At 38.0% G+C, this 53,346-nt stretch carries 68 protein-coding genes, 3 tRNA genes and 1 pseudogene (1 of these 72 only partly in view); 46 read left to right on the top strand and 26 right to left on the bottom strand.

The window, feature by feature from the left end; translation table 11 throughout:
- The 18 genes from rplE to EHR07_RS17705 all read left to right on the top strand — a co-directional run.
- Positions 1–351 carry the 3' portion of a 50S ribosomal protein L5 gene (gene rplE, locus EHR07_RS17790; protein WP_135746400.1) on the top strand. The gene continues 201 nt to the left of window position 1, outside the view, so only the last 351 of its 552 coding nucleotides appear in the window; its start codon lies off the left edge, out of view; its stop codon occupies positions 349–351.
- 10 nt (positions 352–361) lie between these two features.
- Positions 362–547: a type Z 30S ribosomal protein S14 gene (locus tag EHR07_RS17785; RefSeq protein ID WP_012476296.1), complete on the top strand. Its 186-nt coding sequence runs from the start codon at positions 362–364 to the stop codon at positions 545–547.
- 16 nt (positions 548–563) lie between these two features.
- Positions 564–962 (top strand): 30S ribosomal protein S8, encoded by a 399-nt coding sequence (gene rpsH, locus EHR07_RS17780; protein ID WP_002973604.1) that lies wholly within the window; start codon positions 564–566, stop codon positions 960–962.
- Positions 963–976: 14 nt separating this feature from the next.
- Positions 977–1,516, top strand: a complete 540-nt coding sequence (gene rplF, locus EHR07_RS17775) for a 50S ribosomal protein L6 (protein WP_135746399.1) — start codon at positions 977–979, stop codon at positions 1,514–1,516.
- A gap of 6 nt (positions 1,517–1,522) precedes the next feature.
- A complete protein-coding gene (gene rplR, locus EHR07_RS17770; RefSeq protein ID WP_135655886.1) occupies positions 1,523–1,891 on the top strand; it encodes a 50S ribosomal protein L18 in 369 nt (122 codons plus the stop codon).
- 3 nt (positions 1,892–1,894) lie between these two features.
- Entirely contained in the window at positions 1,895–2,398 is a 504-nt protein-coding gene (gene rpsE / locus EHR07_RS17765; RefSeq protein ID WP_002973816.1) for a 30S ribosomal protein S5, read from the top strand.
- 13 nt (positions 2,399–2,411) lie between these two features.
- Complete coding sequence (gene rpmD, locus EHR07_RS17760) at positions 2,412–2,591, top strand: 50S ribosomal protein L30 (RefSeq protein ID WP_135569118.1); 180 nt, start codon at positions 2,412–2,414, stop codon at positions 2,589–2,591.
- Between the two features lie 4 nt (positions 2,592–2,595).
- On the top strand, positions 2,596–3,129 hold the full coding sequence (rplO, locus tag EHR07_RS17755; RefSeq protein ID WP_135746398.1) for a 50S ribosomal protein L15: 534 nt from the start codon (positions 2,596–2,598) through the stop codon (positions 3,127–3,129).
- 7 nt (positions 3,130–3,136) lie between these two features.
- Positions 3,137–4,516, top strand: coding sequence for a preprotein translocase subunit SecY (gene secY / locus EHR07_RS17750; protein ID WP_135746397.1), 1,380 nt, complete (start codon positions 3,137–3,139; stop codon positions 4,514–4,516).
- A gap of 3 nt (positions 4,517–4,519) precedes the next feature.
- A complete protein-coding gene (locus tag EHR07_RS17745) occupies positions 4,520–5,080 on the top strand; it encodes an adenylate kinase (protein WP_135746396.1) in 561 nt (186 codons plus the stop codon).
- Between the two features lie 13 nt (positions 5,081–5,093).
- Entirely contained in the window at positions 5,094–5,312 is a 219-nt protein-coding gene (infA, locus tag EHR07_RS17740; RefSeq protein WP_012476295.1) for a translation initiation factor IF-1, read from the top strand.
- A gap of 9 nt (positions 5,313–5,321) precedes the next feature.
- The gene (rpmJ, locus tag EHR07_RS17735) at positions 5,322–5,435 is read left to right on the top strand and encodes a 50S ribosomal protein L36 (RefSeq protein WP_002974084.1); all 114 of its coding nucleotides are present in this window, start codon (positions 5,322–5,324) and stop codon (positions 5,433–5,435) included.
- A 6-nt stretch (positions 5,436–5,441) separates the two neighbouring features.
- Positions 5,442–5,819 (top strand): 30S ribosomal protein S13, encoded by a 378-nt coding sequence (gene rpsM, locus EHR07_RS17730; RefSeq protein WP_035983662.1) that lies wholly within the window; start codon positions 5,442–5,444, stop codon positions 5,817–5,819.
- An 11-nt stretch (positions 5,820–5,830) separates the two neighbouring features.
- Entirely contained in the window at positions 5,831–6,244 is a 414-nt protein-coding gene (gene rpsK / locus EHR07_RS17725; protein WP_004783964.1) for a 30S ribosomal protein S11, read from the top strand.
- Positions 6,245–6,253: 9 nt separating this feature from the next.
- Positions 6,254–6,886 carry a 30S ribosomal protein S4 gene (gene rpsD, locus EHR07_RS17720; protein WP_135746395.1) on the top strand — a complete coding sequence of 211 codons (633 nt, stop codon included), beginning with the start codon at positions 6,254–6,256 and terminating at the stop codon, positions 6,884–6,886.
- Positions 6,887–6,911: 25 nt separating this feature from the next.
- Positions 6,912–7,889 (top strand): DNA-directed RNA polymerase subunit alpha, encoded by a 978-nt coding sequence (locus EHR07_RS17715; RefSeq protein ID WP_135746394.1) that lies wholly within the window; start codon positions 6,912–6,914, stop codon positions 7,887–7,889.
- Position 7,890: 1 nt separating this feature from the next.
- The gene (gene rplQ / locus EHR07_RS17710) at positions 7,891–8,406 is read left to right on the top strand and encodes a 50S ribosomal protein L17 (protein ID WP_100739253.1); all 516 of its coding nucleotides are present in this window, start codon (positions 7,891–7,893) and stop codon (positions 8,404–8,406) included.
- 102 nt (positions 8,407–8,508) lie between these two features.
- Entirely contained in the window at positions 8,509–10,329 is a 1,821-nt protein-coding gene (locus tag EHR07_RS17705) for a PAS domain-containing sensor histidine kinase (protein ID WP_135746393.1), read from the top strand.
- Here EHR07_RS17705 and EHR07_RS17700 read toward each other — a convergent pair.
- On the bottom strand, positions 10,319–12,337 hold the full coding sequence (locus tag EHR07_RS17700; protein WP_135746392.1) for a 1-acyl-sn-glycerol-3-phosphate acyltransferase: 2,019 nt from the start codon (positions 12,335–12,337) through the stop codon (positions 10,319–10,321). The two genes, EHR07_RS17705 and EHR07_RS17700, sit on opposite strands and share 11 nt — an antisense overlap.
- A gap of 122 nt (positions 12,338–12,459) precedes the next feature.
- Here EHR07_RS17700 and EHR07_RS17695 point away from each other — a divergent pair, with 122 nt between their 5' ends.
- From EHR07_RS17695 to EHR07_RS17680, 4 genes are all read left to right on the top strand, one after another.
- A complete protein-coding gene (locus tag EHR07_RS17695) occupies positions 12,460–13,485 on the top strand; it encodes an ATP phosphoribosyltransferase regulatory subunit (protein ID WP_135746391.1) in 1,026 nt (341 codons plus the stop codon).
- A 7-nt stretch (positions 13,486–13,492) separates the two neighbouring features.
- Positions 13,493–14,767: an adenylosuccinate synthase gene (locus EHR07_RS17690; RefSeq protein ID WP_135746390.1), complete on the top strand. Its 1,275-nt coding sequence runs from the start codon at positions 13,493–13,495 to the stop codon at positions 14,765–14,767.
- Between the two features lie 79 nt (positions 14,768–14,846).
- Positions 14,847–14,919, top strand: a tRNA-Lys gene (locus tag EHR07_RS17685).
- Between the two features lie 40 nt (positions 14,920–14,959).
- A tRNA-Glu gene (locus EHR07_RS17680) sits at positions 14,960–15,034 on the top strand.
- Here EHR07_RS17680 and EHR07_RS17675 read toward each other — a convergent pair.
- The gene (locus tag EHR07_RS17675) at positions 15,013–15,897 is read right to left on the bottom strand and encodes a TIGR02757 family protein (protein ID WP_238753240.1); all 885 of its coding nucleotides are present in this window, start codon (positions 15,895–15,897) and stop codon (positions 15,013–15,015) included. The genes EHR07_RS17680 and EHR07_RS17675 overlap by 22 nt on opposite strands.
- On the bottom strand, positions 15,887–16,786 hold the full coding sequence (locus tag EHR07_RS17670) for a hydroxymethylglutaryl-CoA lyase (protein ID WP_135746389.1): 900 nt from the start codon (positions 16,784–16,786) through the stop codon (positions 15,887–15,889). Before EHR07_RS17670 ends, EHR07_RS17675 begins: the two co-directional genes overlap by 11 nt.
- Positions 16,787–16,857: 71 nt before the next feature.
- Here EHR07_RS17670 and EHR07_RS17665 point away from each other — a divergent pair, with 71 nt between their 5' ends.
- Positions 16,858–17,646 (top strand): ABC transporter ATP-binding protein, encoded by a 789-nt coding sequence (locus EHR07_RS17665; protein WP_135746388.1) that lies wholly within the window; start codon positions 16,858–16,860, stop codon positions 17,644–17,646.
- On the opposite strand, the gene EHR07_RS17660 is transcribed toward EHR07_RS17665, so the two are convergent.
- Positions 17,601–18,617, bottom strand: coding sequence for a tetratricopeptide repeat protein (locus EHR07_RS17660; protein WP_135746387.1), 1,017 nt, complete (start codon positions 18,615–18,617; stop codon positions 17,601–17,603). The genes EHR07_RS17665 and EHR07_RS17660 overlap by 46 nt on opposite strands.
- 8 nt (positions 18,618–18,625) lie before the next feature.
- On the opposite strand from EHR07_RS17660, the gene EHR07_RS17655 reads away from it, so the two are divergent.
- From EHR07_RS17655 to gshAB, 18 genes are all read left to right on the top strand, one after another.
- Positions 18,626–19,246 (top strand): ABC transporter ATP-binding protein, encoded by a 621-nt coding sequence (locus tag EHR07_RS17655; RefSeq protein WP_135746386.1) that lies wholly within the window; start codon positions 18,626–18,628, stop codon positions 19,244–19,246.
- Positions 19,227–19,883, top strand: a complete 657-nt coding sequence (locus EHR07_RS17650) for a heme exporter protein CcmB (protein ID WP_135746385.1) — start codon at positions 19,227–19,229, stop codon at positions 19,881–19,883. Before EHR07_RS17655 ends, EHR07_RS17650 begins: the two co-directional genes overlap by 20 nt.
- A gap of 51 nt (positions 19,884–19,934) precedes the next feature.
- Positions 19,935–20,633 carry a cytochrome c biogenesis protein CcsA gene (gene ccsA, locus EHR07_RS17645; RefSeq protein WP_135746384.1) on the top strand — a complete coding sequence of 233 codons (699 nt, stop codon included), beginning with the start codon at positions 19,935–19,937 and terminating at the stop codon, positions 20,631–20,633.
- A gap of 3 nt (positions 20,634–20,636) precedes the next feature.
- Positions 20,637–21,764, top strand: a complete 1,128-nt coding sequence (locus EHR07_RS17640) for a PP2C family protein-serine/threonine phosphatase (protein ID WP_135746383.1) — start codon at positions 20,637–20,639, stop codon at positions 21,762–21,764.
- Positions 21,761–22,618: a phosphoribosylaminoimidazolesuccinocarboxamide synthase gene (locus tag EHR07_RS17635; RefSeq protein WP_135746382.1), complete on the top strand. Its 858-nt coding sequence runs from the start codon at positions 21,761–21,763 to the stop codon at positions 22,616–22,618. The genes EHR07_RS17640 and EHR07_RS17635 overlap by 4 nt, the downstream gene beginning before the upstream one ends.
- Positions 22,600–22,848, top strand: a complete 249-nt coding sequence (purS, locus tag EHR07_RS17630; protein WP_135746381.1) for a phosphoribosylformylglycinamidine synthase subunit PurS — start codon at positions 22,600–22,602, stop codon at positions 22,846–22,848. Before EHR07_RS17635 ends, purS begins: the two co-directional genes overlap by 19 nt.
- Positions 22,845–23,492, top strand: coding sequence for a phosphoribosylformylglycinamidine synthase subunit PurQ (gene purQ / locus EHR07_RS17625; RefSeq protein WP_135746380.1), 648 nt, complete (start codon positions 22,845–22,847; stop codon positions 23,490–23,492). The genes purS and purQ overlap by 4 nt, the downstream gene beginning before the upstream one ends.
- 54 nt (positions 23,493–23,546) lie before the next feature.
- Positions 23,547–24,830 carry a sugar phosphate nucleotidyltransferase gene (locus tag EHR07_RS17620; protein ID WP_135746379.1) on the top strand — a complete coding sequence of 428 codons (1,284 nt, stop codon included), beginning with the start codon at positions 23,547–23,549 and terminating at the stop codon, positions 24,828–24,830.
- A gap of 115 nt (positions 24,831–24,945) precedes the next feature.
- Positions 24,946–26,184: an EAL domain-containing protein gene (locus EHR07_RS17615; protein WP_135746378.1), complete on the top strand. Its 1,239-nt coding sequence runs from the start codon at positions 24,946–24,948 to the stop codon at positions 26,182–26,184.
- A 94-nt stretch (positions 26,185–26,278) separates the two neighbouring features.
- Positions 26,279–27,031 carry a Fe-S cluster assembly ATPase SufC gene (gene sufC, locus EHR07_RS17610; protein WP_135746377.1) on the top strand — a complete coding sequence of 251 codons (753 nt, stop codon included), beginning with the start codon at positions 26,279–26,281 and terminating at the stop codon, positions 27,029–27,031.
- Positions 27,028–28,179 (top strand): SufD family Fe-S cluster assembly protein, encoded by a 1,152-nt coding sequence (locus tag EHR07_RS17605; protein WP_135746376.1) that lies wholly within the window; start codon positions 27,028–27,030, stop codon positions 28,177–28,179. Before sufC ends, EHR07_RS17605 begins: the two co-directional genes overlap by 4 nt.
- Positions 28,179–28,493 carry a Rieske (2Fe-2S) protein gene (locus EHR07_RS17600; protein WP_135746375.1) on the top strand — a complete coding sequence of 105 codons (315 nt, stop codon included), beginning with the start codon at positions 28,179–28,181 and terminating at the stop codon, positions 28,491–28,493. The genes EHR07_RS17605 and EHR07_RS17600 overlap by 1 nt, the downstream gene beginning before the upstream one ends.
- Positions 28,490–29,740 (top strand): cysteine desulfurase, encoded by a 1,251-nt coding sequence (locus EHR07_RS17595; protein ID WP_135746374.1) that lies wholly within the window; start codon positions 28,490–28,492, stop codon positions 29,738–29,740. Before EHR07_RS17600 ends, EHR07_RS17595 begins: the two co-directional genes overlap by 4 nt.
- Positions 29,718–30,140, top strand: coding sequence for an iron-sulfur cluster assembly scaffold protein (locus EHR07_RS17590; RefSeq protein WP_135746373.1), 423 nt, complete (start codon positions 29,718–29,720; stop codon positions 30,138–30,140). The genes EHR07_RS17595 and EHR07_RS17590 overlap by 23 nt, the downstream gene beginning before the upstream one ends.
- The gene (locus tag EHR07_RS17585; RefSeq protein ID WP_135746372.1) at positions 30,137–30,460 is read left to right on the top strand and encodes a metal-sulfur cluster assembly factor; all 324 of its coding nucleotides are present in this window, start codon (positions 30,137–30,139) and stop codon (positions 30,458–30,460) included. Before EHR07_RS17590 ends, EHR07_RS17585 begins: the two co-directional genes overlap by 4 nt.
- The gene (gene ggt, locus EHR07_RS17580) at positions 30,457–32,217 is read left to right on the top strand and encodes a gamma-glutamyltransferase (protein ID WP_135746371.1); all 1,761 of its coding nucleotides are present in this window, start codon (positions 30,457–30,459) and stop codon (positions 32,215–32,217) included. The genes EHR07_RS17585 and ggt overlap by 4 nt, the downstream gene beginning before the upstream one ends.
- A 12-nt stretch (positions 32,218–32,229) precedes the next feature.
- On the top strand, positions 32,230–33,822 hold the full coding sequence (gshA, locus tag EHR07_RS17575) for a glutamate--cysteine ligase (RefSeq protein ID WP_135746370.1): 1,593 nt from the start codon (positions 32,230–32,232) through the stop codon (positions 33,820–33,822).
- 1 nt (position 33,823) lies between these two features.
- Positions 33,824–34,831, top strand: a complete 1,008-nt coding sequence (gene gshAB, locus EHR07_RS17570; RefSeq protein WP_135746369.1) for a bifunctional glutamate--cysteine ligase GshA/glutathione synthetase GshB — start codon at positions 33,824–33,826, stop codon at positions 34,829–34,831.
- 31 nt (positions 34,832–34,862) lie between these two features.
- On the opposite strand, the gene EHR07_RS17565 is transcribed toward gshAB, so the two are convergent.
- The 13 genes from EHR07_RS17565 to serA form a co-directional block, all read right to left on the bottom strand.
- Positions 34,863–35,105: a glutathione S-transferase N-terminal domain-containing protein gene (locus EHR07_RS17565; RefSeq protein ID WP_135746368.1), complete on the bottom strand. Its 243-nt coding sequence runs from the start codon at positions 35,103–35,105 to the stop codon at positions 34,863–34,865.
- A gap of 3 nt (positions 35,106–35,108) precedes the next feature.
- The gene (gene grxD / locus EHR07_RS17560) at positions 35,109–35,417 is read right to left on the bottom strand and encodes a Grx4 family monothiol glutaredoxin (RefSeq protein WP_135746367.1); all 309 of its coding nucleotides are present in this window, start codon (positions 35,415–35,417) and stop codon (positions 35,109–35,111) included.
- 2 nt (positions 35,418–35,419) lie between these two features.
- Complete coding sequence (locus EHR07_RS17555; RefSeq protein ID WP_135746366.1) at positions 35,420–35,644, bottom strand: BolA/IbaG family iron-sulfur metabolism protein; 225 nt, start codon at positions 35,642–35,644, stop codon at positions 35,420–35,422.
- A gap of 1 nt (position 35,645) precedes the next feature.
- A complete protein-coding gene (locus EHR07_RS17550) occupies positions 35,646–36,317 on the bottom strand; it encodes a glutathione S-transferase family protein (protein ID WP_135746365.1) in 672 nt (223 codons plus the stop codon).
- 5 nt (positions 36,318–36,322) lie between these two features.
- The gene (locus EHR07_RS17545) at positions 36,323–36,616 is read right to left on the bottom strand and encodes a BolA family protein (protein WP_135746364.1); all 294 of its coding nucleotides are present in this window, start codon (positions 36,614–36,616) and stop codon (positions 36,323–36,325) included.
- Entirely contained in the window at positions 36,600–37,370 is a 771-nt protein-coding gene (locus tag EHR07_RS17540; RefSeq protein WP_135746363.1) for an ABC transporter permease, read from the bottom strand. The genes EHR07_RS17545 and EHR07_RS17540 overlap by 17 nt, the downstream gene beginning before the upstream one ends.
- Positions 37,371–37,372: 2 nt before the next feature.
- The gene (locus EHR07_RS17535) at positions 37,373–38,290 is read right to left on the bottom strand and encodes an ABC transporter ATP-binding protein (protein ID WP_135746362.1); all 918 of its coding nucleotides are present in this window, start codon (positions 38,288–38,290) and stop codon (positions 37,373–37,375) included.
- Positions 38,291–39,322 carry an oxygen-dependent tRNA uridine(34) hydroxylase TrhO gene (gene trhO / locus EHR07_RS17530; RefSeq protein ID WP_135746361.1) on the bottom strand — a complete coding sequence of 344 codons (1,032 nt, stop codon included), beginning with the start codon at positions 39,320–39,322 and terminating at the stop codon, positions 38,291–38,293.
- Positions 39,319–40,701, bottom strand: a complete 1,383-nt coding sequence (locus EHR07_RS17525; protein ID WP_135746360.1) for a dihydrolipoyl dehydrogenase — start codon at positions 40,699–40,701, stop codon at positions 39,319–39,321. Before EHR07_RS17525 ends, trhO begins: the two co-directional genes overlap by 4 nt.
- Positions 40,702–40,853: 152 nt before the next feature.
- Positions 40,854–41,609: an endonuclease gene (locus EHR07_RS17520; RefSeq protein WP_409035758.1), complete on the bottom strand. Its 756-nt coding sequence runs from the start codon at positions 41,607–41,609 to the stop codon at positions 40,854–40,856.
- Between the two features lie 5 nt (positions 41,610–41,614).
- Positions 41,615–42,007 carry an MAPEG family protein gene (locus EHR07_RS17515; RefSeq protein ID WP_135746359.1) on the bottom strand — a complete coding sequence of 131 codons (393 nt, stop codon included), beginning with the start codon at positions 42,005–42,007 and terminating at the stop codon, positions 41,615–41,617.
- A gap of 43 nt (positions 42,008–42,050) precedes the next feature.
- Complete coding sequence (locus tag EHR07_RS17510; protein ID WP_135746358.1) at positions 42,051–42,827, bottom strand: hydroxyacylglutathione hydrolase family protein; 777 nt, start codon at positions 42,825–42,827, stop codon at positions 42,051–42,053.
- 23 nt (positions 42,828–42,850) lie between these two features.
- Positions 42,851–44,074 carry a phosphoglycerate dehydrogenase gene (gene serA / locus EHR07_RS17505; protein WP_135746357.1) on the bottom strand — a complete coding sequence of 408 codons (1,224 nt, stop codon included), beginning with the start codon at positions 44,072–44,074 and terminating at the stop codon, positions 42,851–42,853.
- Positions 44,075–44,131: 57 nt separating this feature from the next.
- Between serA and EHR07_RS17500 the strand changes: the two genes are divergently transcribed.
- Positions 44,132–44,677 carry a hypothetical protein gene (locus EHR07_RS17500; protein WP_135746356.1) on the top strand — a complete coding sequence of 182 codons (546 nt, stop codon included), beginning with the start codon at positions 44,132–44,134 and terminating at the stop codon, positions 44,675–44,677.
- 128 nt (positions 44,678–44,805) lie between these two features.
- On the opposite strand, the gene lysS is transcribed toward EHR07_RS17500, so the two are convergent.
- Complete coding sequence (lysS, locus tag EHR07_RS17495) at positions 44,806–46,290, bottom strand: lysine--tRNA ligase (protein ID WP_208739891.1); 1,485 nt, start codon at positions 46,288–46,290, stop codon at positions 44,806–44,808.
- 9 nt (positions 46,291–46,299) lie between these two features.
- Complete coding sequence (locus EHR07_RS17490) at positions 46,300–46,938, bottom strand: hypothetical protein (protein ID WP_135746354.1); 639 nt, start codon at positions 46,936–46,938, stop codon at positions 46,300–46,302.
- Between the two features lie 105 nt (positions 46,939–47,043).
- Here EHR07_RS17490 and EHR07_RS17485 point away from each other — a divergent pair.
- Positions 47,044–47,125: transfer RNA gene (locus tag EHR07_RS17485), tRNA-Leu, on the top strand.
- Positions 47,126–47,277: 152 nt separating this feature from the next.
- Here the strand turns inward: EHR07_RS17485 and EHR07_RS19365 are convergent.
- Positions 47,278–47,532 (bottom strand): annotated as a pseudogene (locus EHR07_RS19365) (hypothetical protein); the annotation flags it as partial.
- Positions 47,533–48,560: 1,028 nt separating this feature from the next.
- Between EHR07_RS19365 and EHR07_RS17475 the strand changes: the two are divergent.
- The 3 genes from EHR07_RS17475 (at position 48,561) to EHR07_RS17465 (ending at position 49,692) form a co-directional block, all read left to right on the top strand.
- Positions 48,561–49,058, top strand: coding sequence for a hypothetical protein (locus EHR07_RS17475; RefSeq protein ID WP_135746353.1), 498 nt, complete (start codon positions 48,561–48,563; stop codon positions 49,056–49,058).
- 129 nt (positions 49,059–49,187) lie between these two features.
- A complete protein-coding gene (locus tag EHR07_RS17470; RefSeq protein ID WP_135746352.1) occupies positions 49,188–49,430 on the top strand; it encodes a hypothetical protein in 243 nt (80 codons plus the stop codon).
- Between the two features lies 1 nt (position 49,431).
- Positions 49,432–49,692 (top strand): hypothetical protein, encoded by a 261-nt coding sequence (locus EHR07_RS17465; protein WP_135746351.1) that lies wholly within the window; start codon positions 49,432–49,434, stop codon positions 49,690–49,692.
- Positions 49,693–49,885: 193 nt separating this feature from the next.
- Here the strand turns inward: EHR07_RS17465 and EHR07_RS17460 are convergent, their stop codons facing one another.
- The 6 genes from EHR07_RS17460 to EHR07_RS17435 all read right to left on the bottom strand — a co-directional run.
- The gene (locus EHR07_RS17460) at positions 49,886–50,179 is read right to left on the bottom strand and encodes a hypothetical protein (protein ID WP_135746350.1); all 294 of its coding nucleotides are present in this window, start codon (positions 50,177–50,179) and stop codon (positions 49,886–49,888) included.
- Positions 50,154–50,423, bottom strand: coding sequence for a hypothetical protein (locus tag EHR07_RS17455; protein WP_135746349.1), 270 nt, complete (start codon positions 50,421–50,423; stop codon positions 50,154–50,156). The genes EHR07_RS17460 and EHR07_RS17455 overlap by 26 nt, the downstream gene beginning before the upstream one ends.
- A 102-nt stretch (positions 50,424–50,525) precedes the next feature.
- Complete coding sequence (locus tag EHR07_RS17450) at positions 50,526–50,966, bottom strand: hypothetical protein (protein WP_135746348.1); 441 nt, start codon at positions 50,964–50,966, stop codon at positions 50,526–50,528.
- A gap of 79 nt (positions 50,967–51,045) precedes the next feature.
- Complete coding sequence (locus tag EHR07_RS17445) at positions 51,046–51,273, bottom strand: hypothetical protein (protein WP_135746347.1); 228 nt, start codon at positions 51,271–51,273, stop codon at positions 51,046–51,048.
- A 1-nt stretch (position 51,274) separates the two neighbouring features.
- Complete coding sequence (locus EHR07_RS17440) at positions 51,275–51,511, bottom strand: hypothetical protein (protein ID WP_135746346.1); 237 nt, start codon at positions 51,509–51,511, stop codon at positions 51,275–51,277.
- Positions 51,512–51,702: 191 nt separating this feature from the next.
- The coding region (locus EHR07_RS17435) for a hypothetical protein (RefSeq protein ID WP_208739873.1) at positions 51,703–53,346 on the bottom strand (1,644 nt) is incomplete at its 5' end.

Below are 53,346 nucleotides of genomic sequence, written 5' to 3'. Positions count from 1 at the left end.
AAAACTTTCGCTAAGAAATCCATTGCGGGTTTCAAAGTGAGAGAGGGGATGGTGCTTGGTTGCAAAGTTACCCTTCGTGGTCATCATATGTATGAGTTCCTTGACAGATTCATTAACGTGGCTCTTCCACGGGTTCGTGACTTTCGCGGAGTAAATCCGAAAGGTTTCGACGGTCGAGGAAATTACAACCTGTCCGTAAAAGAACAGATCATCTTCCCAGAGATTCATTTTGATAAAATCAATACTATCTACGGGATCAATATCACTTTCGTAACGAACACGGAAGTGGACAAAGAAGCGTTCGAATTATTCCAAGCCTTCGGTATGCCTTACCGAACGGCAGGTAAGTAGGAGATTTATCATGGCGAAAAAATCAATGATGGAACGCCACGCCAAAGAGCAAAAATTCAAAGTGAGAGAGTACAATCGTTGCCCTCTTTGTGGTCGATCACGCGCTTATTTGCGCCGCTTTGATATGTGTCGTCTTTGCTTCCGGGACCTTGCTAGCAAGGCTCAGATCCCCGGTGTGAAAAAGTCCTCCTGGTAATTAGGTTAAGGTAAGTATGAGTCTTTCAGATCCAATCGCAGATATGCTAACAAGAATCAGAAACGCACAACAAGCTAAACATGAGCTTTGTGTGATTCCTGGTAGCAAAATCAAGAAGTCCATCCTCGATCTTCTTAAAGAAGAAGGTTTTGTAGATGATGTCCAAACAGTAAAAAATGGAAGTTTTGATGACTTCCAAGTGAAATTAAAATACGACACGGAAAAAAAACCGGTAATTCGTATGATCGAGAGAGTATCCACTCCAGGTCGTCGAGTTTATATCCAATCCGGCGAAATCCGCCCGTTCCGTAATAACATCGGAACTCTCATCCTTTCGACTTCGAAAGGTGTGATGACCGGGAAACGTGCTCGCAAACTCAGAGTAGGAGGGGAAGTTCTCTGTAAGGTATTCTAGAGAACGATAACACCATGTCTCGAGTTGGAAAAAGTATTATCAAATTGCCTGCAAAGGTAGAAGTAAAAACGGAAGCGGAAGCCCTTACCATCAAAGGGCCTTTAGGGGAATTGAAAACTCCTCTATACGAAGGTGTCAGTGCCAATGTGGAAAACGGCGAACTAGTTTTCACTCGTAAAAGTGAAGACCAAAAGACTGTCGCTCTCCACGGCCTCGTTCGTTCCCTTGCGATGAACTGTGTCAAAGGTGTCACCACTGGTTGGGAGAAAAACCTTGAGATTACTGGGGTTGGTTATCGTGCACAAAAACGCGGTAAAGACCTTGTAATGGCTCTTGGATATTCTCACGAAGTGGTTTTTCCTGAGCCTAACGGTATCAAAATCGATGTGGCAGATCAGCTTAAAATCAAAGTATCGGGAATTGACCGACAACTGGTTGGACAAGTTGCGGCTGACATTCGTTCAAAAAGACCTCCTGAACCTTACAAAGGAAAAGGGATCAAATATGCGAACGAATACATCCGTAGAAAGGCCGGAAAAACCGGTAAGAAGTAGAACGTCATGATCAATAAGACAGCTAAAAATATCAAAAGATTGAGAAGAGCGGAACGAGTTAGATACAAACTCCGTTCAACCTCGGAAAGACCTCGGTTGGTTTTTAATAAAACAAACCGTTACCTCACCGCACAAATCATTGATGACGCGAAGGGTGTAACACTTGTTTATGCAACCACTTTAGAGAAAGATTTTCCGAAACATGAAAATTCTAAAAAGAGTAAATCGGCTGCAACCGAACTCGGTAAAGTAGTCGCTGAAAAAGCGAAAAAAGCAGGAGTTTCCCAAGTGGTTCTCGACAGATCTGGAATGGTTTACCATGGAAAGATTGCTGCTTTTGCTGATTCTGCCCGCGAAGGTGGATTGGAGTTCTAAATGATGTTAGAAGAAGAAACAAAAGAATTTACTGAGAAGGTCGTTAAAATCGACCGAGTTGCCAAAGTAGTGAAGGGGGGACGTCGTTTCTCCTTCAACGCTCTTTCTGTAGTCGGTGACTCTAAAGGAAAAGTAGGAATTGGTTTTGGAAAAGCAAATGAAGTTCCAGATGCCATCCGAAAGTCCATTGAATCGGCAAAAAAGAATTTAAAATCCATTCACTATATCGGTCATACCGTTCCTCACGATGTTGTGGGACAGTTCAAATCCGCTCGAGTGATTTTGAAGCCGGCTTCTCCGGGAACGGGGATCATCGCTGGAGCTTCTGTTCGTTCCGTTTTGGAAAGAGCAGGAATTCAAGATGTTCTTACAAAGTCCTGGGGTTCTTCAAACCCGATGAACATTGTAAAGGCGACTATGGATGCATTACAACAGTTGGAAACTCCGTCAATGGCGGTAAAACGACGTGGTGTTAGCCTCAAACATTTGTTTGGGCAAGATCTATAAAAGGATACTGATTATGGAAGAAGTGATCGTAACGCAAGAAAGAAGTTCTATTGGTATCATACCGGTACATAAAAAAACTCTGATTGCTCTCGGCCTTAAAAAGAAAGGTCAATCCAAGAAACACAAAATGACTCCCCAACTAAAAGGGATGTTACGACAAGTTGGTTACTTGTTGAAAGTGGAAAAGGTATAATTGTATGGCACAAGATAGAATCGAACAAGGTCGTGGATTCGGGGCAAAACGTCCTAAAAAATCTACATCCCTCGGCAACAAAAACTTGGTTCCCGTTCCAGAAGGTGCAAAAACCTCGCCGAAACGAGTGGGTCAAGGTCCAGGATCCGGAATGGGAAAAACTTCCACTCGGGGTTCCAAAGGACAAAGAGCTCGTGCAGCTTCGATGAGACGTGGATTCGAAGGGGGACAGCTCCCACTTCACAGACGTTTGCCAAAACGTGGTTTTACCAATATTTTCTCTGTGGAATTCCAACCAGTGAATTTGATTTCTCTTTCGAAAGCTGGTCTTTTTGGGGAAGTAACTCCTGCCATTCTCAAAGCAAAATCTTTGATTAAGTCAGAAGTAGGACCAATCAAACTCCTCGGAACTGGAGAAGTGACTGCTGCCATCACCATTACGGTAGATGCTTTTTCTGCCTCTGCAAAAGAGAAAATTGAAAAAGCGGGTGGAAAAGTCATCATTAGAGAAAAGAAAAAAGAAGAGAAAAAAAACTAGATAACCTATGTTTCAAACCATCGCTAACATCTTTCGAATCCCGGAATTAAGATCTAAAATCCTATTTACGATCGGTATGTTGTTACTTTTTAGAATGGGAACGCATGTGACCATTCCTGGTATCAATAGTTTGATTGTGACGGGCATTACTGCCGATCCGAGTGAAGGTTTCCTCGGAATGGTGGATTTGTTTGCAGGTGGTGCTCTTTTAAAATTTTCTATTTTTGCACTAGGGATCATGCCTTATATCTCTTCTTCGATCATTATGCAACTTGTAATGGTTCTCATTCCTAGTTTGCAAAAGATGCAAAAAGAAGGGGAAGAAGGTAGAAAAAAGATCCAACAGTACACTAAGTACGGAACTCTCATCCTTTGTGCGATCCAGTCTCTTGCAGTGATCCAACTGGCTAATTCTTGGTCTACTGGATCGGGTACTGCGCAGGCGAAATACCCAGGACTGATCAATCCTTCAGTCGAAGGGTACTTTTTACCGATTGCGATGCTCTCCATCACTACGGGAACAGTTCTTCTTATTTGGCTCGGAGAACAGATCACAGAACGTGGTATTGGTAACGGAATCTCCCTTATCATCTTTGCAGGTATTATTGGTCGTATGCCAGAAGCACTCATTGCTATGTTTACCTCCGATACATCGGATGCTCTCAGTATCCTGATTCTTATTATTATTTTTATAGTGCTGATTGCCTTAACGGTGATTTTGACCCAAGGGGTTCGCCGGGTTCCGTTAAATTACGGAAAACAAATGGTGGGAAGAAAGATGGTTCAGGCTCGTAGCCAATCCATTCCTTTCAAAGTGAACAGTGCCAACGTAATGCCAATTATTTTTGCATCCTCGCTCATCCTTTTCCCACAAACAATTGTTCAGTGGTTGTCCTCTAAGGGTGGTCAGTGGGCAGGTTGGGCAGTGATTATGGACTATTTTAATCCATTTTCACAAATTTGGTACCATGCCCTTTTTTATTATGTGATTTATACATCTCTCATCATTTTCTTTGCCTATTTTTATACGGCCATTCAGTTCAACCCACAGGAACTTGCTGATAACCTAAAAAAATACGGTGGGTTTATTCCAGGGGTTCGTCCTGGTAGCCAAACCAAAGAAATGATTGAAAAAATTTTGAATCGAATCACCTTACCAGGTGCTCTTTTCCTTGCTGGTCTTGCTCTGGCTCCGTATCTTATCATCAAGTTTTTAAACCTCGGTTCTAACACCGGTGGGGGAACTTTGGTGTATACTTTTGGCGGAACTTCGTTACTCATCATGGTGGGTGTGGCACTCGAAACCTTAAAACAAATCGAAGCCCAACTTCTTATGAGAAATTACGAAGGGTTCATGAAAAAGACGAAAATCAAGGGAAGAGTGTAACAAATGAAGAGACTCATTTTTATGGGGCCCCCAGGTGCTGGAAAAGGGACCCAAGCTGACATCATCAAAGAGAAATACAAAATTCCTCAGATCTCAACTGGAGATATTCTCCGTGCTGCCGTAAAAAACGGTACCCCTATGGGTGTAGAAGCAAAAAAATATATGGACGCTGGAGACCTTGTTCCAGATGCTGTCGTTATAGGCATAATTCGCGACCGATTGGTCGAATCTGATTGTGCGAATGGATTCATTCTGGATGGATTTCCTAGGACGGTGGAGCAAGCAAAGGCTCTGTCGGAAATCCTCAAAGAGCTTCGTATGGAGCTCGACTCCGTTGTCAACCTAGACGTTCCTGACGAAGAACTCGTCAAACGGTTGCTAGGTAGAGCGATCAAAGAAGGACGCTCGGATGACAACGAAGAGACCATCAAAAACCGTCTGCATACTTACAACACCAAGACGTTGCCCCTGATAGACTTTTATAAAGGCTCTGGGATCCTTCGGCAAATTAATGGTTTGGGAAGTATGGAAGAAATCACTAACACTATTTTAAAATCGATCTAGTAGGAGATAGACCCTGGCTAAGGAAGAAGCAATCACGATTGACGGAACCGTTCTTGAACCGTTGCCGAACGCTATGTTCCGTGTGGAACTAGAAAATGGACATAAGGTTTTAGCACATATTTCAGGAAAGATGCGTATGCATTACATTCGTATTTTACCTGGAGATAAAGTCACAGTGGAACTTTCTCCTTATGACTTAACCAAGGGCCGTATTACCTACAGAAAGAAATAGGAAACTATAATGAAAGTTAGAGCATCAGTAAAAAAAATCTGTCCAGAATGCAAAGTCATTCGCAGAAAAGGTGTAATCCGAGTGATTTGCACGAACCCAAAACACAAACAAAGGCAAAGATAGAAAGATATGGCACGTATCGCGGGTGTTGATTTACCATCAAACAAAAGAATAGTGATCGGTCTTACATACGTATTTGGTATTGGCAAGACTTCCTCTCAAAACATCCTGAAAAAAGCAGGAATTGACGAATCTATCCGGGTGAAGGACCTTTCGGACGAACAAGAAGCCGCGATCCGAAGAGTTATCGAAGAATCATACCAGGTAGAAGGGGATCTTCGTTCTGAAGTCAACCTAAACATCAAACGATTGATGGACGTAGGTTGCTACAGAGGTTTCCGTCATAGACGTGGACTTCCGGTCAACGGACAAAGAACAAGAACCAACGCAAGAACCCGTAAGGGAGTCAAGAAAACTGTAGCCAATAAGAAAAAGGCTACTAAGTAGAGGACGAGTCCATGGCTGAAAAAGACGCTAAGAATAAAAAAGATACCAAAAAGGTTAAGAAAAAAGAGAAGAAAAACGTTCCACGAGGTAAGGTTTATATCCAAGCATCGTTTAACAATACAATTGTATCCATTACGGATATGGCAGGAAACGTTCTTTCTTGGTCTTCTTCTGGAATGATGGGTTTTCGTGGATCCAAAAAATCCACTCCGTATGCAGCACAAGTTGCCGCTACCAACGCAGCTGAAAAAGCAATCGAAGCTGCTGGTCTTTCGGAAGTAGATGTAATGGTTTCAGGTCCAGGAATTGGTCGTGAATCTGCCATTCGTTCTTTAACTACGAAAGGAATTGCAATCAAACTCATTAAAGACGTAACTCCGCTCCCTCACAATGGGTGCCGACCACGCAAAAGAAGAAGGGTGTAGGAATTATATATGGCACGTTACCGAGGTCCAGTTGTTAAATTGATGAGAAGAGAGGGGCTTAACCTCTTTCTCAAAAATAGTCATACATTACATAAAGAAAAATCTTCCCTTGAAAAGAGAAAGTACCCACCTGGTCTTCCTCCTAAGAAAAAAGGAAAGATCACTGAATACGGGGCGCAGCTTCGTGAAAAACAAAAAGTAAAACGCGCATACGGTGTGTTAGAAAAACAATTCCGTAGATACTTTGAAGAGGCAGCTCATACTCCAGGAATTCCAGGGGAGAACTTACTCCAGTTCCTCGAAAGAAGATTGGATAACGTTCTTTATCGTATGGGTTTTGCAGTCACTAGAAGACAAGCTCGTAACTTCGTAGCACATAGACACATTCTTGTGAATGGTCACCGTGTGGACATTTGTTCTTATCGTGTGAATGTTGGTGATAAAATCGAAATTCGTGAGAAATTCCAAAAGTCTCCGTTTATCGAAGAAAATATCAAACTTGCTCAAGCAATCAATCGTACTGCTTCTTGGGTAAGTGTAGATTATACCAAGTTCTCCGGAGAAGTGACTTCACTTCCAACAAGAGAGCATATTGATATTCCTGTGAAAGAACAGGTAATCGTAGAGTTGTACTCGAAGTAAGAATTTAGAGAAGAAGGATACGACATTGTCTCCAAAGAATTTATTAAAAGGTTTTAAAAGACCCAAAAAAATCGAATTCACTACCGATGTGAATACACCAAACTACGGTAAGTTTGTTGCAGAACCTTTCGAAAGAGGAATTGGTACTACGATCGGTAACTCCCTTCGTCGTACGCTCATGTCTTCTATTGAAGGAGCAGCAATCTCCGCGATTCGAATTGAAGGAGTCTCTCATGAGTTTTCCTATATCGAAGGTGTTGCAGAAGACGTTACTCGTATCATTCTTAACTTAAAACAAGTTCGAATCAAATACGAGCCTGAAGACAAAGAAGCAAGCAAAGTAATCCACTTAGAACTGAAAGGTGCTGGTTATTTCCGTGCAGCTGACTTGGCTGTAGACTCTTCGATTGAAATCATGAACCCAGACCTTCATATTGCCACACTCAATGAGGATGCAAATTTGATTATGGATTTGGAAATCCAAAGAGGACGTGGTTACGTTCCTGCGGAAGACAAAAAGAAAGATATCGAAGTATTGGGAACAATCCCAATTGATTCTATTTTTTCTCCAATCCAAAAGGTATTGTTTGAAGTTTCAGAAACTCGTGTTGCACAACGTTCTGATTACGAAAAATTAACTATGGAAGTTTGGACTGACGGATCTGTTTCTCCTGAAGATGCAGTTGCTCAAGCCGCAAAAATCCTAAAAGACCACTTAACTGTTTTTATTAACTTTGAAGAAGAGATTGAAGAAGAAGAAGAAGAGTTAGATGAAGCTGATGAAAAACTCAAAGCATCACTCTCGAAACATGTAGAAGAATTGGAACTATCTGTTCGTTCTACAAACGTTCTTCGTAGTTTGGAAATTGACTTCATTGGTGAACTCGTTAAGAGATCAGAAGACGAAATGACTAAATCAAAACATTTCAGCGAACAAAGTTTACAAGAGTTGAAAGCAAAACTTTCCTCTATGGGACTTTCTTTCGGTATGAGAGATTTTTAAGATGAATAAACGTAATAAAGTTAAACAACTCAACAGATCCGCGGATCATAGAAAAGCTATGATCCAAAATATGGTAATCTCTTTACTCCGCCACGAAAGAATTGAATCTTCTGTTGCGAAGTTAAAGGTGGCTCGTTCTTATGCGGAACGTATCATTACTAGAGCAAAACGTAATTTAGATGCAAACCTTGCTAATCTTGACGAACAAAAGAAAAATGCAGCAATCCTGCACAACACACGATATCTTTATAGCCACCTTGGTGACCAAGAAATCGTAAACAAACTTTTGAAAGACTTAGCAAATCGTTATGCTGAAAGAGTAGGTGGTTACACACGAATCATTCGTTTGGTAAACCGTCCTTCCGACAACACAGCGATGGGAATTTTGGAGCTTGTAGATCGCAAAACTCAAGATGAGTTAAAAGCAGAAACAAAGGCAAAACGCGAAGAAAAAAAACCTGCTAAAAAAGAAGAAAAACCTAAAAAAGCAAAGAAAGAAAAAGTAGCTACGAAGTAGCACTGTTTTCATTTTGAATGTTTCGAAAAAGCCTACTGGTTCAGTAGGCTTTTTTTTATTGCATTCGTATGATATTCCGCTAAAATTCTACATTCCAAACGAATGACTCCCATCCTTTCTACAACTGATTCCATCTGGCATACAGCATTTAGTTCGAGCCCTATTGGTATGGCCCTCACAGACATGCAAACTGGTTTGTATTTAGATGCGAACGAAGTTTATTGTTCATGGCTTGGAAGAAGTAGAGAGGAAGTGATTGGAAAATCAACCTTAGATTTAGGTATTTATTCAAATGACAATGATAGGGAAGCCATATTAGAAAGGTTAAAACGAGATGGGTATGTTCTCAATTTAGAAGTACCTCTCGTAACCAAACAAGGTTCTACGGTGACGATTCTTTTCAGTGGGCGTATCGTTGAAAATGGTAAGTATCTTTTATCTGCGGGTCAGAATATTTCCGCGCTGAAAGAAAAAGAATACCTAGCTGCCGTTTTACAAAGTGAGTTAGTCATCAGTAAGGAACTCTTTGAAAGTGTTTTCCGTTTGAATCCTGCCGCAGTTAGTTTATCGAATGCAGAGACTGCCGTTTATGATGACGTAAATGAAGCCTATTGTCGTTTGATTGGTTATTCTCGTGAAGAAATTATTGGTCGCACCTCTTACGACCTAAATATCTGGATTACCAAATTTGACAGAGAAAGACTAAAGTCGGAACTCATGAAAAAAGGTTGGAGTACGGGAATGGAAGCAAGTATTCGTACTAAATCTGGTGAAATACGTCATGTGGTATCAGGTAATACTATTTTACAGACGAAAGGTCGTCCAACTTTACTGGCTATACTTATTGATGTCACTGAGTCCAAACAGAATAAAGAAGCACTTGAGTTTGCAGTTAAGGAAAGAACAAAAGAACTCAATCGACTATTAGAAGATTTACAGAAAACCCAAGATCAATTGATCCTTTCAGAAAAAATGGCCACCTTGGGACAGTTAGTTGCGGGTGTTGCACATGAAATCAATAATCCACTTGCAGCAATTGCAGCCTTTAGTGAACAAATTTATAACCGTATGGGAAACTTCGGTAATAGGTTGTTTCAAATTAAAGAATGTTTTTCTAAATATCCTGAAAAAGATATTAATGAAATTATTTCTTGGGTGATCGAATTATTTACAATTAAACCAAAAACCTATGTATTTGCAGAAGCAAGAAAAGCCAAAAAAACTTTGGAAGCTACATTTATTGAATTAGGAATTGAACCCGCTTATGATTTAGCAGACAGAATTGTTGATTTAGGTGTATCCGATTTTATTCTGGAAAATAAAAATTTATTATCTAGTTTTCGATTTTCTCCCTTACTTGAATTGATCCTATCTGAATTGAATACACTTCGTAGTGTGGAATCAATTCGACTAGCAGTAGAAAGAACATCCAAAATTGTCTATAGCTTAAAAAATTACGGACGGTTTGATCGAAATGAAGCCAGGACAGAAATTAACTTGGTTGATACTATTGAAACGGTTCTGACACTTTATCAAAACAAAATGAAATCGGGTGTGGAGTGTCTTCGTTTGTACAATGCAAATCCAACCATTTCCGGTTATCCAGATGAATTAATTCAGATTTGGACCAATCTGATTTACAATGCCTTACAAGCTATGTCCTTTAAGGGAACACTCACCATTCAAATTGACGAAACAGAGAAAGAAGTGGTGGTCCGGGTGAAGGATAATGGTTCTGGAATTCCTTTAACCATTCAAAAAAGAATTTTTGAACCATTTTATACGACTAAGGAAAAAGGGGAAGGAACAGGGCTTGGACTTGGGATTGTGAAACAATCAGTAGAAGAAAGGCACCGTGGCCGGATTCAGTTCCAATCTGAACCAGGTTACACGGAGTTTATAGTCACCCTTCCTAAATTCTAGCAAGTTGCATTTGTAAGTTTTCAGCTATCGAATCAAATTCTTCGTTTTGAATCACTGTTCGATAGGCAGCCGTCACAATAGGATGTCTTTTTTCATCCAATTGAATTAGATTTGGCAATACCTTTAATCCATAGAAACCATTGGTGATTTTTTCTGGTCTTGTTCCATTAGCAAGATCGTAACCATATTTCCTATCTCTTGTGTCAGATCCAAAACAAGCCAACATAAAGTCAGTCATTCCTGAAAGTCCATTGAAAGTAGTTGGATCTCCTCCAAGTAATACCCCAATCGAAACCATTTCATTAAAAAATCGATTGCTTAAATGGAACAAAGTGTTGTCCACATTGCCACCTAACTCTCGCTTGAAGTATCCTTCCACAAGGCCCATTGCTAAAGCATAAACAGTTTTTAATGCTCCCCCTAATTGAACTCCTTTTGTGTCGCGGGAATTGATGGCAGGTCTTGTAAAAACATAGTTGTTTTTGAGTAATTCTTGTAATTTAGGAATCAAAGAGTCTTCAAAGGCTGAAATTTCAAATCCGGAAATCTTTCTTTCCATAATTTGGTCAGGGTAACAGGCACCTGAAACAACTGCTAGACGGTCTCTTTCGATGAGCAGTAACTCATGCAAATCTTCGAGGATAAGTCCTTTTTTGGATCCAGTGAATCCTTTGATGACATTTACCATCGGTGATTTGTTTTTTTGCAAATGAGTTCTGATTTTCGAATAGATTCCATCAAATTCCCAGGGGTTTGTTCCTTGGATAAAAAGGGTAGCCGAATCTAAAATCTCTGGTTTGTCAGAAAATTCAATATTTGGTGGGAGTTTGTAGATGGGGTAATGGACTACATCACGTTTTTCTTCATTACTCTGTTTTACCATTTCCGAATCGGGGCTGTAGATGGTTACTTTTACGTTTTTATTTGCCATCACACAAGCAAAGGCAACGGACATATTGGATGATCCTATGATCACAACATGTTCATCTGGTTTTTTCGGAATCGAAATGAGTTGGTTTGTTTCTCTGACATCACCTTTGTAAAGGTTACGATAGGTTCCGTGTTTGTGTTTGTTTAAATTGCTTCCAACAAGAAGTGCGAGGTTATCAATGATGAACTGTTTTTTATCTCCTGTGCCAGGAAAAGAAATTTGTTCAATATGAGGAGGAAAAGATTCCATTTCTCTTTTGGTAAGTTCCCCAACAAGCACTGGTTTGCCGATCACAAGTTTTCCAACTGCTTGGTTAAAAAGTAAACCTTCGATAGGAAGGATTTTTTCTGTTCCTTCTAGTGAAATAGGTAGAATCACTTTGTTTGCAACATAGTGGTACACCGTGTCCACAAATGGCATAAGCCTTCCATCGCGTGACCGAGTGCCTTCTGGAAAAATAGAAATTACCTTTCCATCGGATTGTAATTTTTGCGAATTACGAAAGGCACGCATATTGATTTTGGTCATCACATCGGAAAGAGAGGGGTTATCTGCCATATCCTTTTTGGAACAAACGAGAAGTGTTCCAAACATATAGAGACCGAGGCGGGTGAAGTCTGGTTCAAAAGCAAGCCTTCCTGCGATAAAAACGAGGGACTCCGCAATTTTCCTTCCTTCTGGTCCTGAGTTATACAGAAGAGTAAAGATGGCGGGGGCATCCAAATGGCTTAAGTGGTTGGAAATTAAAGTAACAGGGTATTTGCCAATGACTCCATCCAAAAGTTTAAGGTTTTCAGTTCCCTCGACTTTGAATTTCTTCATAATGGGATCGAGAAATTTTAACATGAAATCTCGAGGTTCGGGGCGGATATCGGTATACACTCCGATTTCTTCCAAACGTTCTGGTTCTTGAAAGATTTCCATGACCTTCGGTTTTGGAGTGCTTTGTGAAAGAACTAAAAACTCTTCTAAAATGGACTTTGCTTCATACTCGGTAAGACCCGATTTTACAAATAGGTGGATGTTCTCAAAAAATTCTTTATGCCAGCGTCCCAAAGTGGCTTCTTTTTCTGTCATGTATGCCTCTAAACCGACATTAAATTACTGAAAACTTTCGATTTGTCTATTCGATTTTTACAATTGATTGCGTAAATCCAGGATTTCTCTAAACTGACTTCTTGGGTGATCGAGATCCCGGTATGAATCAAAAAAACAAATCAATTTCCTCGGAACAAAAGTGGATTCCGGATGGATTTCATTTTTTAGGCCCCGAAGAAAGCAAAAACCGGCGGAATTTACTACAAAGTTTTTCAGAACTCTTTGAAAGAGAAGGGTATTCTGAAATCAGCCTTCCTTCCTTTGACTATTCGAATTCCTTTCGTTCCCATTTGGATCATGGGTTAGAGAGTTTACTTGTGACAAAAGACTGGGATGGGAATGAACTTTCCCCTGGTGTGGACTTAACACTCCAAGTTGTGAAAGGAATGGCGGCTCGTTCCCATTGGGAAGAGAACCAGAATGTTTTTTACTTTGCACGTAAGATTCGTGACCACAAAAAACGTAATGCGTCAAGACGTGAAATTCTGCAAGTAGGTGTGGAGTCACTGGGAAAAAGCGATACAAATCATATCATTTCTCAAATCAAAATTTTACATCAACTTTGGAAAGCTTCGGTTCCTAGTGAACCCTTTACGATTGTCTTTGGTCACTCATCTTTTTTTCGTTCTGTTTTAGAGATTCTTGGTTGGAATGAAGAACAAACAAAAGTGCTACGACAATTTTTATATACGAAAAACTTACCGGAGTTAGTTTCTCTAGCGGCAAGAGAAAATACTTCTGAGCCTCATATGGAAATGATCCAGTTGTTGCTGCGTCCCATTCCTGTAAGTGAAATGCCAAAATTTCAAAACTCATTACAAAAGATTTTGTCGCCCAAAGAATGGGATACACTGAAAGGGGATTTGGAATCCATCACAAGTTTTTTTGCAGAGTGGTCGAAAGTTCTCGGAGAGATTCCTTGTATTTGGGATCCTTCTCTTGTGAGAGATTTGTCTTATTATACTGGATTTATGTTTCAAGGTTATGTGGAACGGGATCCAGAGCCGGTTTTTGCCGGTGGGGTTTATAACGAATTGTATGAAAGTTTTACTGGAATTAAGAAGGATGCCTGTGGTTTTGCCCTGCATCTTGATTCCATTGAAGAAATTGTAAATAAGGTAAAATGAGGGAATTATGCCTGCAAATTTAGTTGTCGGAGCACAATGGGGTGACGAAGGAAAGGCAAAGGTAATTGATTACCTTTCCAAAGATACAGATATCATTGTTAGGTACCAAGGTGGTGCGAACGCCGGTCATACGGTGGTAGTGGGTGGAAAAAAATACATTTTCCATTTGGTGCCATCGGGAATTATTTATGACAATACCACTTGTGTGATTGGAAACGGAGTGGTTTTGGATCCGGAATACTTTTTAAAAGAATGTGCCGATTTAGAATCACACGGATTCAAAGTTAAAGAAAAAGTTCTCATCAGTGATTCCTGTCACATCCTTCTTCCTTATCATCGATTGATCGATGAAGCAAGAGAAGCTGGTTCTTCGCCTGAAAGAAAGATCGGAACCACAAAAAAAGGGATTGGGATGTGTTATGCAGACAAAATGCTTCGTAACGGTGTTCGTGCCGGAGACCTTTTGGATAAAGACCTACTCAAAAGAAAACTGACCCATATTTTAGAAGTAAAAAACCAAGAACTGGTAAAATACTACGACTTGGAACCTGTCAATATTACTGAAATGTATGATTTCCTTTTGGATTTCGCTGACAAAATGGGGAAAAACATTGTGAACACAGTGTACTACCTCAATTCAGAACTCCAAAAAGGAAAACGTGTCCTTCTGGAAGGGGCACAAGGGACAGGACTTGATATCGATTTTGGAACCTATCCTTATGTGACTAGCTCCAATCCTACCACAGGCGGTGCTCTAGCCGGATCAGGAGTAAGTTTTAGGTATTTACAAGATGTGATTGGGATTACCAAAGCTTATGCCACAAGAGTAGGAGAGGGTCCATTCCCTTCTGAAATTTTAGGGGAAGCTGGGGACGTGTTGCGAAAGTTAGGTGGTGAATACGGTTCCACTACCGGAAGACCTAGACGATGTGGTTGGTTTGATGTACAAATGATCAAACATGCTGTTACGGTGAACGGAATCAATTCTCTTGTATTAACCAAAATTGATGTTCTCAGCCATTACGATTCAATTCCCGTCGTTGTAGGATACGAATACAAAGGTAAAAAATTGGATTTTTTCCCATCACAAGGACTTGAGGACGTCAAACCGTTGTTTGCTGAGTTTAAAGGATGGAAAGATGATATCTCTGGAATCAATTCCTTCTCTAAGTTACCAACGCTTTGCCAGTCGTATATTAAGTCCTTACAAGACTTAGTGAATACAAAGATTGGAATTGTTTCCACAGGACCTGATCGTGAACACACGATCATTATGGATTAAAAAAAAAGCGGAGTGTTGAATCTTTTTTTTAAGTAGTTGTTGACCGAGAAAGGTGGTTCGATATTCTTGGCTACAGAACGAGTCGTTAGCTCAGCTGGTAGAGCAATTCCCTTTTAAGGAATGGGTCCGGGGTTCGAATCCCCGACGACTCAAAATAGAGTTCCTGTAACTCGCAAGTTACGTTCTTAAAACGGTGCCATCGTCTAATGGTTAGGACACAAGGTTTTCATCCTTGCAATCGGGGTTCAATTCCCCGTGGCACTACCAAATACTAAACACACTTCTTTCAAATAACAAACTTCACAAATAGTTTTCTCGTATTTTGCATTACATCTTTCTATAATTCCTACTCTCGTTAGATAAAAATCGTATAACAAAGGATCTGCGGGATTTATTTTTTTAAAAAATTCTTTAATCAAATAGGCTTCTTTCGCACCAAAAGTTTTTCGATCTGTAATGCCTAAAATTCGAATTAATTTTTGGATATGAACATCCAATGGAAAGGGGATTTGGTTTGGATGGATCCTTTGGTAAAACCCAAAGTCAGGATAGGCAGTTCTTACCATCCAACGTAAAAATAGAGATAATCGTTTTTTGGGAGATTTTGCTTCTGGTTTTCCAATCAAAAATTGAAGACCATAGGAAAGTTTCTGGTTTCCCTTTGTGATTTTTAATTCCTCTTCCCAAAACTTTTGGAACTTGGAAATAGAACTTTCTGCAGTAAATTTTGTTTGTCCCTCTATAAATTTTGATTCAAAGAGAGGTGATTTTTTCTCCAGATTTTGTAGGACACGTTTTAAGGTTCGGAAAAAGATTTGGTTGTCTTTTTTGGTTTGGAACCTGTAGACTTTAAGGTTTTTAAGAAAGTGTTCAAATTTTTCATCGCCAACGCATAAACTTTGGTAGGGTGAGGGACCTAAGGCTTCAAAGATTGGTTTTAAAAAACTTTGAATGCTTTTGACATTTCCATAAGCATACAAACAAGAAATGAAAGATACCACTTCTATATCAAGAGGGTCCTTGTATTTTTTTGGAAAACAAATAGGATCGGTATCTAAATATTGAAGGTGTTCGTATTTTTTTCTTAATTCCTCTAACTTAGAATGAAGGAGTTCTAAATCAATTGGCATTCTTCATTGCAATGTAAGTTCTCGATTCTAGTTTTCTTCCAATTTTTTCTTCCATAAACCGACTAGCAGAAATGAGAGAATCCAATTGGATTCCTGTTGTATATCCTTCTCTATGAAGAAAATATACAAGATCTTCTGTGGCAACGTTTCCTGCAGCACCTTTGGCATAAGGACATCCTCCGAGCCCTCCCGCCGAACTATCAAAACTACGAATCCCCATGGTAAGTGCTTGTTTGGTGTTTGCAATGGCCATCCCGTATGTGTCGTGGAAATGTCCTGCTAAATAGGTTTTGGGAATTTTTTTCAATAGGACTTCTAAAAGAGATTCTACCTCCGAAGGAACGGCTACACCAATTGTTTCTCCTAAAGAGATTTCATAAGCACCTGCACTTAGCAGTCGTTCCGCGATCTCTAGGGTTTTTTCTGGTTTGATTTTTCCTTCATAGGGACAAGCAATCACAGTGGAGATATAACCTCGGACTTTTTTCCCATCCGATTTTGCCTGATTGAAGATGGGTTTAAAAAATTCCAAACTCTCCTCAATTGTCATATTGATATTCTTTTTGGTGAAAGTTTCTGAAGTGGCAGTAAAAACAGCGACTTCGGCAAAACCGGCTTCTTTAGCTCCTTCATAACCTTTGGCATTGGGAGTGAGTGCCGAAAACTGGATTTGGTTTTGGAATTTTGGTAGGACAAGATTAGATAGTTCGATGGCATCTCCCATTTGTGGGATTCGATCTTTACGCACAAAGGATGTGAGTTCGATATGTTTTACTCCGCTTTGTACTAGACGGGATACGAATTCGAATTTATCCTGAGTAGAGAGAATGGTTTTTTCATTTTGCAGACCATCTCTTGGTCCTACTTCTGTGATTTTAATTTGTTCCAATTTCCCATTCTCCTTCACTTTCAACTTTCGGTTAAAAATAAGAAACGCAATGATTTTATGGGGAAAATCCAATGTTTACACTTAAAAATATTTCTGTTCAGGTTGGTGAACATTCCCTTTTACAGAATATCAATTTGGTGGCAAAATCGACAGAGATCACAGGACTCATTGGAAAATCAGGATCAGGTAAATCGACTTTGTTTCGGTTGGCATTAGGGCTTCTAGATCCAACAGATGGATATACTTGGAGTGGATCTCTCTTTTGGAAAGAGGAGAAACTACCCAATAGAAAAAACCCAAAACTCCAACCAGTCTTTCAAGATCCTTTGGGAAGTTTTTCCCATATAGGTACGATGAGAGAGTTATTACTCGAACCGGTCCGAATAAAAAAAGGAATTTTTTTATCAGATGAAACCAAACAAAAGGAATGGGTGAGAATTGAAAGTTTATGCCACCGATTTGAATTGTCAGTGGAACTTTTAAATAAGACAAAACAAGAGTTAAGTGGTGGTCAATTGCAGCGGTTTTCTATTTTGCGAGCTTTACTGATGGATCCTGAATATTTGCTGTTGGATGAACCAGTCACAGCCCTTGATGTACTTGTACAAAAAAAAATTGCAGAAGAACTCAAACAAATCAATCAAACTGAAAACCTGGGAATGTTTATTGTTTCCCATGATTTAGGTTTTTTATCTTATATGTGTGATCAAATTTTTGTTTTGGATGCTGGGGAGATTGTTGAATTTGGTAAACCGAAAGAGATTCTTTCCAATCCTAAATCAGAGTTATTAAATACTTTAAAAGAAGCAAGAAATCATTCGTTTGGAGGAGCTGTTTCTTCTTCTGAATCATCCAGTTGAGTTCGTTTGGCTTCGGCAAATTTTTTCGCAATGTCACGCCTTCTTGCGATTACTTTTGAGGAAACCGTGGCAAAAAAAGGATCATTGGTAAAACTAAGCATCTTTGTATATTCCTCTTCTGCAGTTTCATAGTCTGTGACTTTGGAGGCAGTTTCGGCAAAATAATAATGGAACTTTTTATCGTAGGGTTTTGGTTTCCCTTCGGCGGTTGTAAGAGTGGTGCGATTAAAAATTTTGTAGGCGATATGAAAGTTTCCTTTTTCCATCTCAAGCCTTGCAAAACCTAATTTCACATTCGGACTTTCTTCTTCAATCTTCAGTGCTTTGTTTAAATAAAGAAGGGCTCTGTTTTTTAATCCTGTGGCCAAATAATGATCTGCCAAACGAATCAAGGCTTCCGTATCATAAGGATTTTTTTCTACTGCCAGTTTGTAATTCATAATGGCATAATAAACCTGGCGAGTGATTTCAGAAAGAATCGCAATGTGCAGATAGGTTTTAAAGTATTCGGGCATTTCTGCTTTGGCATATTCAAATTCCACGAGAGCTTTTTCGTAATTCATCTCCAAAGAATACAAACGTCCTAAATTGTATCGGAAGGGAAAAAATTGAGGATCAAACCGAACTCCAGCTTCTAAACGTTTGATGACTTCGGTTCGCTGATTTGGTTTTCCAGAAAGTAAAAGTTCGATCGTATCATTATTCCATTTTCCCGAATTGGTGATGGTTTCTTGACCGTAAGTAAAACTGCCGTTGGATTTCGGTGGTTCCCCTTGAAAAAGTTTCCCACGAGCGAGGATAAAGTCCTCCTTATGGTAAATAAAGGATCCATTGGGAAAATCGGAGGTATCAAATTCCTGGTCTTTGCCCCAAAGGATCTCCGGATATTCCTTGTTTCCAATTAGTTTTTGTCCCCAAATCAGAGTGGGAAATAAAAACAGAAGTGCGAGAGTAAAGCTACGAAAGAACATGGTGTAGAATGAACCAAACCCTTTTGGAAACAAAAGCGCTTACTATTACTGTCGGCGAAAAAGTCTTACTGAAAGAGATTAATCTTTCTTTTTTGGAGACAGGCCTTGTGGCTGTGCTAGGTGAGAATGGTGCCGGGAAATCTACCCTTTTAAAAGAAATTTACCACCACTCGCTTACTTCTGAACTTTGGCATTGGAACCAAGGCAAAAAGAAAATCACATATCTTGGTCATGAGTTAGGATTTTATTCCTCTCTCAGTTTGGAAGAGAATTTGGATTATTTTTCTAAGTTAGATGGAACCAAACCTGATTTCCAAAAACGAAACAAACTTTTGGAACTCTTTCGTTTACAGAAACGAATTTGGGATCCTATCCATACCTTTTCAAGAGGAATGAAACAAAAAGTAGCAATTTTGAGAGCCATTCTTTCTTCCGCTGAAATTATTTTATTTGATGAACCTTATACGGGATTAGATGCAGATTCTTCTAAAGTGTTAAGTGAGATTTTAAATGAGGTATCCAAATCAAAACTCATTTTAATTGTTCTCCACTCGATACCAAAAGAATTACAATGTACTTCCCAAATTAAAATTGAGAAGGGAGCTTTATTTGTTACTCACCTTACTTAAAAAAGAATTCTGTCTGATTGGTCGTTCTCTTGGTGGAATCATCTCTCTTTTTACCTTAAGCGTAGCCGTTGTATTTATTTTTTACACATCGATTGAGGTAAATGAGATTTTGTCCGCACGAAGCATTCGCGGAATCAAATGGGCGATCATTTTTATCCTGAACTTTGTGATTGTAAGTCAGAGTTTATGGGAAGAGAGAGAATCAATGGGTTGGGAAGCCAGTCTTTCGTTTGTAAGCCCCATTTCTCTTTATCTGGCAAAATCTTTTGCCATTTGGTTTTGTACAATTTTAGTTAATGGAGCCCTTGTCCTTGTCCTCTCTGTTTTTTTTCAAAACATGAGTGTGGAACGGTATTGGGGCGAATGGCTTTTTGCCAACCTAGGAAGTGGCTCTTTGGTTTTTCTGGGAGTATCTCTCGGACTCATTGCTTTTGAAAGCCGGTTAAAAGAAATCATCATTCCTCTGTTGCAACTTCCATTTTCCATTCCTTTGTTCCTCTTTGGATTAGAAGCAGAACATAGGTATTGGCAGGAACCTGGGTTTTACCTACCATCGGTGGGTTTACTTTTGTTTTTTATGTTATTTTACGCTACGCTTGGTTCGGTGATGATTGAGATTCTAAGGAATGAACGCTAAGATTTTGTTTTCTCCTCGAATTTCTTTCCCTCTCTGAAAATTTGGAAAAAAATGGAACGTAAAATTCGGATATTCCACCCTGTTTTCGACATTGGTTTTTATCTTGTCGTTTGTATGTCGCTAGTCATTGCGATCATCACTTCACTAGTGTATCCAAATGTCATTTTGGAACAGGGCCTCAGTCACAGGATATTTTATCTGCATGTTCCTGTCGCCTGGGTGGCGTTATATGGACCCATTCTTTCCTTTATTTTTTCCCTAATTTTTCTTTTTACTAGAAATTTGTTTTGGGACAGACTTGCTTTTACAGCCAACCAACTCTCTTTTCTTTTTGCGGTGGGCGTTTTGTTTTCTGGCCCAATTTGGGCCTATAGTGCTTGGGGAGTTCCTTGGGATAAAACGGATGCTAGGTTGCAGTCTTTTTTTATTCTCTGTATATCCTTAGTCAGTTATTTTATTTTCCGATATTTAGTCCCATCCAAGGCCAAAAAAGCAATCCTTTCCGCTTACTTGTCTGTTCTCTGCGCAGTGAGTGCCATTCTCACTTGGGGTGCCATCCGTTGGATAGAAAATCCAGGGAACCATCCTAGTAGTGTCTTAGGAAAAGGAGGAATGGACTCTGATATGAAACAAAGTATGTGGCTTGGAGTCATTGCCTTCCATTTTCTGTTTCTAATTCTTTTTCTTGTTTCCAATCGCACAGAAAAAATCCAAGATATCAGATCCAAACTGAAAGCGGAATTAGATTAAAACATGGCCAATGAGGAATCCATACATAATATCCTAATTGTGGATGATGTTCCAGAAAATGTGGAACTTTTAAAATACCTTTTACAACAAGAGGGTTTTAAAACCTATACAGCTTTCTCCGCAGAAGAAGCACGTTTGGTTTTGTTAAATACTGCTATCGACACACTTTTGTTAGATGTGAATATGCCTGTCCAAGATGGATTTTCCTTTTGCCGGGAACTTAGAACAATGGACCAGTTCAAACTCCTTCCGATTCTTTTTATCACTTCCATTGAAAGGGAAGTGGGTTTTCAAGAAGCCATGAAGAATGGGGGAGACGATTTTATTAATAAACCTTTTAACAAAAGGGAACTTGTCGCAAAAATCCATTCCGTCATTCGTTTGAAAGACTTACAGGACGAGTTGTACAGACAAAAAAGTAAATACGAAAAGGAATTACAAACGGCAAGGCGGGTCCAAGACCAATTGATTCCAGAAAAAAGTTTTATTTGGAACGGAATCAAAGCCCAAACTTTATTTCACCCTTATTTACAAATTGGTGGTGACTTTGTCGACTCTTGGATCGAAGAAAAAAAACTTCATATTGTGATTGCCGATTGTTCAGGACATGGACCAAGTGCAGCCCTCATTGGAGCTATGTTCAAAATGCAATTGTTTAACTTAGTGTCCACAATGGACCTACGGGAACGAGTGGCACACTTACGAAAAAATATGGAGTTAGTTCTTCCTGAAGATTACGCGATTACTTTTTGTTATGCGATCCTTGATCAGGATTTAAAACTTTCATATATCAATGGGGGACATCCCGCTCCTCTTGTTTATATGGATGGTGAAACGAAGTTTTTAAAAGGGATGAGTCCCATGATTATGGGAATCAATTTTGCGGCAACAGATGAAATACAAACGGTTCAGTTAAAAACGGGATCTTTGTTTTTTATGTATACGGATGGTGCAAGCGAAGCTATGAACCCGAATTCCGATTACATTACAGAAGAAGGGATGAAAGAAATTTTCCATGAATCTGCAAAATCTGGAAATGATATTTTACAATCGGTTCAAAACAAAATTTTAGATTTCTGTGGTTCTTCCACTCCGAGTGATGATATGGCTATGGTGTGTATACAATTATGATTCCAACTCCCAGTTATAAGGGTAAAGTTAGAGATGTTTACGATTTAGGAGATTCACTACTTCTTGTAGCAACCGATCGTATTTCTGCATTTGATGTTGTTTTTGAAGAACCAGTCCTTGACAAAGGAAAGATTCTAACTCGAATTTCTACGGCATGGTTTCGTCAGTTTCCGACAATCCCAAACCATTTAATCACTGACGATGTATCAAAATTTCCTCCTCCGTTTCAAAACGAAGAATTTTTAAAAGGAAGATCTGTCCTTGTAAAAAAAGCAAAACGAATCGATTTCGAATGTGTGGTCCGCGGTTACTTAACAGGATCTGCTTGGAAGGAATATAAAACAGAAGGGACAATTGCACATGTTCCCTATCCGAAGGGTCTAGAAGAATCTTACCAATTTGAAACTCCTATTTTTACACCTGCCAGGAAAAATGATTCGGGTCATGATGAAAACGTGAGTGAATCCGTGATGGAAAGGGAAGTGGGTAAAGAGCTTTTTTCTCAACTGAAAGAAATCTCTCTTTTTCTCTACAACAGAGCCCATAATTTAATGGCCAAACAGGGAATCCTACTTTGTGATACTAAATTTGAATTTGGACTTGTGGATGGAAAACCAATCCTCATCGACGAAATCCTAACCCCCGATTCCTCACGGTATTGGGATGCTTCTACTTACGCATTGGGCAAAACTCCGGCTAGTTTTGATAAACAAATTTTACGGAATTGGTTAGAATCCACAGATTGGGACAAAAATCCTCCCGCTCCCGCTTTGCCCGAATCCTTGATCCTAGAACTACGTAAAAAATACTTGGAATTGGAAGATAAAATCACGTTATGTTTGTCGCAAAAATAAATGTTACACTCAAAGAATCGGTCCTTGACCCCCAAGGACAAACGGTTCTCCGCACCCTTCATGACCAAGGGAAAAATTCTGTCGCTGACTTAAGGGTAGGAAAATACATCGAAATGAAAATCGATGCAAAGTCCCAATCGGAAGCAGAGGCCTTGGCAAAAGAGATTTGTGAATCGGTTCTTGTAAATCAAGTGATCGAAACCTACCGGTTGGTTGTGGAGAAAGTATGAAGGTCCGGGTAGTTACCTTTCCTGGTTCTAATTGTGATAAGGATGTTGGATCGGTCCTCGAATCTGAGTTTGGTGCCAAGGTCGAATACACTTGGTATAAGGAATCCTTTTCGGATACACCAGACCTAGTGGTCTTGCCTGGTGGTTTTTCCTTTGGAGACTATTTACGCTGCGGGGCTATGGCCAAATTTTCCAATGCCATGGATTCTGTGGTTTCTTATGCCAAAAAAGGAGGAAAGGTCTTAGGAGTATGTAATGGATTCCAAATCCTTACTGAATCGGGACTTCTTCCGGGTGCCTTACTACACAACAGAACTTTAAAATACATTTGTAAAGATGTGGATCTTGTTCCTGTTTCCGAAAACAGAATCGGGAAAGAAATGAAAGGGACTCTATCCATCCCCATTGCACATGGAGAGGGAGCATACTTTGCTGATCCTGAAACTTTAGAACGATTAGAAAAAAATGGGCAAGTGGTCTTTCGTTATAAAGAAAACCCTAACGGATCCTTACATGATATCGCTGGGATTTGTAATGAAGCGGGAAATGTATTAGGAATGATGCCTCATCCTGAGAGGGCCGTAAATCCTTATACTGGAAAGATGGACGGAAAACAAATTCTCGAAGTTCTCCTAAAAAAATAATAATCTTTTTAACCTTTTCTTGCTTTTTCGTCTAATTCGATTACAAGGAAAGGTATGCGATTTCAAGAAGACTCTATTGATTGTGTAGATTTCATTCTAAAAAAGGATGAAGTATTGACCATCATCTTAGGTGGGGGGAAGGGAACTCGTTTATTACCACTAACAGAAAAAAGATCGAAACCAGCTGTAAGTTTTGGCGGGAAATATAGACTCATTGATATTCCTATTTCCAATTCCCTAAATAGTGGTTTCGAAAAGATTTTTATCCTCACTCAATTTAATTCCTATTCTCTAAACCGTCACATTAACCGAACTTATGCGACAAATAATATCCACCAAAAAAGTTTTGTGGAGATTATTGCTGCGGAACAAACGGTTTCGAGTGCCAATTGGTTTGAAGGAACTGCCGATGCCGTAAGGAAGGTCCTTCCTTACATTAGAGAACAAAAACCGAAATATGTTCTGATCCTTTCTGGTGACCAACTTTATAATATGGATCTTTCTGATTTTATGCAGAGCCATTTAATGGACCCAGAAACCGAAATTTCTGTGGCAACCAATGCCATTCCCGAAGACCAAATTTATGGATTAGGAATTGTTAAATCGGGAGTGGGTGGGTTTATCCAAGAATTCATCGAAAAACCGCAAGAAGTAAGCCAAGTCGAATCTTGTCGTACAAAAAATGGGAACTTCCTTGCGAATATGGGGATTTATATTTTTAACACATCCACACTCATCGATGTATTAGAAGATCGCAATATGGCTGACTTCGGAAAAGAAATTTTACCGAAGGCCATAAAAGAAAGAAAAGTAAAAGCCTACACTTACGACGGTTACTGGGAAGATATTGGAACGATCAAAGCATTCTATGAAGCCAATTTGATGTTAACCGACCACATTCCCAAATTCAATTTATATCTGGAAAAAACTCCGATTTATACCAGAGCAAGAGCCCTCCCTCCTTCCAAAATCAACCAAGCAGTGGTCAACCAGGCCCTTATTTCAGAAGGTACGATTTTAAACCAGTGTGAGGTACATCGGTCCATCATTGGTGTACGCCAGCTCATTGCTTCTGGAACCAAGATCTATGACTCTATTGTCATGGGCCTTGACCACTATGGATATTTTGATAGGAAGTCAGGAAAGATCCCGATTGGAATTGGACCTAATTGTGAAATCCGACGGACAATTGTCGACAAAGATTGTGCCATCGGTGCCAACGTGCGTCTGTTAAACGAACAAAATCTTCAGGAATATGAGGACGAATACATTCGGATTCGCGAGGGAATTATCGTGGTTCCGAGGCATACGGCCATCCCGGATGGGTATTCTATCTAGGTTAATTTGACATATTTGGGTCAAAAATGAGTCATATTTCCTTGAAGTTGTCTCAAATTTAGGGATTTTGACTTGTCAGTTATGAACTTGGTTCTAGTCTGGACGAAAGGGAACCATGTTCATAACGGAATCAACGGAAGGAAACCAGTTTTGGAACGAGACATATTTTGTCCCACATTTCCAACCCATTGTCAACGCCATCAATCGGTCCATTTCTGCCTATGAAGTGCTTGGCCGGCAGTACAATCCTGAGGAAAACACCTATCATTCCTTGGGAGGCCTCTTTCATAATCGGGACCAGGATCCGGTTCCCGTCTATAACATTGACAGGATTCTTAGGGAAAAGGCAGTCCAGACTTTAAAAGAAAGTAATCTTCGCACAAAACTCTTTTTCAATATGATGCCGAACTTCCTTTCCCGAGTGCATCATACCGATTTATTTGCCGAAAACTTTCATATCATCCAACTCATTGAAAAATATGGAATCGATCGTAACCAAGTAGTGATCGAAATCACTGAGGATGAATTTGACGGCTCGATTGACCGTCTCATTCAAATTGTTCAAATCTTTCGGGACTATGGTTTAAAAATTGCGATCGATGATTTGGGGACTGGATTTTCCAATTTGGAAAGAATTGGCTATTTACACCCAGACATTATGAAAGTCGACATTCGTATTATGCGAGAAAGTTTGAATAAAAATTCTTTCAAACAAGTCCTCGGTGCCATCTCGGAAATGTCCCAGAAACTCGGAAGCCAACTTCTTTTTGAAGGGATAGAGACAGAAGAAGAGGTGAACCTTGCCCTTTCTATGGGGGCCAATCTTTTGCAAGGGTTCTATTTTTCGACACCCAATCCACATTTTCTGAATCGAAATACATTCTCCGATAAAATGAAGACGGTTTTGGAAAACTTTTCTAGTGTTCGTTCTAAGGAACTTCGGGAGAAGGGTCTTCGGGAACAGAAGATCATCGACCAACTCCAAGACCTCTTTTACGAACTTTCGGACACAAAGGAAGAGGACTTTCCTTACCGGTTTGGCCAAATCCTTGGGTCCTTACCGCGGGAGATTTTAAAAGTTTTTGTTTGTGACGCGGAAGGGTATCAAATCACCCCTACCTACGATTTGGACCGAATGAACGGCGGGTATTTAGAAAGATCCAGACAAATCGGAAACAATTACGCCTGGAAACCTTACTTTTTAAAACATAAGGAAGAGTCGGAACGATTTCGCAAAAAATGGGGTGTGACCTATCCACTCTACGACATCACCAACCAAAACCAATATGTGATTTTCACTTTTTCCCTGATGGATGGTAAGATCCTCATTGCTCAGGTAGGTTGGTCGGAATAGAATCTTGTTTTTTTTGAGTGGTGCTTTTTCCTGGTAGTAGGGATTCGTCTAAAATATAGAATCATTCTAAATATATACATAACAGGATACCACCTTGTCCGCAATTCTCGAAATTAAATCTCTACACGCTACTGTAGGGGACAAAACGATCCTTAGAGGAGTCAACCTCACCATCGGGCCCGGTGAAGTGCATGCCATTATGGGACCCAATGGGTCGGGGAAGAGTACTCTTTCCAATGTCATTCTCGGTCATCCCAAGTATACGGTCACTTCAGGGGACATTCTCTTTAAGGGAGAGTCCATCTTAAACAAAACAACCGATGAAAGGGCAAGGCTTGGAGTTTTTTTATCGTTCCAATATCCTACTGCCCTTCCAGGGGTGACCATTGGAAATTTTTTAAAATCCATTCTCAAAGCACATCGTGGAAAAGAAGTTCCTGTGAAAGAATTCAAACAGGAATTAAAACAAGCTATGGATTTATTGGAAGTTCCCCAATCATTTATCGGTCGTTATGTGAATGATGGTTTTTCCGGCGGTGAAAAAAAACGTGCCGAAATTTTACAGATGAGTTTGTTAAAACCAGTTTTATCAATTTTGGATGAAACAGATTCAGGACTCGATATCGATGCACTCCGAATTGTATCGGAAGGAATTAATGCCAATAGAAATCCAGAACGTTCTATCCTTTTGATTACGCATTACCAAAGGATGTTAAACTATATTGTTCCTGATTTTGTACACGTGTTTGCTGATGGAAGAATTTTGGAAACAGGTGGAAAAGATCTTTCCTTAAAATTAGAAGAAGTAGGTTACGATTGGATTTTGGAGAGAGAAGGGGTCAAATGAATTCCTCGCTCACAAAAAATCGATTGGTTCTTACGAAAGAAAAACATTTAAGTTTCAAAAATTCAGTATTGGAAATTTGGAACCAATTAGAGTTTCCGAAAGAATCAGATGAGTCTTGGAGAAAATTTCCGATTGGTTCTGTGGATTGGAAAGAATTACAATTTGATCCAAAAGAAATTTCTACTACCGGTTCTGAAAATGATGATTCTATTTTATCTGCAGAAATCATAGATTCAATCCTAACCGCTATTCTAAAATATACTCCGAAAGATTATTTTGCCTACCTTAGTTTGGTTGCAGCCGCTAATTATGAGATTTTTCTTTTGGATGAAGGTGATTCCTTTTTTTCTTTCGAGGAAGAAGGGGATCAACCAAAACATTCTGTAAGAATTTTTTATCTGCAAAAAGGTAAAACTAGTAAAACACAGATCCAAATCCAAAACAATCATACTTCGGATCATCTGCATATGTCCTCTTCATTGGATTTTTTTATCGCAGAAGATAATTCATACTTAGAAATTTTGGATAAAGAAACCAGTGATTATGATTTATATCGTTTTCGTAATGTTTGTCTTTTAACCCAAACTGATTCTCATATCAAATACCATTATTATCCGATCGGCGGTTTTCGTTCGAAATTATTTTTGGATGCACATTTACTTGGAAAAGGTGCTGAGGTTACCGTGGACGGTGTTTCTGCCCTGGGAGGTAGAAATCTAAAAGATTTGGATATGGAAATGTACCACCATGCCGATCATACCACAAGTAAAATCAGTTATAAGGCTATTGTTACTGACAAGTCCCATCATGTTTTTACAGGAAATTTGATCATTCCACCGAACTTAAAGAAGGTGACCGCACACCAAGAGTCTTTTAATCTTTCTTTGAATAAAAAAGCAAGGGCCGAGGCCAATCCAAAATTAGAAGTACTAGCGGAAGATGTATCTTGCACTCACGGTGCGACAGTGGGAGATATTGATGAAGAACAGTATTTTTATCTTTTGTCCCGTGGTTTAACTCCAGAAGACTCAAAGGCCTTACTTGTGACTGCATTTTATGGTGAGACGATCCATTCCATTGGTTTTTCTGAAGCAGTAAAATTGGATTTGGAAACAAGAATCAAAGAGATTCTGGTGGGAGGTAAATAATGGCCTTTAAAAAGTTAATCTCTATTTCGGAAGTTGATGAAGGTAAGATGGCTGTTGTCAAAACCCGTCATTTTAATGTGGTAGTGACAAAGGTAGAGGGAGAATATTTTGCTTTCGAAGATTCTTGTACACATGATGGGGAAGAAATCTCTTGTGGTAAATTGGAAGGTTGTGTCATCACATGCCCAAGACATTTTGCAAAGTTTGATGTTCGTACGGGTAAAGTTTTGGCACTTCCTGCAACAGAACCTTTGGTAATTTTCCCAGTGCGAGTGGTGGGAGAAGATTTGGAAGTGGATTTGGAGGCGGTATGAGTTTAGATCCTTACCAGATACGAAAAGACTTCCCGATCCTTTCCCGTATTTTGCCAAATGGCAAACCTCTTGTTTATTTAGATAATGGTGCCTCCTCGCAAAAACCAAAATCAGTGATTGATGCCACTAACGAATATTATACTAATGATAATGCGAATATCCATAGAGGGGTGTATTATCTCTCTCAACATGCAACGGAACTTTTTGAACGCACAAGGATCAAAACCTCGCATTTTTTCCAAGCACAATGTGCCAAAGCCATTATCTTCACTCGGGGAACAACGGATGCCATTAACTTAGTGGCGCAGGCATGGGGTAGGACTAACATTAGTGAAGGGGATGAAATTGTTTTATCCGTTCAAGAACACCATTCCAATTTAGTTCCCTGGCAGATGTTAGCTTTAGAGAAAAAAGCATTTTTAAAATTTATTCCTATCAAAGAAGATACCACCTACGACTTATCCAATTTAAACCAAATCATAACAAAACGTACAAAACTTGTAGCAATTAGTCAAATGTCTAATGTAACTGGAACGGTTCATGATTTAACAGCGATTATCGATCGAGTGCGCCAGGTAGGTGCTAAGGTTTTAGTTGATGGGGCGCAAGCTGCATGTCATATGCCTATTCATTTAGTGGATATGGATGTTGATTTTTATGCTTTTTCGGGCCATAAGATGCTCGGGCCTACAGGAGTTGGTGTTCTTTTTGGAAAAGAAGAAATTTTGGAAGCCATGCCGCCTTGGTTAGGTGGTGGAGATATGATTGAATCAGTGGAATTGGAAAGTTCTACTTATGCCGCACTACCCGCGAAACTCGAAGCCGGAACTCCAAACATTGCTGGTGTGATTGGATTTAGCCATGCACTGGATTACTTGCAAAAAGTGGGAATGAAGAATATTAAAGAACATGAACGGATGTTAACCGAATATGCTTTGGATCAACTGAACCGAATTGGGGGTTTACAAATTTATGGGACCGACGATTTGGACAAACGTGGGGGTGTTGTCTCTTTTACAATGGAAGGAATCCATCCTCATGATGTTGGATCTATTTTAGATGAAGAAGGTGTGGCAATTCGTGTGGGCCATCACTGTTGCCAACCTTTAATGAAGCAACTATCCATTCCGGGAACTTGTCGTGCCTCATTTTACCTTTATAATACAAAGGAAGATATTGATGCGTTAGTTCATGGAATTGACAAGGTAAAATCAATATTTGGTCGTGTCGCAAGAAAGTCATTTTGAAGATTTCCTACGATGGAAATCATTTGGAGTTTGGGAAAAACCGAATTCCGAACATGAAATGGTGAAGGGGCTAAATCCTCTTTGCGGTGATGAAATTATTTTATACTATTCTACTACTGAAGATCACAAGGTCGAAATTTTGGGTTTAGGTGGGGACTCTTGTTCCATTTGTTCTGCAGCAGCTGGATTACTTTTTAAGAACCAAACAAAATTTCAAAAGAGCCACTTTCAGTCTTATCTAACAGAACGTAAAAATTTTTTGGAAGGAGAGGATTCTTTCTTGTTTCAAGACTTAGAAGAGATATCCTTTTATACAATCTTACGTTCACATCCTGGTCGATATCGTTGTGGGCTATTGCCCTGGCAAACATTAGCAAAATTGAGTGAGGAAAAGAAATGATCCGTGATCCTGAGACAGAAAAAGAATGGGAAGTATACCACAGTGTTCGCATGGTAGAAGATCCAGAAATCGGTATTTCTCTTATTGAGCTTGGTTTGATTTATGATATCAAAGTTGAGGGAGAAAAGGCTGATATCACAATGACTTATACCTCCCTGGCTTGCCCAGCAGGACCACAAATGAAACAAGACATTGAAAACCACACCCTTCGTGTGGATGGAATTAACGAAGTTGTGGTAAACGTAGTTTGGAATCCGAAATGGGACCCACGTGTTATGGCCAGCGAAGAAGCTAAAATGCAAATGGGGATTTTCGATTGAGTTTCCTAATTCGACCAAGTTATTGGTTTGTAATTTTATTATTATTTAACAGCTGTGAGTCGATTCCATTCCTTCAGGATTCCTCCACTGAAAAATCAATCTTTAGTGTTACGATTCCCCAAATTGAAGGTGCCAGAGAAAAACGCGATCGGTATGAATTTATTGGTAAAGAAATCATCATTTCCTCAGACCATCCCCTGGCTTCCCAAGCCGGAATGGAAGTCTGGAAACAGGGTGGAAACGTTGTGGATGTATTTACTGCATCTAGTTTTGCCATCTCTGTCCTTAGGCCCCATTCTACCGGTCTTTTGGGTGGTGGATTTGCCGTGGTTTATTTACCGAACAAAGGAAAATGGGCTTACGACTTTCGGGAACGTTCCCCTAAAAAGGGAATCGCTTCCTTTTATTTAAACGAAGATGGAACGGTGATATCTGGAAAAACATTAAAAGGAGCTTATAGTGCCGCAGTTCCTGGTAATGTCCAAGGGATTTTACAAATCCAAAAACAACATGGTAAGTTGCCATTGAGTGTAGTCTTGGCACCTGCTCTTCGTTATGCGAGGAGTGGTTTCTCTGTTTATGGAGATTTAGCAGGAGCAGTGGCTAAAACATGGACTTCCATGAATCCACCAATGCAAAATGTATTTGGGATTGACAAACGAGCCATCAGGGAGGGTGAACTTCTCATTCAGGAAGAACTTGCAAAAACTTTGGAGAGGATCATTCAAAATGATAAACTTGAATTTTTGGAAGGGGAAACAATTCAAAAAATATCCGAATATTATACTGCTTATGAAAACTTTATCACAATTGAGGATTTCAAAAATTACCAAGTTAAGGTAACCGAACCACTCACAAGTTCCGTTTGGGGACATACCATTTTTACCATGCCACCTCCCAGTTCTGGAGTTCATCTTGTTACAATGATGAATTTATACTCGGAAATGCAAAAAAGAAATACCTTTCCCAAAGGAGAGGTAGGTGAATTGATTCGTATCATTGAAGCTATGCGGGTGGCTTACAGGGACAGGGCAGAACTTGGAGGAGATCCTCTTTACACAAACATACCTGTTACTAAACTTCTGTCGCAAAGTTATGCGAAAGAAGAAACAAATGAGATAGAAAAAAAAGTGGTTTCGGGAAGTTGGCCTACCATTTCAGAAGAGAACAAAAAGCCGGAGTCATATAATACCACTCATATTTCTATTTTAGATAAAGATGGAAATGCGGTTTCTACAACACAGTCTGTGAACGGGATTTTTGGTGCAGGCCAAATGGTTCCCGGGACAGGTCTTGTCCTCAATAATACAATGGACGATTTTGCCGTAGCTCCTGGTGTCCCAAATCTTTATGGGCTTGTGGGATCCAAAGCCAATGCGATTGAACCTGGGAAAACCCCACTTTCGAGTATGAGTCCTGTGATTCTAACTGACAACTCGGGAAAAACCAAAATGGTCATTGGTGCTCCTGGTGGTTCCCAAATTCCCACTTCCATTTTTAATACTTTGTATCGTTATTTGATTCAAAAAGAAGGTCTCTATGATAGTGTGTCCTACCCGAGAATCCACCACCAGTTTAGTCCTGACCGTATTTTTTTGGATCCTGAAATAAAAGCATCCTATCCTCAGTCAGATTTACCTTTTTACCAAGTCCAATATATTAGGCATCGTGCTAAAGTATTTGCTGTCGCTCGGGAAGGAGACAGCTTAATCGGCGTGTCGGACCCCAAAGGTGAAGGAGTTCCTTTAGGTTTTTAAACCATTTAAACCATGAAACGTAAGTTATTAACATCAACAAAAAAAAATTCAACACGTAGTTTATTGTCAGAAGAATATAGAACATGTTTGCTAAGTGCCAAACATGGGTTAGAGAGAGAAAGTGTAAGGGTAGATGGGAAATCAAATTTAACAAATACACCGCATCCCAAGGCATTGGGATCCAGTTTAACTCATCCACTCATCAAAACTGATTTTGCAGAAGCACAAATCGAATATGCTACCAACATCCATAAATCCATTCCTGATGCCTTAAATGAACTTACGGAGTTACATGCTTTCACAGCTCGCAATTTAGGTTCGGAATACCTTTGGCCTTTTAGTATGCCTCCCGTTTTACCATCGGAAAATAAAATTGAAGTTGGAAATTACGGAACATCTACAGAAGGAAGGAAAAAGACAATTTATCGAAACGGATTGGGACATCGTTACGGTAAAAAAATGCAAACTATCTCGGGAGTACATTACAATATTTCTTTTGATACTTGTATGTTATCCGTTGTTTCAGAAAAGAGATTTAAAAAACCTCTTACTCGCGAAACAAAGTCACAGATTTATTTTGATACCATTCGGAATTTTTACCGTATTTCGCCAGCACTGCTATACTTATTTGGTTCTTCTAGTTTAACTGACATCACGTTTACTGAAGAAAATAAATACATTCGAAAGGTAAATTCTAAAACTCTAAAAGCACCTTATGCCACAACGCTTCGACTATCTAGCATTGGTTATACGAGTAAAGTGCAAGGAAAGTATCCAATTTCAGTAAATTCTTTGGAAGAATATGCAAAGGATATGTGCCATGTGGTCTCAAAGTCATATTCGGCATATAAACAGTTTAATGGCAAAGCAACTAACCAATTGAATGATCATATTTTGCAGTTGGAAAACGAATATTATTCATTAGTACGTCCGAAACAAGTTCCTAAAGGTGAGGAAAGGGTAGTCGACGCACTTATGGAAAGAGGGGTTGAATATTTAGAAATTAGGCTTCTCGATTTAGATCCATTTTCTGCCATTGGAGTAGAAGAAAACCGACTCTATTTTATACATATGGTTTTGTTATACTGTATGTTAAATGAATCACCTAAAGCTGATTTGGTGGAAATGGCAGATTGGCGAAAAAATCAGGAATTAACTACTTGGCTTGGCCGAAAGGAAGATACCAAAATTAAGTTTTTTGGAGAAGAAATGCCCTTACGTGAGCTTGTTTACCAGCTTTTTGTGGAAATCCAACCCATTGCCGATCTATTAGATGAAAATGATGCAAATGGCCCGTTTAGTAGAGCTTGGGAGGCTCAATGGGAAAAATGGATTGATCCTAGCCAATTGGGATCAGGAATGTCTGAGTTAGATTTAGAAATTCATAAAGCCAGTTTTCGTGAGTTTGGGCTTACGTTAGCAAAATCTCATAAGGAAGAATTGTTACAATATCCACTTTCTCCAAATAAAATCAAATTTTTTGAAGACCTAAGTATTCAATCTATTTATGAACAACAAAAAATTGAAACCTTAGAAGGCAGTCATTTAAAGAAAAATCAAAAGCCAATTCAGATTAAACCTTTAAAACTTTGTAGCGGAGTTTGATGTGACAGAGACAAAACCATTGCCGCAAGGCTTCGAAGATTTAGAAATTTCTACACAAATCATCATTCGAGATGCACTCACACGTGGGATCAAAATTGATATGGTGGATCGTAAGGAAAACTTCCTTCGTCTCATTCAAGGAAATCATGCAGAGTTCGTAAAAGAGGCAAGTAAAACTAGACTCGATAGTTTGATGACCTATCTTGTGATGGAGAACAAAATTGCCTCCAAACTGGTGTTAGAAGAAAATGGAATCCGTGTACCTGTTGGTAGGAACTATTCTGCATTCGATGATGCGGTAAAGGATTATAAATTTTTTTTGGATAAAAAGAAAGTTATCAAACCTGTAACCACAAATTTCGGACTGGGAATTGGAATTTCGGAGCCGGGTGATAGTTTAGAAAAATTTGAATCATTTCTTAAAGTTGCGTTTGGATTATCAAATTCGATCATCATTGAAGAATTTATCGAAGGTCCGGAATATCGGTTTTTGGTGTTAGGAGATGAGGTCGTTGCTGTATGTAACAGGGTTCCTGCGAATGTAGTGGGAGATGGGAAAAGTTCCATTCGAGAACTAATCCAAAAAAAGAATGAAGATCCAAGACGTGGGGAGGGCCATAAAACGGCACTGGAAAAAATCCAAATGTCGGAAGTGGAATTCCAAATTTTGAAAGATCAAGGTTTAAATTTTGAATCGATTCCTGAATCGGGAAAACAAATTTTTCTTAGAAAAAATTCAAATATTTCGACTGGCGGGGATTCGCTTGATGTGACAGACAAGGTGCATCCAGAATTTAAATCCATTGCTGTTTCTTGTGCCAAAGCGGCAGGTGCTGTGATTTGTGGGATTGATATTATATCTTCTGAAATTGAATCTAAACCAAATCCCAAAACCTATGGGGTATTAGAAATTAATTTTAATCCAGTTCTTTATATTCACGAATTTCCGTACAGCGGCAAACCGAGGTTTGTTGGAGATAAAATACTGGATTTATTAGGATTTAATTGACTTTCTAAGATTCGAAATTAGAAAAAAATTGTTAAGAATATTTTGATCGTAAATAGGCAATGATGTCTGCTGATTCATACATTTGCACTTCACCATCTACAAGGAAAGGCACTTGGGAAATACCACCTAACCGAACCACTTCGGCCCGGCCGGGTGTTCCATAAGACGCCTCTACAAATTCTATATCCTTGTTCAAAACTAAACCAAGTGATTCGACGGTTCGAATCACTCTTTGGCAGTAGGGACAAGTATCATATTGGTAGAGACGGATCATAGTTTATCCTACTTTTTTAAGAAGTTCGCCTGACTGAGCCATTTGGACTGCGATGTCATGACCACCCACGAACTCTCCTTTGATGTAGAGTTGAGGAATGGTTGGCCAGTTGGTATATTCTTTAATACCTTCTCTGATTTTCATATCAGAAAGAACATTAAAAGAACCAAACGGAATTCCCAGTTGTTTGAGAGTTGAGACAACTCCTGCTGAAAACCCGCATTGCGGCATTTCTGGTGTTCCTTTCATAAATAGAAAGACGTTTTCTGATTTGATTAAGGATTCAATTTTATCCTTTAACTCTTGTTCCATGATTATTCGCTCCTAGTTTCCAATGCTAATGCATGGATTTCTTCTTTTAATTCATCTTTTAAAGTGGCATAGACCAAACGGTGTTGTTCTATGAGACCCTTACCTGCGAAACCGGAATAGGTAACAACTGCTTTGATATGCACTCCGTCCCGATAGGGATCTAAAATTTCCACTTTGCAGCCAGGAAGGCCTTCTTCAATTTTCTTTTGAATTTCTGGGATTGTCATCCTATAGTATTCCTCCCATCCAGGAATGGTGGGCTTTGATAAATTCAAGATATTCTTTCGGCACTTCCGGTAAAACAGAATTCTTTACGGAAGTTAGGGAAAGTAGAGTTTCACTCCATTTTTGAATTTTTGGAAAATCTTTTAGCAAATAAAGTTCCGGTTTGTGGTCTGCCAAAAATTGTAACCGCATAAAAAATGGGGCAAAGGCCGTATCCACCAAATGGATTTGCGAACCAGAAAAGAAGAGGGTATTTCCTGTGGGAGAAGGTAGGCCTGCTTCTAAAATTTTAAACTTAGAAAGAAGGTCTTCCCTTTTTTTATCAGAGTCTGCTTTCTCTTTTGCCATTGTCCATCCGTATTGGTCCACAAGGAGAGCACTTGCAAATTCAGTCCAGGATCTATGTTTTGCTTTTTGGATCGGATCTCTCGGGTGGAGAGCGGGCGGATATACTTCATCTAAATATTCATTAATGACAGCCGATTCAAAAATAACTTCCTCTCCCACTTGTAAAACCGGCACCTTTCCAAAAGGGGAGATTTTTAAAAACCATTCAGGTTTGTTTGCGAGGTCAATGTATTTGATATCGTAGTCTACTTTCTTTTCCAAAAGGTTGATAACGGAACGTTGCACGTAAGGACAGAGTTTGAAACTTACAAGAACAGGTTTACTCATATTAGTTAGACACCTTTTTTAGTTGAAGAAAGATCCATTTCCAAGGCATGCAGACCTTTTTTAAATTCTGCACCAAGTTCTGCGTAGACCAATCGGTGGTTTTCCACAGTCGATTTGCCAGAAAAAACCGGAGAGACCATAAACAAACGGAAATGAGTTTCTTTAGAATCTTTTGTCATGCCAGGATGCCCTGCATGTTCTAGGGAAACATCCGTTAGTTTTATTTCTTTTGGGGAAAATTTTTCGATTAGGATTTTTTCCATCCGACTGAGTCTCGATTCTTTAATTTCTGATTCCATAACCAATTTTCATTAACCTCACATTGATATAAAAAAGTAGGGCAGAAAGAAGAGTGATAAATCCAAAGGAGAAATATAGGTTCACATCGGAAATACCAATAAATCCATATCGAAATAAATTGACCATATAAAGTATGGGGTTACAATAAGAGACCGTTTGCCAAAATTCAGGTAGGTTTTTCACCGAATAAAAAACTCCCCCAAGATACGTGAGTGGAGTTAAAATAAAGGTAGGGATGATGGTTACGTCATCAAATTTTTTAGCAAAGAGGGCATTAAAGAAGCCACCTAGGGAAAATAAAATTGAAGTCATTAAAACCGTAAAAAGAATCACAAACGGATTATGAAACCTTAAATTGGTAAAAAATAAGGAAGTTAACGTGACAAGAATTCCCACAAAGATACCACGAACCACTCCACCAAAAGTATATCCGAGCACAATGGTATAGGGCGAAGTTGGCGAAACTAGGAGTTCTTCAATATTTTTCTGGAACTTACTGGAGAAAAAAGAAGAAACCACATTGTTATAAGAATTGGTGATGACACTCATCATAATGAGGCCAGGAACTATAAACTCAATATAAGTGAAATCACCGATTTTTCCGATTTGGCGACCAACAAGTTCTCCAAAAATTAAAAAATACAAAGCCATGGTAATCACAGGCGGGATGAGTGTTTGGACCCAAATTCGAATGATTCGGATCCATTCTCTTCTAATGATTGTTTGCAAAGCAGTGAAATTTTGTTTCCACATAATTAGTTTTTTCCTGTAAGAGACAAAAAGAGTTCTTCTAGTCGATTTGATTTGTTTCTAAGACTTAATACGTCCAATTTAAGTTTTGTAAGTTCTGTAAACAATTGGTTTACTGATTCTTTTTTATCCAATTGTACTTCTAAGGTATGGTCATCTAACCATTCCCAGGTGAACTTTTTGGAAATCGGTTTTGATTTGATCGATTTTTTTAAATCAATGATTAGAGTCTCTTTATCCAATCGATGCAGGAGTTTTTTCATTGAAGTATTTTCTACAATTTCTCCTTTATCTATGATGGCAATGTTCTTACAAAGAGATTCTGCTTCTTCTAGGTAATGTGTGGTAAGAATGATGGTTTTACCTGCTTGGTTTAGTTCTTTTAAAAATTCCCACATAGAACGACGAATTTCTATATCCACACCGGCCGTTGGTTCATCCAAGATCAGAAGTTTAGGGTCGTGAACAAGAGCCCTGGCAATCATAAGCCTACGTTTCATTCCTCCACTCAGTTGGCCGGCAGCCGACTTTCGTTTGTCGATAAGAGATAATTTTTCTAAATAGTATTCTACTTTTCCCTTGGCTTCCTTGTAAGGGATTCCATAAAACCCGGCTTGGTTGATTAGGATTTGTTCTACGGCTTCAAAAATTCCGAAATTGAATTCTTGGGGAACAATTCCTAAAAAAGTTTTGGCAAGATCTGGATTTGCATCAATATCAGTTCCGAAGATTTTGACTTTCCCACCTGTTTTATTAATGAGAGAACTTAAGATTCCAATGGTGGTGGACTTTCCAGCACCGTTTGGCCCGAGTAAGGCAAAAAAATCTCCTGATTCTACTTTCAGATTTATGGAACGAAGAGCTTTCACTCCATTTGCATAAGTTTTTTCTAAACCTTCTAATTCGATGGCGTATTTTTGCATTTATTTTCCTACTAGTTTTCTTGTTAGGTGGTGTGTTGGATACTTTTTGTTTTTGATATTTTCTTTTCTTAGGTTTTTTTGTGTTTCTTCAGGAAGTAAGATGATATTTTTACATTCCTCAGAACAACATCCAAGAAGTTCTTTGGAACAATCTTCACATTGAACAAGTAGGACATGACATCCTAGATTGGCACAGTTAGTATGGCGGTCACTGGGTTTTCCACATACGTAACATACAGTGAGGACATCATCAGTCACTCTTTCACCTAACCTGTCATCAAACACAAAATTTTTACCTTTGAATTTGGAAGGGAGACCAGCATCTTGGACTGCCTTTGCATAGTTGATGATCCCGCCCCGCAATTGATGAACCTTGGAGAAACCTTTGTATTTCAAGTAGGCACTAGCTTTTTCACAACGAATCCCTCCCGTGCAATAGAGAAGAATTTTTTTATCTTTGTTTTCCTTTAAGAGGTCTTCCACAAGTGGGAGTTCTTCTCTAAATGTTCCAACATCCGGCAAAATGGCATTTTCAAAATGGCCCACTTCGGATTCATAATTATTTCGTAAATCCACAACTACCACTCCAGGTTCGGAAAGGGCTTCATGAAACTCGAGCGGTGTTAGGTGGGTTCCTACGTCCGAAGGATCAAATATTGAATCATCGAGCCCATCAGCTACGATTTTTTTGCGAACCTTAATGGCTAGTTTGATAAAACTTTCTTTTTTATCTTCTACAGCATCGTTAAAATAAATCTGGTTTAGTTCGGGAATGGAATCAACTATCGATCTGAGTTTTTCATAATTTTCGATGGGTATGGAAAATTGTGCATTGATCCCTTCTTTTGCTAAATAAATTCTACCAAGGATTCCTAAATCTTCAAAGGCATCATACAGTTGGTTCCGAAATTGAATTGGGTCTTCGAGATTCACATAACGGTAAAAGGAAATGACCCGTCGTTCCCTTGTGTCCATTTCCACACGTTTTTTTAAGGTTTCTTTGTCATAACGATTGAATAAAAACTTTTTCATGTAGCACCTTTTAGTTTTTCTTCTTTTACTTTTCTAAATGCGTTTCGTGTAATTTCAGAAATGGCAGGATGGATATAAATCATTCCCAAATAATCCTCCAGTTTAGCTTTTAAATACATTCCCAGTAGAATTTGGTGGATGAGGTTTGCTGCTTCCTCACCTATGATATGAGCACCTAGCACCTGTTCTGTTTCCTTTGACACAAGGACTTTCACAAATCCTGAATCGGACATTCTTGCCATTCCTGTGGCACTGGACGAATAAGGGTTTACACCTTTGTAATAGGGAATTTGTTTCTCAAGGAGTTCCTCTTCTGTAAAACCTACACTGGCAATTTGTGGGTGTGTGAATACAGCTTCAGGCATGGGAGGGTATTGGATGGGTTGGTTTTCTTTTTTTCCATACAATAGTTCGAAAAGATATTCTCCTTCAAAGTTGGCACTATGGCGAAAAAAATACCTACCGATCACATCTCCAAAAGCGTAAATTCCTGGTTCTGTGGTTTCTAAGTGGTCATTCACCTGGATGTATCCACTTTCATTTGTTTTGATTTTTGTATGTTCGAGTTCTAGGTCATCCGTATTGGGTCGAATTCCTGTGGCCACAAGGAGACGTTCTGCGGAATGGATGGATGTTTTTCCCTCTACAGATTTTCCTGTTACGGTAAAAATGCCATCTTTGAATTCTATTTTTTCAATTTGATAATGAGATTCGATAGGAAATGGTAAATGTTTGTTTAATTCTTTTTTGATTTCTCCGTCGGCAGTTCGCAAAACATCGGTTCGAGTTAGTCCTGTAACTTCACAACCATAGGCTTTATAGGCGGCACCTAGTTCCAAAGAAATAAATCCAGCACCAATGATGATCAGTGATTTTGGGAATTTGTCTGGAGAGAGAGCTTCTCTGGATGTCCAAAAGGGAGTATTTTTTAGTCCCGGGATATCTGGGATATTGGGTCTTGTACCGGTAACAATAAAAATATGTTTGGCGGTATAAGTTTCTTTTCCGTCCGTAAGGACGCGATTGTCAATAAATCGAACTTGTTTGGGATAATAATCTATGTTCGGATTTTTTTCATAAGCGATGGGAATGGAATCGGAGTCTGACTTTACCGTGGCGTTCACCCGTTTGAAAATTTGAGTGACGTCGGCTACAGGTTTTTCCTTAAAAAAAACAGGGAACTTTTCCGTATCCTCTGCCATACGAATGAGTTCGGAAGGATAAATCACCATTTTGGAAGGAATACAACCCCGATTGAGGCAGGTTCCTCCCGGAGTTTCCTTTTCAAAAACAGCCACACATTTGCCGATTTTGGAAGGTGGGGTCACAAGTTTTGTGCCTGCACCCGCACCAATGACAATGATGTCATATTCTTTCATACAAGTTCCAGCTTGGAAATTTGCCTATTTTCTGTAAATGAAGCAAAATTCCTTTTCCCAATTTTAGAAAAACAGAACTGCCAAAGATTGCTGTATTCTACAAATATTTAGACCGCTCCCACTCGCAAAGAGGAGAGCTATCTTTTTCCGAATCAATCAATGAATGGATTTTTCACTTTCTGGATTTTTTCGATGATTTCATTTTTTCGAATCTCAAAGGTATCGGGCGGATCCAGTTGGTTCCAAGACTCATAGAGTTTTTTTCTATTTTCTGGAACGGGAATTCCATATTTCCATTCCATATAAAAATAGGTGCGAGCAATATCGCCCCGAATGTTTGGTTTGGGTTCTGCCGTTTGCCCTTTGAAATTGATTTCAAAATCACATAACCCGTAATTTCTTTCTTCACCTTCAATTTCCCCATAGGAAAAAATCCCACGGTCTGCATTGATTTCACCGGGAACGGGCACTATATTGTGCATATCCGCTTCCATTCGATTGAATTCGGGATCAGTGGCCCTGCAACATTTTCGTCCGCGCACTGGTTTTCCATTGGCCTCACAATTTTTTTTAGTCCAACATTCCCTGGTATTTCCAAAACTATGAGCAGGTACAATATGTTCCCACTCAATCCATGTTTGGCGATTGTGATCTTTCCTACTTTCAAGCCCACAGGATGAAAAATCGATTTTGAGCCTTCCGAAGTTTTCTTTATCTTCTGTAAAGGAACAACCACAATAGAAATCTGTTCCCACTTTTTTGTAAAAACGTTTGAGGACTCGTTTGGCTTTTTGGAAATCAAACTCTCTATGAAAAGATTCTTTTATTTCTTCTTTTTCTTCTGATTGGGCAAAAAGTATAAAACTAACCAAACAAAAAAGAAAAACTGTGAAATATGCGTAGTGGATTTTTTTCAAGGAAGAATCGGAAGTAAATACATGATCATTGTACAAAGAAAAGCTAAAGTCCAAATGGTGGACCTAGCTTTGGGTAAATCCGCAATGTAAAGATAAATATATAAAAATCGCAAAGCCACAAAACTCATGGCAAGAATTTCTAACCAATAAAAATCAACTTCCAGAAGGAGGTTAAACAAAATAGCGACAGAAAAAATGGAAAATGCCTCAAACCCGTTTTGATGTGCACCGTTTGCACGAGCTCCCCAACCGGTGAGTTGTGCTTGTTGCATCCTTGGGTGGTGGTTGTCATAACCCTTTCCTTCTTTTGCCATTGCGATGGCAACAATTCCTTTTGCTAAATAAATTTGGCCGATTGAAACAAGTAAACAAATTGTGATGATTGTCATTAGCTAAAGTTTGATTATTCTTTTAGGTTTGTAAAATACAAAATTACCAGTGATCCCTTAGTTTTCGAAGTGTCAAAAATACAGAACGATCATTGGAGTATGTTTCCTTTAGCTCCGTTAGTCGGTCTTTGACTGAGTTTGTATTCCTTCTAAAAAAGGGATTTAGATTTTTTTCTGTTCCCATTTCAGAAATTTGAAAAGGTTTTAGGGATGATTTGAATAGATTACGAAAGTCATTTTCTGGATCTACATGTTCTGCAAACTTTAGATTGTTATCCCAATAATCATGCCCAGGATAAAGTAAACAAGAATCGGGTAGGGTTTCAAAACGAGAACTTATGGTCTCATATAAAACGTTCGGATCTCCTCCTCGAAAACAATTTCCCACACCTGCATTAAATAATGTATCACCTGAAAAAATTCCAAGAATGGTATTGGGATTTTTACGAACAAAACTTAGGTGGGAAAATGTATGGCCAGGTGTATCCCAAACAGCCAGTGATTCTTCTTCCACGGAAAAAACAATATCCCCTTCCTTTAAAACTTGGTCCATCCCAGGGATTTTGTGTTTCGCATCTTTATGACCGTAGACAATCGCTTTTGTTTCTTCTTTTAGTTCTAAATTGCCTTGGGTATGATCACCATGTTCGTGTGTATTGAGGATTCCTTTGATTTTCACTCCTAACTTTTGCGCATGGTTAAGGATTTGTTTTGGATCAAAGGGATCTATACAATATGCCTCGCCAGTCCGATTGGAATAAACGAGGTAACTATAATTTCTGAGTGGAGAGTTTGTAAAGATGGGAAGGATTTCTATCATAAATACCTATCCTTCCCAAGGTTTTAATAGAGAATCCGTGTCCGGATTGAATGTTTATGGGCTTTGATTTTATCTTTGAGTTCATCACCCAAATTTTTATCAATTTCCATACTCAAGTAACCAATGTTTGCTGAAGTGCTAAGGTTTTGCGTTAAAATATTTCCACCTAAATCGGATATGATGGAGTTTATATCTCTTAAAAAACCTGGTTGGTTTTGATGGATATTGAGAATTCTATGGTACCCCGATTTTAAACTTCCTAATTCAATATTAGGAAAGTTTACAGAAAAAGTAGTGGAACCATTATTCACATATTTTAATAATTTTTCAGCCACTTCGGATCCAATGTTCTTTTGGGCTTCTTCCGTAGAACCTCCGACATGCGGTGTAAGGATCACATTTGGTAAACCTTGTAATGGACTTACAAAAGGATCATCATTTGATTTTGGTTCTTCCGGAAATACATCCACACCAGCACCGGCAAGTTTTCCCGACTTTAAACCTTCAACCAGAGCATCAATCTCTAAGACCTTTCCACGCGAAAGATTTAATAGGTAAGCCCCAGGTTTTACTAGATTTAAGTGTTCTTTGCGAAAGAGATTTTTGGTTTCTTCAGTTTCAGGAACATGGAAGGTAATAAAATCAGATTGTTTGAGTAGTTCTTCATAACTGTGGACAGAGGAAGCGTTCCCCAATGGAAGCTTAGAAATGATATCGAAAAAGATAACCTTCATCCCCATTGACTCAGCAAGTACAGACACTTGTGAACCAATATGTCCGTAACCAATGATTCCTAATGTTTTTCCTCGGACTTCAAAACAACCTTTTGCAATTTTATTCCATTTGCCTAGGTGAACATCTCGCGACTGATCGGTTGCTTTACGTGCAAGCATGATGATTTCAGCTATGACAAGTTCTGCGACAGACCTGGTGTTGCTATAGGGAGCGTTGAAAACGGGAATGCCCTTTTTTTCGGCTTCTTCCAATTCCACTTGGTTGGTTCCAATACAGAAACATCCGATAGTCATTAATTTTTTAGCATTCGCTAGGGCTTTCATTGTAACATTTGTTTTGCTACGAATGCCCAAAACATGTACATCGGAAATTTTCTCAATGAGTTCCGCCTCTTCCATTGCATCTTTGACGAGGGTAACGTCAAAACCGTCGCGGTGGAAAAGTTCGTAAGCATCCTTGTGGATGTTTTCCAGAAGTAGGACTTTTATTTTTCCTTTGGGATAAGATACCATAGGAACAGGATTTTTTCCTTTGCTAAACCTTGCACCTCGAAAAAGGTTGAGCTAATCATGGAAAGAATCTTCTCCTTCACCCGAATTTCCTCCATTTTCCTCGTTTTTCTGGCAATTGTTTCCTGCGGAGGAACCAAAGCCTACGTGGTCACACCGGAACCAACCTTAGAACAACAATCTGCCATTTCCAAAGAGGTTTGTTTAAAGAAATTTCTTTTGGTTTTTGCAAAGCGTCCTTGTGTATATTTTAAAGCGGAACGGGACAACAATTCAGGTATAGTTCAATACTTTTTGTTATATGAAATTGGAACTTTTGATGTGGATCTTCCCATTGGAGTATCTTTAAAGTTAGGGGAAACATGGTACAATTTAAAACGCACCAATACCGATTATTCTGATACGATTGTCATTACATCGGCTATTTCTTCTGAATTGATACCGAAAGTAGGGGAAAGCCAAAATATTGGGATCAGTTATACAAATAGAAAAGAAACCACAAACTATACTTTGAATTCAGGCCAAACAGCCAGTTTCCAATCGAATTTGTCCAAACTGATTCGAACTATGGAGTCGGAACCGAAACTGAATATTAATAAAAAGTAAATAGTTTCGTCTTCTAAAAAAAAGCCTTCCAGGATAAATCCCGGGAGGCTTTTTTATGCTCTAAAACTTTCCCGCAAATATGGTTTTTCGAAAAAGTGCAGACTGATATTTTAATTTTGACTTAGGTCTTATTCTGGCCTCATCAGCGGGAATAAAATGGTATCACGAATGGAATGTGAGTCAGTGAGTAACATCACAAGCCTATCGATTCCAATTCCAAGTCCACCTGTCGGTGGGAGACCATATTCTAATGCACGTATATAGTCATCATCCATCATAAAGGCTTCGTCATCCCCAGCTTCTCTTTGTTTTACTTGTTCTTCAAACCTTTCTCTTTGGTCAAAAGGATCGTTTAACTCAGTAAATGCATTGCCGATTTCTCTACCTGCCACGTAAGGTTCAAAACGTTCCACATATTTGGGATCATCTTCTCGAGATTTGGCAAGTGGGGAAAGTTCTTTCGGGAAGTCAGTGATAAAGATGGGTTGGATGAGGTGTGGTTCCACAAGGGAACTAAACACATCATCACAAACTTTCCAAATGGAAACGGAATCCGAAGAATCCACACCCTTGGCTTTTGCTTGTGAAATTGCATCTTGTAAGTCATTGATTTTACTAAAATCAATTCCTGAATAATCCTTAATGATATCAATGTATTTGACTCGTTTCCAAGGAGGTGATAAATCAATTTGGTCTTTTCCGTAAGCAAATTTTAAACCTTTGCCTATGGACTGTGCTACTGAAACAATCATTCTTTCTGTGAGTGATAACATAGTTTCCATATCACCAAAAGCCATATAGGCTTCCATCATGGTAAATTCTGGATTGTGTTTTGTAGAGATTCCTTCATTACGAAAGTTGCGATTGAGTTCAAAAACTCGGTCCATTCCACCCACAATGAGTCGTTTTAAATAGAGCTCTGGTGCAATTCGTAAAAATAATTCCATATCGAGTGTGTTGTGGTGGGTAACAAAAGGACGAGCGGCAGCACCACCGGCAATGGGTTGCATCATGGGAGTTTCTACTTCTAAAAACCCTTCATTCGTTAAAAATTTACGAATTTCAGAAATGATACGAGAACGCATTTTAAATGTTTCTCTTACATTTTCGTTCACAACCAAATCCACATAACGCATACGATATCTTTGTTCTACATCGGAGAACGCGTCATAAACAACGCCGTCTTTTTCTTTAACCACGGGAAGTGGGCGGATACATTTTGCGAGAAGCTGAACGCTTGTAAGGTGGAGTGTGGTTTCTCCTTTTTGTGTTTGGAAAAGCCATCCTTCAATTCCAATCCAATCTCCTAAATCGAGCGATTTAAATAAAGAGTAGTTTTCCTCTCCTAAATCATCACGAGTAGCATACAATTGGATGAGACCTTCTGCATCCTTGAGGTGCGCAAAACTTGCTTTCCCCATCACTCGTTTGGCATGCAAACGACCACCCAGTTTGAATGATTTTTTTTCTGTTTGGCTCGGATCAAATCCGGCAATGAGAGATTTGGAATTAGCATTGGGAAAAAAACGAAGTGGGTAAGGATTGATTCCCTTTGTTTTTAAATCGTTAATTTTTTGAATGCGTTGTTCTATCAGTTCGTTGGAATCTTTAATTTCATCCATTTACAGGATACCTCTAATATAAGAATACAGATAACGTACAAATTCGCCGGTGATTTCCCGAACTCCATCTTCTGATAAAAACCAATTGGAGCTAGAGAAGTCTGATGGAAATCCATAGGCAGTCACTTTGATGGGCAAACTGGCCAAAGTTTTGCGATAAGTTCCTAAAACTCTTTTGGATTCGTACTCCCGAGTGAGGAGTAATATGGCTCCTAAATTGTCGGAAACAGCGATTTTTAATAGGTTTTTGGAAGCCTCGTCTGTGTCACCCATTTTGGTCACCGGGATTATGATGGAAGAGACGTGTAAAGGAGCCATTCCGAACGAATTCAAAAGTTCTCTGATTTTCTGCTCTTTTTCCCCAGGCGAAAAGAGATGATTTTGCGATTTATCTTCCCGGATAACGAGAGTTAGTTTTTTAAAGTCGGAACGTCCTGCTAAGGTTGCCACAGCTTTTAGCATTTTTTTAGATGGTAATGGACTGCTTACTTCGAGTACGGCAACATCCGATTTCTGGTAGGTTTCCGAAGATTTTAACCAGAAAGGTGCCGAAAGGATCAGACCAACAAGAACAAGTAACGGGGAAAGGAAACCAATGAATAGGAGTTTGAGGCGAAAGGTAAGATCGGATACTTGCATACTTGACCCCTACAACCTACAGAATGATGAGTTGAAGTGACAAGAGAAAATTCATCTCCTTGACGAAAGAACCCGTTTTCCTATCCTGTCCATACATACACACCCGCTCGGATGGTGGAATTGGTAGACACGCTACTTTGAGGTGGTAGTGCCGCAAGGTGTGGGGGTTCGAGTCCCCCTTCGAGCAGAAGATGTAACCTTACCCCACAAATCCCAATTTTCCCCACCAATCAAAAGACCCCTCATTTCTGGACTAAATCTTACATTCCCTAACAAACTAATCTCATCCAAATATAATTGTGACCACTTAGGACTAACATATCCATAGCTTCTAAATGATTGTTTTAATAAATTATTCCTAGCCTCTGCTCCATTACTTGAGACACCTTCCTTAGTTACCCACCTTTCTCTAGACAAATTGTATCTAGGATCATTAGATTTTCTAGAATGATTAACCATTTTATGATTCAATCTATCCCAAATAAACGTATAACCTTCGTCAGTATATAATGTAGCATTTTTTGGAATCTTCTCATCTAAGTCCTTTTCCAAATACTCTTGGTTATTCAATGGTATAGATTTGTAGAATGTCATCCCTCCATTAATCCCAACTGTATGTACTAGAGTACCACATTGACCACCACCTAGACTATTAGATAGATAGATTGAAGCTGTGCCCGTTTTGTATCTTCTAGACCTATGTTTATTAGCACGTAATGAGGCAGAAAATAATACTACACTATCAGCTACTGCAATAGGTTTTTTGTCTGTATTTACAGGGTTTTTTAACTCCTCATATAATTTATTTTTTAGAGTCTCATTAAGTTGTGAGAATATAACTTGTAATCGTTTTTTTAGATAGAATGAAGTTTTGTAAGATAAGTTTAACTTTCTAGAAATTTCTTTACTAGTCATAATCTTAGGATACTGGTTAATCATATCCCAAATTGTAAAACTAATGTATGCTAGGTTTGATCTATAATTTTCAAAAGGTGTTTTTGAAGTAATACTTACCATCTTATGACAGTTAGAACATCTAGCGATTGAATCCCTGTTTTTTACTTTTAGAAATAGTAGGTTAGGATTATTGCAATTACAAGACTTAGGATAAATGGAACTTAGAATCTTTAAGGTTTTAATTTTGAAAAAGTGGTTAATTTCTGAATCTTTTAATAATGAATAGTCGTTACATTTATAATTTTTACTTTTTAAGGTGAAGGTTTGGGAGTCCTTACTTTCTATGTTAGGTGAATGGGAGGATTTTTTATAATTACTTTCTGTAGAGGAGGTAGTGGAGGTGCTGGATTTTGAAGGGGGGGAAAAATCGGAGTTTGTGGGGAGGGGTGATAGTTCCCTTGTGTTTTTATGCCTAGATTCTGGATTTCCTGTATAATCCTCTAGAACCCGTTTTTTTGACCTTTTTTCAGCTATTCCTGAATGTGACATAGTTTGAATTCTTTGAAAATAATTGATAATTCGTCAATGTTTTTGGTCCAATTTGTCCTATATTTCACTACTCATTTGTCTAGTTTTTGATAAAAAAATACTAAACATAAGTATTGTACTATACATATGATAAGTACAATGATAGAGTGAGGAGAGCAAAAAGGGAGCTACTAATTATGATGAAAAAACTACTTACTCTAATCACAATCCTATTCATTCTAAACTGCCAATCTACGGTAAAAACTGAAATATCCTCTTATGGAGTAGAATCCATCCGAGTTAATGAAACCTATGATTTCGTTTATAGAGAGGGTTACGACTACGCACCTCTAACAAAAGTTTTTGAGGCAAAGGCTTCTAGGCACGGCTGGAAACGTAATAGGGACAATCCATCATTATTAATAGAATTAGGTTTAGAAACTTCTAAAGGGGAAAATCTATTAGGTGGTTATAACCATAGGCTAAAGGTTAAAATTACTGATAAGAACCAAACTGTCTATTATGGAGAGGTTGCCCTGGAAAACAGACAATCAGTATATATTGATTCTATACCATTCTTAGTTACATCTTTTTGGAATAATTATCCGAGTAGGGTTTTCAAGCTCGAAAAGATGGTTAGAAAATCAGAGGCTGAAACACTAGAGCCTCAATTATCTGTTTATTATAATAACTAAATAAATTAAATAGTTTGAAAAATTTTAAGGGAGCCAATTAGGTTCCCTTTTTTTTGTCCTGGCAGATTTTTATGGACATTTATTTTCTAAATTGGTTAATTTGACCAACTAACATGTAAAGAGGAATTAATGGAATTTAATATAGGTAATAGAAAGTTTGTTATTTCGGAAGATATTATTAGTGGCAACTATAGAGCGACAGTATCGGAAAATGGGAAAGATTTGTTTAGCGGTGGAATTTCCTGGGATATTGCTTCGGATTTGAAAAATCCAAAAGTGATGGCTAATTTATCGTATGAAGGAGCTAAAAAAGCAATAAAAGAATCTATAAAAACTAGAGTAGAAGCTTTAATAGAAGCAGGAGAATTATAGAATGACTATTCCACAAATAATTTCAGATATAATAAATAATAGCTCTGGAAAGGTTCGAATAATTATTAATAGTGTTATAACTCATCCTACAGGCGGTGTAAGTTTTGGTACTTATGATTTGTTCTCAGAAGATTTTCATATTATAGAAAGATATATAAATGCTCTTGATCCTCCAAATCATAATACACTAGCTATAAATGTATTATTTTTTGATGCAATAAATGTTCCCCCTTCATTAACTAAGGGATATTTTAAAACATAGATTCCATTACATTAGAGAATAATTCGAAATCCTCTCTTTCAAAATTGGATTCTGAATAACCTAAAGATTCAAATACTTCTAGCAAAGTTTCGGAAAATAATAAAAACATAAAAAACCCTCTCTAGTTCCAATGGTGCTAGGGGGGTTTACTACGTCAATTATCTATAACACAAGTTAATGTAAATTTTTTCCTTTACATAAATATGGATAACATATTACAAATATCACATTTATTTTTATTTAAAGGAGAGGTTTCTGGTTCAAGTAAATATGAGTCATTCCATTTATTTTTAATTAATTTAGGTGATGTATTGGTAACATAAATTGGAGTAAAAAATCCTAATTTTGCAGATTCTCCACATATAGTTTCACCGTTTTTAACTAAATGGTATGTTTTATCATTACTATGTTCAATTGAGAATGTATCTAAAACAATTTTTTCTTTATGCCCTGTTCTAAATTTAAACAAATTCTTTATTATTTTCATTTTTTTTACCTATAATAGATTCATTGCTACCTTCATCTAAAAGAACAAATTTGGTCAATATCTCTAATGATTTGATTGCCTGATTGATAAATTCCTGATTTGATTCATATTGTTCATATATACTACGTCTATATGTCACATAGCATTTGTTAATATCTTCTTTTGCTTTTAGTAGCGTTCTTTCCAATTCATCATGTTTTTGTTTTTTTTCTAATTTGTTTAGTCTTTCGATTATTTCACTCATTTCCATTTTACTTTTTACCTCTTAATAAAAATTTCTCATTTAATTTTAACATACCATATACGACGAAAATAAAACCATATACTATTAATGTTGTAGTGACCATTAGTTTAACCCTCTAAGATATTTTTGTCCTAATCTAGTTATTACTAATTTTTCAACCTTGTTATTTGTAATTGTACATCTTTTCTTTTCATCGACTTCTACATATCCAAATTTCAGTAATGAATTGGCTATAATACCTGTTAGTGTTTCAATCTCTATTCCAGTTAATTTTGAAAGTTCCTTTCTTGTAGCTCCTAAATAATCACATACAAGTAACGCCTCTAAAATTCTTATCTCAGTTCCTGATAAGTCCTTCGCCTGTAGTCTGCTAAATGATTCCGCTTTTGTTTGGTTTTTAACCGTCTTATATTGTTTTTTTATAAAATTTGCAAAATGAACAATATGATTGAATTCTAAATTGTGTTTTTTTGCAAAATTGTTTATAGTGTTTTGTAGATCGTTTTCAATTAATGAAAAATCTATATGATTGTTTTGTTCCATTTTCCTAACCCTCAGAGGGTTCTCACTTCCCTCTGATATAGTTAGTAGTAGTGGTAAAAACTTTTTTTAGTTTTTGGTTTTAGAGTTTTAAATCTACAATAAAGAATGTTATTATTATATCCTCCATATTTCCTAATACATCTCTAGCTAATGCAAAATCTTTCATTTCTATAGATTTGTCCAAAATTCTAACGTATTCATTCATGTTTTGACCCATACTAATAGGCAGTTTATCATTTAATTTATGATTTACTATTTTTAAAAGTTGTGCCTGTCTTTCTACAGTGTTTTCGATTTTTTCTAACATCTTAATTTTCCTCCTCTTCTATCTCTAAAAGACAATCAGTAAAAGTTCTCACCACAAATTCATAACCGATTAAAGTTCTCATAGCTAATTTAGAATAATCTTTTTCTAAGCATTTTTCTAGAGTAGTCTGGTATTTCGTTAACAAATTATCTACTGTGAATTGGAGATGATTAATTAATTCAAAAGTAGTTTTTTCCAAAATTTCTAAATCCTTTTTAATCGTGTTTTTATTTTCCATTGTTTTCCTTGTTATTATTGTCCCTATCATTTTGCCACTGATAATAGGAGAGGGTGGATTGTCAAGAATTAATAACCTAATAGATGTTATTATAAAGAAAAGAATTATAAAACCTAACGCCTACATTCTAATGATGAACAAGATTTCAATCAATGATTATAGGCATTAGGTTTAGTTCAGAGAGACATAGACTATATAACTTTTTTTAGTAATTTTTTTTCTTCTTTTAATTGTGTTTTGATTTCTTCTTTCTTCTTTAAATCCCTATAATGAGCAGATTCCTCCTGGTATTTTTGGAATTGCCTAACTACATAATGACTAGAAGCGATATTATATGTTTTTTTGATTTTCGAAACTAGATCAAATTCTTCTGGTAATAAATTTTCTCTAATGAATTGTCTCATTGAAAAATTTTCCTTTTCTTCATCTGAAACTAAATTATCTCTAACGATGTTTCCTAATTCGATAGTTTTTTTCAGTTTTTCCCTATCATAATTTTTAATGGTATCTCTATTATTTTTGTATTTTAATCTCTGGATTCCATTTTTAAACGAAACCACTTTAGATTTAACTGTTACAGTTCTAGTTATGTTTTGTTTCGCATCGTCTAATTTGAGTAGAAAATTATTGAAATCTGTTTTATAAATCTTACCTTCTAGGCTAACAAACCCAAGTTTTAATAATTCATTCAATTTTTTGGTAATAGGTGTAGTAGTAGAGACTCCAGGAAACATTCTGAAAATTTCCTTTTTTGTTAATCCATTTTCATAATCATTTAGAATCCAAAATAATTCATTACCCCGTTTTCCTATAGATGGGATAGATGCTAGATCAGATTTGAAAAATTTAGTATCTACCGTTTTCTGTAATGTAACGAATTCAGAATTATCTAGAATTTGAATGGATTCTATGAATTCTCTACCATTAATTGTTTTCCAAATATAATTAATTAATTTACCATCATGTAATTTATGTAATAATGATTTAATTGTATCATGTCCAATTTTTGTAGAACATTTTAACGCTAGTGCTTTGAATGAGGTATATTGTATAATACTATCTCCGTTAGATTCTGCCATTCTACATAGAGTTTGGTATAATGCTCTAGTAGTCGATCCGCATCTAGGAAATAACCGTTCGAAATTAATTCTAAATGAGTTATTTAATTTGATTGATAAATCGGCTCCTATGGAATGAGATTTTGCATTATCAATTTTCCCTTGGCATGATTTGTAAACAGAATCAAACATTTTGTCATAACTATCATTTATATATTCTTCTGTTTCTGCATCATTTTCTGAATTTTTTAGAAATTCATTCGCTCGTAAATAATGTATTTTAAATTCTTCTCTCATTTGGGTTACTCCTATGTTTGCTCTAATTCCTCTGTAAATGTATGTTTTAAATAATCGGAAAATTTGATTTTCTATATCTGTAACAATATATGATAGTTTTTCATCTTTTCTAAAATCTTCTGTTAGATTATATTTAACAAATTTATAATCCTCTGATTCTATTAATTGAGTAAATTTATATTCAAATAGGGAGGGGGTAAATCTAAATGGATTTTGTTTTGTACAATCTATGAATGCAAAAATAGATTCTGTAAGTGTTTTGGTGTCATTTATAATTTTATTTTTATTAAAATTGTAATCTTCATTATGAATCAATAAATCTAATCTATCATTGTAGCGATCTAATTCTAATTTCATATCATTGTATATTTTTATATCATTCGGGTGACTAATGTTTAATTCGTAATAATGGATATAATTTTCGTAATGCTCAAATAGTTTTTTATCCTGTTTTAGCGTGTAATACATTGAGTCAGAATA

The sequence above is a fragment of the Leptospira bandrabouensis genome (assembly GCF_004770905.1).
GTDB lineage: Bacteria > Spirochaetota > Leptospiria > Leptospirales > Leptospiraceae > Leptospira_A > Leptospira_A bandrabouensis.
Note: the sequence above shows the minus strand (reverse complement) of the source record. Positions and strands in the feature narration are given on the sequence as shown.

Excerpts from the sequence above, each read along its gene's own strand:
- EHR07_RS17785 (WP_012476296.1), top strand. The coding sequence starts at position 362 with ATGGCGAAAAAATCAATGATGGAACGCCACGCCAAAGAGCAAAAATTC.
- rpsH (WP_002973604.1), top strand. The coding sequence starts at position 564 with ATGAGTCTTTCAGATCCAATCGCAGATATGCTAACAAGAATCAGAAAC.
- rplF (WP_135746399.1), top strand. The coding sequence starts at position 977 with ATGTCTCGAGTTGGAAAAAGTATTATCAAATTGCCTGCAAAGGTAGAA.
- rplR (WP_135655886.1), top strand. The coding sequence starts at position 1,523 with ATGATCAATAAGACAGCTAAAAATATCAAAAGATTGAGAAGAGCGGAA.
- rpsE (WP_002973816.1), top strand. The coding sequence starts at position 1,895 with ATGTTAGAAGAAGAAACAAAAGAATTTACTGAGAAGGTCGTTAAAATC.
- rpmD (WP_135569118.1), top strand. The coding sequence starts at position 2,412 with ATGGAAGAAGTGATCGTAACGCAAGAAAGAAGTTCTATTGGTATCATA.
- rplO (WP_135746398.1), top strand. The coding sequence starts at position 2,596 with ATGGCACAAGATAGAATCGAACAAGGTCGTGGATTCGGGGCAAAACGT.
- secY (WP_135746397.1), top strand. The coding sequence starts at position 3,137 with ATGTTTCAAACCATCGCTAACATCTTTCGAATCCCGGAATTAAGATCT.
- EHR07_RS17745 (WP_135746396.1), top strand. The coding sequence starts at position 4,520 with ATGAAGAGACTCATTTTTATGGGGCCCCCAGGTGCTGGAAAAGGGACC.
- rpmJ (WP_002974084.1), top strand. The coding sequence starts at position 5,322 with ATGAAAGTTAGAGCATCAGTAAAAAAAATCTGTCCAGAATGCAAAGTC.
- rpsM (WP_035983662.1), top strand. The coding sequence starts at position 5,442 with ATGGCACGTATCGCGGGTGTTGATTTACCATCAAACAAAAGAATAGTG.
- rpsK (WP_004783964.1), top strand. The coding sequence starts at position 5,831 with ATGGCTGAAAAAGACGCTAAGAATAAAAAAGATACCAAAAAGGTTAAG.
- rpsD (WP_135746395.1), top strand. The coding sequence starts at position 6,254 with ATGGCACGTTACCGAGGTCCAGTTGTTAAATTGATGAGAAGAGAGGGG.
- rplQ (WP_100739253.1), top strand. The coding sequence starts at position 7,891 with ATGAATAAACGTAATAAAGTTAAACAACTCAACAGATCCGCGGATCAT.
- EHR07_RS17705 (WP_135746393.1), top strand. The coding sequence starts at position 8,509 with ATGACTCCCATCCTTTCTACAACTGATTCCATCTGGCATACAGCATTT.
- EHR07_RS17700 (WP_135746392.1), bottom strand. The coding sequence starts at position 12,337 with ATGACAGAAAAAGAAGCCACTTTGGGACGCTGGCATAAAGAATTTTTT.
- EHR07_RS17695 (WP_135746391.1), top strand. The coding sequence starts at position 12,460 with ATGAATCAAAAAAACAAATCAATTTCCTCGGAACAAAAGTGGATTCCG.
- EHR07_RS17690 (WP_135746390.1), top strand. The coding sequence starts at position 13,493 with ATGCCTGCAAATTTAGTTGTCGGAGCACAATGGGGTGACGAAGGAAAG.
- EHR07_RS17675 (WP_238753240.1), bottom strand. The coding sequence starts at position 15,897 with ATGCCAATTGATTTAGAACTCCTTCATTCTAAGTTAGAGGAATTAAGA.
- EHR07_RS17665 (WP_135746388.1), top strand. The coding sequence starts at position 16,858 with ATGTTTACACTTAAAAATATTTCTGTTCAGGTTGGTGAACATTCCCTT.
- EHR07_RS17660 (WP_135746387.1), bottom strand. The coding sequence starts at position 18,617 with ATGTTCTTTCGTAGCTTTACTCTCGCACTTCTGTTTTTATTTCCCACT.
- EHR07_RS17655 (WP_135746386.1), top strand. The coding sequence starts at position 18,626 with ATGAACCAAACCCTTTTGGAAACAAAAGCGCTTACTATTACTGTCGGC.
- ccsA (WP_135746384.1), top strand. The coding sequence starts at position 19,935 with ATGGAACGTAAAATTCGGATATTCCACCCTGTTTTCGACATTGGTTTT.
- EHR07_RS17640 (WP_135746383.1), top strand. The coding sequence starts at position 20,637 with ATGGCCAATGAGGAATCCATACATAATATCCTAATTGTGGATGATGTT.
- EHR07_RS17635 (WP_135746382.1), top strand. The coding sequence starts at position 21,761 with ATGATTCCAACTCCCAGTTATAAGGGTAAAGTTAGAGATGTTTACGAT.
- purS (WP_135746381.1), top strand. The coding sequence starts at position 22,600 with ATGTTTGTCGCAAAAATAAATGTTACACTCAAAGAATCGGTCCTTGAC.
- purQ (WP_135746380.1), top strand. The coding sequence starts at position 22,845 with ATGAAGGTCCGGGTAGTTACCTTTCCTGGTTCTAATTGTGATAAGGAT.
- EHR07_RS17620 (WP_135746379.1), top strand. The coding sequence starts at position 23,547 with ATGCGATTTCAAGAAGACTCTATTGATTGTGTAGATTTCATTCTAAAA.
- EHR07_RS17615 (WP_135746378.1), top strand. The coding sequence starts at position 24,946 with ATGTTCATAACGGAATCAACGGAAGGAAACCAGTTTTGGAACGAGACA.
- EHR07_RS17605 (WP_135746376.1), top strand. The coding sequence starts at position 27,028 with ATGAATTCCTCGCTCACAAAAAATCGATTGGTTCTTACGAAAGAAAAA.
- EHR07_RS17600 (WP_135746375.1), top strand. The coding sequence starts at position 28,179 with ATGGCCTTTAAAAAGTTAATCTCTATTTCGGAAGTTGATGAAGGTAAG.
- EHR07_RS17595 (WP_135746374.1), top strand. The coding sequence starts at position 28,490 with ATGAGTTTAGATCCTTACCAGATACGAAAAGACTTCCCGATCCTTTCC.
- EHR07_RS17585 (WP_135746372.1), top strand. The coding sequence starts at position 30,137 with ATGATCCGTGATCCTGAGACAGAAAAAGAATGGGAAGTATACCACAGT.
- gshA (WP_135746370.1), top strand. The coding sequence starts at position 32,230 with ATGAAACGTAAGTTATTAACATCAACAAAAAAAAATTCAACACGTAGT.
- EHR07_RS17565 (WP_135746368.1), bottom strand. The coding sequence starts at position 35,105 with ATGATCCGTCTCTACCAATATGATACTTGTCCCTACTGCCAAAGAGTG.
- grxD (WP_135746367.1), bottom strand. The coding sequence starts at position 35,417 with ATGGAACAAGAGTTAAAGGATAAAATTGAATCCTTAATCAAATCAGAA.
- EHR07_RS17555 (WP_135746366.1), bottom strand. The coding sequence starts at position 35,644 with ATGACAATCCCAGAAATTCAAAAGAAAATTGAAGAAGGCCTTCCTGGC.
- EHR07_RS17550 (WP_135746365.1), bottom strand. The coding sequence starts at position 36,317 with ATGAGTAAACCTGTTCTTGTAAGTTTCAAACTCTGTCCTTACGTGCAA.
- EHR07_RS17545 (WP_135746364.1), bottom strand. The coding sequence starts at position 36,616 with ATGGAATCAGAAATTAAAGAATCGAGACTCAGTCGGATGGAAAAAATC.
- EHR07_RS17540 (WP_135746363.1), bottom strand. The coding sequence starts at position 37,370 with ATGTGGAAACAAAATTTCACTGCTTTGCAAACAATCATTAGAAGAGAA.
- EHR07_RS17535 (WP_135746362.1), bottom strand. The coding sequence starts at position 38,290 with ATGCAAAAATACGCCATCGAATTAGAAGGTTTAGAAAAAACTTATGCA.
- trhO (WP_135746361.1), bottom strand. The coding sequence starts at position 39,322 with ATGAAAAAGTTTTTATTCAATCGTTATGACAAAGAAACCTTAAAAAAA.
- EHR07_RS17525 (WP_135746360.1), bottom strand. The coding sequence starts at position 40,701 with ATGAAAGAATATGACATCATTGTCATTGGTGCGGGTGCAGGCACAAAA.
- EHR07_RS17515 (WP_135746359.1), bottom strand. The coding sequence starts at position 42,007 with ATGACAATCATCACAATTTGTTTACTTGTTTCAATCGGCCAAATTTAT.
- EHR07_RS17510 (WP_135746358.1), bottom strand. The coding sequence starts at position 42,827 with ATGATAGAAATCCTTCCCATCTTTACAAACTCTCCACTCAGAAATTAT.
- serA (WP_135746357.1), bottom strand. The coding sequence starts at position 44,074 with ATGGTATCTTATCCCAAAGGAAAAATAAAAGTCCTACTTCTGGAAAAC.
- EHR07_RS17500 (WP_135746356.1), top strand. The coding sequence starts at position 44,132 with ATGGAAAGAATCTTCTCCTTCACCCGAATTTCCTCCATTTTCCTCGTT.
- EHR07_RS17490 (WP_135746354.1), bottom strand. The coding sequence starts at position 46,938 with ATGCAAGTATCCGATCTTACCTTTCGCCTCAAACTCCTATTCATTGGT.
- EHR07_RS17475 (WP_135746353.1), top strand. The coding sequence starts at position 48,561 with ATGATGAAAAAACTACTTACTCTAATCACAATCCTATTCATTCTAAAC.
- EHR07_RS17470 (WP_135746352.1), top strand. The coding sequence starts at position 49,188 with ATGGAATTTAATATAGGTAATAGAAAGTTTGTTATTTCGGAAGATATT.
- EHR07_RS17465 (WP_135746351.1), top strand. The coding sequence starts at position 49,432 with ATGACTATTCCACAAATAATTTCAGATATAATAAATAATAGCTCTGGA.
- EHR07_RS17460 (WP_135746350.1), bottom strand. The coding sequence starts at position 50,179 with ATGAAAATAATAAAGAATTTGTTTAAATTTAGAACAGGGCATAAAGAA.
- EHR07_RS17455 (WP_135746349.1), bottom strand. The coding sequence starts at position 50,423 with ATGAGTGAAATAATCGAAAGACTAAACAAATTAGAAAAAAAACAAAAA.
- EHR07_RS17450 (WP_135746348.1), bottom strand. The coding sequence starts at position 50,966 with ATGGAACAAAACAATCATATAGATTTTTCATTAATTGAAAACGATCTA.
- EHR07_RS17445 (WP_135746347.1), bottom strand. The coding sequence starts at position 51,273 with ATGTTAGAAAAAATCGAAAACACTGTAGAAAGACAGGCACAACTTTTA.
- EHR07_RS17440 (WP_135746346.1), bottom strand. The coding sequence starts at position 51,511 with ATGGAAAATAAAAACACGATTAAAAAGGATTTAGAAATTTTGGAAAAA.